The sequence below is a fragment of the Candidatus Gastranaerophilales bacterium genome (genome assembly GCA_028696075.1).
GTDB lineage: Bacteria > Cyanobacteriota > Vampirovibrionia > Gastranaerophilales > JAILCC01 > JAQVHS01.
The window spans coordinates 77274-134944 of record JAQVHS010000004.1; the positions used below are offsets into that span (position 1 = coordinate 77274).

Annotated in this window: 53 protein-coding genes, 1 tRNA gene and 1 CRISPR repeat array; of the genes, 34 read left to right on the top strand and 20 right to left on the bottom strand. The window is 34.8% G+C overall.

From position 1 onward, the window contains the following. Positions 1 to 92: 92 nt before the first annotated feature. The 6 genes from uvrA to PHX18_04115 all read left to right on the top strand — a co-directional run bounded on the left by uvrA (position 93) and on the right by PHX18_04115 (position 7247). Complete coding sequence (uvrA, locus tag PHX18_04090; protein MDD3593792.1) at positions 93 to 2930, top strand: excinuclease ABC subunit UvrA; 2838 nt, start codon at positions 93 to 95, stop codon at positions 2928 to 2930. A 66-nt stretch (positions 2931 to 2996) separates the two neighbouring features. Beyond that, entirely contained in the window at positions 2997 to 3647 is a 651-nt protein-coding gene (locus PHX18_04095) for a response regulator transcription factor (protein MDD3593793.1), read from the top strand. Between the two features lie 111 nt (positions 3648 to 3758). Then, complete coding sequence (gene fliJ, locus PHX18_04100) at positions 3759 to 4244, top strand: flagellar export protein FliJ (protein MDD3593794.1); 486 nt, start codon at positions 3759 to 3761, stop codon at positions 4242 to 4244. Next, positions 4234 to 4995, top strand: a complete 762-nt coding sequence (locus PHX18_04105; GenBank protein ID MDD3593795.1) for a hypothetical protein — start codon at positions 4234 to 4236, stop codon at positions 4993 to 4995. Before fliJ ends, PHX18_04105 begins: the two co-directional genes overlap by 11 nt. Beyond that, entirely contained in the window at positions 4988 to 5791 is an 804-nt protein-coding gene (locus PHX18_04110; protein MDD3593796.1) for a hypothetical protein, read from the top strand. Before PHX18_04105 ends, PHX18_04110 begins: the two co-directional genes overlap by 8 nt. 79 nt (positions 5792 to 5870) lie before the next feature. Further along, a complete protein-coding gene (locus PHX18_04115; GenBank protein MDD3593797.1) occupies positions 5871 to 7247 on the top strand; it encodes an NAD(P)/FAD-dependent oxidoreductase in 1377 nt (458 codons plus the stop codon). A 435-nt stretch (positions 7248 to 7682) separates the two neighbouring features. Here PHX18_04115 and PHX18_04120 read toward each other — a convergent pair whose 3' ends face one another. Next, on the bottom strand, positions 7683 to 9695 hold the full coding sequence (locus PHX18_04120) for a vitamin B12-dependent ribonucleotide reductase (protein ID MDD3593798.1): 2013 nt from the start codon (positions 9693 to 9695) through the stop codon (positions 7683 to 7685). A 240-nt stretch (positions 9696 to 9935) separates the two neighbouring features. Here PHX18_04120 and PHX18_04125 point away from each other — a divergent pair, with 240 nt between their 5' ends. The 4 genes from PHX18_04125 to PHX18_04140 all read left to right on the top strand — a co-directional run bounded on the left by PHX18_04125 (position 9936) and on the right by PHX18_04140 (position 14503). Further along, positions 9936 to 11738 carry a flagellin gene (locus tag PHX18_04125; protein ID MDD3593799.1) on the top strand — a complete coding sequence of 601 codons (1803 nt, stop codon included), beginning with the start codon at positions 9936 to 9938 and terminating at the stop codon, positions 11736 to 11738. 88 nt (positions 11739 to 11826) lie between these two features. Next, positions 11827 to 12306, top strand: a complete 480-nt coding sequence (locus PHX18_04130) for a hypothetical protein (GenBank protein MDD3593800.1) — start codon at positions 11827 to 11829, stop codon at positions 12304 to 12306. 13 nt (positions 12307 to 12319) lie between these two features. Then, positions 12320 to 13204, top strand: coding sequence for a glycine--tRNA ligase subunit alpha (glyQ, locus tag PHX18_04135; protein ID MDD3593801.1), 885 nt, complete (start codon positions 12320 to 12322; stop codon positions 13202 to 13204). Positions 13205 to 13894: 690 nt separating this feature from the next. Further along, entirely contained in the window at positions 13895 to 14503 is a 609-nt protein-coding gene (locus PHX18_04140) for a hypothetical protein (protein MDD3593802.1), read from the top strand. 58 nt (positions 14504 to 14561) lie between these two features. Here PHX18_04140 and PHX18_04145 read toward each other — a convergent pair whose 3' ends face one another. The 7 genes from PHX18_04145 to rpe form a co-directional block, all read right to left on the bottom strand. Next, positions 14562 to 14735 carry a tetratricopeptide repeat protein gene (locus PHX18_04145; GenBank protein ID MDD3593803.1) on the bottom strand — a complete coding sequence of 58 codons (174 nt, stop codon included), beginning with the start codon at positions 14733 to 14735 and terminating at the stop codon, positions 14562 to 14564. Positions 14736 to 14881: 146 nt separating this feature from the next. Continuing rightward, positions 14882 to 16006, bottom strand: a complete 1125-nt coding sequence (locus tag PHX18_04150) for a tetratricopeptide repeat protein (GenBank protein MDD3593804.1) — start codon at positions 16004 to 16006, stop codon at positions 14882 to 14884. A gap of 551 nt (positions 16007 to 16557) precedes the next feature. Continuing rightward, a complete protein-coding gene (gene fmt, locus PHX18_04155; GenBank protein MDD3593805.1) occupies positions 16558 to 17514 on the bottom strand; it encodes a methionyl-tRNA formyltransferase in 957 nt (318 codons plus the stop codon). After that, positions 17492 to 18073 carry a peptide deformylase gene (gene def / locus PHX18_04160; GenBank protein MDD3593806.1) on the bottom strand — a complete coding sequence of 194 codons (582 nt, stop codon included), beginning with the start codon at positions 18071 to 18073 and terminating at the stop codon, positions 17492 to 17494. Before def ends, fmt begins: the two co-directional genes overlap by 23 nt. 18 nt (positions 18074 to 18091) lie before the next feature. Then, the gene (locus PHX18_04165; GenBank protein ID MDD3593807.1) at positions 18092 to 19054 is read right to left on the bottom strand and encodes a hypothetical protein; all 963 of its coding nucleotides are present in this window, start codon (positions 19052 to 19054) and stop codon (positions 18092 to 18094) included. Between the two features lies 1 nt (position 19055). After that, positions 19056 to 20324, bottom strand: a complete 1269-nt coding sequence (gene ahcY / locus PHX18_04170; protein MDD3593808.1) for an adenosylhomocysteinase — start codon at positions 20322 to 20324, stop codon at positions 19056 to 19058. Between the two features lie 50 nt (positions 20325 to 20374). Continuing rightward, positions 20375 to 21022, bottom strand: coding sequence for a ribulose-phosphate 3-epimerase (gene rpe / locus PHX18_04175; protein ID MDD3593809.1), 648 nt, complete (start codon positions 21020 to 21022; stop codon positions 20375 to 20377). Positions 21023 to 21391: 369 nt separating this feature from the next. Here rpe and PHX18_04180 point away from each other — a divergent pair. Further along, positions 21392 to 21468 (top strand) — tRNA-Pro (locus PHX18_04180). 165 nt (positions 21469 to 21633) lie between these two features. Here PHX18_04180 and PHX18_04185 read toward each other — a convergent pair. The 7 genes from PHX18_04185 to PHX18_04215 all read right to left on the bottom strand — a co-directional run bounded on the left by PHX18_04185 (position 21634) and on the right by PHX18_04215 (position 30080). Continuing rightward, positions 21634 to 21915, bottom strand: coding sequence for a type II toxin-antitoxin system RelE/ParE family toxin (locus tag PHX18_04185; protein ID MDD3593810.1), 282 nt, complete (start codon positions 21913 to 21915; stop codon positions 21634 to 21636). A 3-nt stretch (positions 21916 to 21918) separates the two neighbouring features. Continuing rightward, positions 21919 to 22146: a ribbon-helix-helix domain-containing protein gene (locus PHX18_04190; protein ID MDD3593811.1), complete on the bottom strand. Its 228-nt coding sequence runs from the start codon at positions 22144 to 22146 to the stop codon at positions 21919 to 21921. 502 nt (positions 22147 to 22648) lie between these two features. Continuing rightward, positions 22649 to 23047 carry a hypothetical protein gene (locus tag PHX18_04195; protein ID MDD3593812.1) on the bottom strand — a complete coding sequence of 133 codons (399 nt, stop codon included), beginning with the start codon at positions 23045 to 23047 and terminating at the stop codon, positions 22649 to 22651. A gap of 420 nt (positions 23048 to 23467) precedes the next feature. Further along, complete coding sequence (locus PHX18_04200) at positions 23468 to 23863, bottom strand: hypothetical protein (protein ID MDD3593813.1); 396 nt, start codon at positions 23861 to 23863, stop codon at positions 23468 to 23470. 259 nt (positions 23864 to 24122) lie between these two features. Beyond that, positions 24123 to 25608: a CRISPR direct-repeat array (repeat unit 36 nt; unit sequence GTTTTGATTTACTGTTAATTTAAAATAAGTTATAAT). Positions 25609 to 25781: 173 nt separating this feature from the next. Further along, the gene (cas2, locus tag PHX18_04205) at positions 25782 to 26129 is read right to left on the bottom strand and encodes a CRISPR-associated endonuclease Cas2 (GenBank protein ID MDD3593814.1); all 348 of its coding nucleotides are present in this window, start codon (positions 26127 to 26129) and stop codon (positions 25782 to 25784) included. Then, positions 26119 to 27066 (bottom strand): type II CRISPR-associated endonuclease Cas1, encoded by a 948-nt coding sequence (cas1, locus tag PHX18_04210; protein MDD3593815.1) that lies wholly within the window; start codon positions 27064 to 27066, stop codon positions 26119 to 26121. The genes cas2 and cas1 overlap by 11 nt, the downstream gene beginning before the upstream one ends. 2 nt (positions 27067 to 27068) lie before the next feature. Then, positions 27069 to 30080 carry an HNH endonuclease domain-containing protein gene (locus tag PHX18_04215; protein ID MDD3593816.1) on the bottom strand — a complete coding sequence of 1004 codons (3012 nt, stop codon included), beginning with the start codon at positions 30078 to 30080 and terminating at the stop codon, positions 27069 to 27071. 212 nt (positions 30081 to 30292) lie between these two features. Here PHX18_04215 and PHX18_04220 point away from each other — a divergent pair, with 212 nt between their 5' ends. The 5 genes from PHX18_04220 to lipA all read left to right on the top strand — a co-directional run bounded on the left by PHX18_04220 (position 30293) and on the right by lipA (position 37490). Then, the gene (locus tag PHX18_04220; protein ID MDD3593817.1) at positions 30293 to 30811 is read left to right on the top strand and encodes a hypothetical protein; all 519 of its coding nucleotides are present in this window, start codon (positions 30293 to 30295) and stop codon (positions 30809 to 30811) included. Between the two features lie 61 nt (positions 30812 to 30872). Continuing rightward, a complete protein-coding gene (locus PHX18_04225) occupies positions 30873 to 32837 on the top strand; it encodes an adenylate/guanylate cyclase domain-containing protein (GenBank protein ID MDD3593818.1) in 1965 nt (654 codons plus the stop codon). Continuing rightward, positions 32824 to 35229 (top strand): ATP-dependent DNA helicase RecG, encoded by a 2406-nt coding sequence (recG, locus tag PHX18_04230; protein ID MDD3593819.1) that lies wholly within the window; start codon positions 32824 to 32826, stop codon positions 35227 to 35229. The genes PHX18_04225 and recG overlap by 14 nt, the downstream gene beginning before the upstream one ends. Positions 35230 to 35270: 41 nt before the next feature. After that, positions 35271 to 36626, top strand: coding sequence for a dihydrolipoyl dehydrogenase (gene lpdA / locus PHX18_04235; protein MDD3593820.1), 1356 nt, complete (start codon positions 35271 to 35273; stop codon positions 36624 to 36626). Positions 36627 to 36629: 3 nt separating this feature from the next. Next, positions 36630 to 37490: a lipoyl synthase gene (gene lipA, locus PHX18_04240; GenBank protein MDD3593821.1), complete on the top strand. Its 861-nt coding sequence runs from the start codon at positions 36630 to 36632 to the stop codon at positions 37488 to 37490. 2 nt (positions 37491 to 37492) lie between these two features. Here lipA and PHX18_04245 read toward each other — a convergent pair whose 3' ends face one another. The 3 genes from PHX18_04245 to deoC are packed head-to-tail and all read right to left on the bottom strand — an operon-like array spanning position 37493 to position 39634. Continuing rightward, positions 37493 to 37936, bottom strand: a complete 444-nt coding sequence (locus PHX18_04245; protein MDD3593822.1) for a YhcH/YjgK/YiaL family protein — start codon at positions 37934 to 37936, stop codon at positions 37493 to 37495. 10 nt (positions 37937 to 37946) lie between these two features. Beyond that, a complete protein-coding gene (locus PHX18_04250) occupies positions 37947 to 38948 on the bottom strand; it encodes a hypothetical protein (protein MDD3593823.1) in 1002 nt (333 codons plus the stop codon). A 32-nt stretch (positions 38949 to 38980) separates the two neighbouring features. After that, complete coding sequence (deoC, locus tag PHX18_04255) at positions 38981 to 39634, bottom strand: deoxyribose-phosphate aldolase (GenBank protein MDD3593824.1); 654 nt, start codon at positions 39632 to 39634, stop codon at positions 38981 to 38983. Between the two features lie 88 nt (positions 39635 to 39722). Here deoC and PHX18_04260 point away from each other — a divergent pair, with 88 nt between their 5' ends. The 4 genes from PHX18_04260 (at position 39723) to PHX18_04275 (ending at position 46345) form a co-directional block, all read left to right on the top strand. Next, positions 39723 to 41006 (top strand): tetratricopeptide repeat protein, encoded by a 1284-nt coding sequence (locus PHX18_04260; protein ID MDD3593825.1) that lies wholly within the window; start codon positions 39723 to 39725, stop codon positions 41004 to 41006. A 167-nt stretch (positions 41007 to 41173) separates the two neighbouring features. Continuing rightward, positions 41174 to 43183 (top strand): phospholipase D-like domain-containing protein, encoded by a 2010-nt coding sequence (locus tag PHX18_04265; GenBank protein ID MDD3593826.1) that lies wholly within the window; start codon positions 41174 to 41176, stop codon positions 43181 to 43183. 4 nt (positions 43184 to 43187) lie between these two features. Further along, on the top strand, positions 43188 to 44933 hold the full coding sequence (locus PHX18_04270; protein ID MDD3593827.1) for a 3'-5' exonuclease: 1746 nt from the start codon (positions 43188 to 43190) through the stop codon (positions 44931 to 44933). Between the two features lie 17 nt (positions 44934 to 44950). Then, positions 44951 to 46345 (top strand): HD domain-containing protein, encoded by a 1395-nt coding sequence (locus tag PHX18_04275; protein MDD3593828.1) that lies wholly within the window; start codon positions 44951 to 44953, stop codon positions 46343 to 46345. A gap of 29 nt (positions 46346 to 46374) precedes the next feature. Here the strand turns inward: PHX18_04275 and PHX18_04280 are convergent, their stop codons facing one another. Beyond that, a complete protein-coding gene (locus tag PHX18_04280; protein ID MDD3593829.1) occupies positions 46375 to 46581 on the bottom strand; it encodes a hypothetical protein in 207 nt (68 codons plus the stop codon). A gap of 156 nt (positions 46582 to 46737) precedes the next feature. Between PHX18_04280 and PHX18_04285 the strand changes: the two genes are divergently transcribed. From PHX18_04285 to PHX18_04320, 8 genes are all read left to right on the top strand, one after another. Next, positions 46738 to 46941, top strand: a complete 204-nt coding sequence (locus PHX18_04285; protein MDD3593830.1) for a hypothetical protein — start codon at positions 46738 to 46740, stop codon at positions 46939 to 46941. Positions 46942 to 47116: 175 nt separating this feature from the next. Beyond that, positions 47117 to 47797: a hypothetical protein gene (locus PHX18_04290; protein ID MDD3593831.1), complete on the top strand. Its 681-nt coding sequence runs from the start codon at positions 47117 to 47119 to the stop codon at positions 47795 to 47797. Between the two features lie 95 nt (positions 47798 to 47892). Next, on the top strand, positions 47893 to 48027 hold the full coding sequence (locus PHX18_04295; protein MDD3593832.1) for a hypothetical protein: 135 nt from the start codon (positions 47893 to 47895) through the stop codon (positions 48025 to 48027). Positions 48028 to 48172: 145 nt separating this feature from the next. Next, positions 48173 to 48358: a hypothetical protein gene (locus tag PHX18_04300; protein MDD3593833.1), complete on the top strand. Its 186-nt coding sequence runs from the start codon at positions 48173 to 48175 to the stop codon at positions 48356 to 48358. Continuing rightward, complete coding sequence (locus PHX18_04305) at positions 48355 to 48522, top strand: hypothetical protein (protein MDD3593834.1); 168 nt, start codon at positions 48355 to 48357, stop codon at positions 48520 to 48522. Before PHX18_04300 ends, PHX18_04305 begins: the two co-directional genes overlap by 4 nt. Beyond that, positions 48509 to 50239, top strand: a complete 1731-nt coding sequence (locus PHX18_04310; GenBank protein MDD3593835.1) for an AAA family ATPase — start codon at positions 48509 to 48511, stop codon at positions 50237 to 50239. The genes PHX18_04305 and PHX18_04310 overlap by 14 nt, the downstream gene beginning before the upstream one ends. A gap of 161 nt (positions 50240 to 50400) precedes the next feature. Next, complete coding sequence (locus PHX18_04315) at positions 50401 to 50715, top strand: hypothetical protein (protein ID MDD3593836.1); 315 nt, start codon at positions 50401 to 50403, stop codon at positions 50713 to 50715. A 111-nt stretch (positions 50716 to 50826) separates the two neighbouring features. Continuing rightward, a complete protein-coding gene (locus PHX18_04320; protein ID MDD3593837.1) occupies positions 50827 to 51093 on the top strand; it encodes a hypothetical protein in 267 nt (88 codons plus the stop codon). 70 nt (positions 51094 to 51163) lie between these two features. Here PHX18_04320 and PHX18_04325 read toward each other — a convergent pair whose 3' ends face one another. Then, positions 51164 to 51475: a helix-turn-helix transcriptional regulator gene (locus PHX18_04325; protein ID MDD3593838.1), complete on the bottom strand. Its 312-nt coding sequence runs from the start codon at positions 51473 to 51475 to the stop codon at positions 51164 to 51166. Positions 51476 to 51678: 203 nt separating this feature from the next. Here PHX18_04325 and PHX18_04330 point away from each other — a divergent pair, with 203 nt between their 5' ends. From PHX18_04330 to PHX18_04355, 6 genes are all read left to right on the top strand, one after another. Beyond that, on the top strand, positions 51679 to 54441 hold the full coding sequence (locus PHX18_04330) for an N-6 DNA methylase (protein ID MDD3593839.1): 2763 nt from the start codon (positions 51679 to 51681) through the stop codon (positions 54439 to 54441). Between the two features lie 4 nt (positions 54442 to 54445). After that, a complete protein-coding gene (locus tag PHX18_04335) occupies positions 54446 to 55012 on the top strand; it encodes a hypothetical protein (GenBank protein ID MDD3593840.1) in 567 nt (188 codons plus the stop codon). 72 nt (positions 55013 to 55084) lie between these two features. Beyond that, a complete protein-coding gene (locus PHX18_04340) occupies positions 55085 to 55933 on the top strand; it encodes a DUF2971 domain-containing protein (protein MDD3593841.1) in 849 nt (282 codons plus the stop codon). Between the two features lie 40 nt (positions 55934 to 55973). Then, positions 55974 to 56243, top strand: coding sequence for a hypothetical protein (locus PHX18_04345; GenBank protein ID MDD3593842.1), 270 nt, complete (start codon positions 55974 to 55976; stop codon positions 56241 to 56243). Between the two features lie 23 nt (positions 56244 to 56266). Then, complete coding sequence (locus tag PHX18_04350) at positions 56267 to 56623, top strand: hypothetical protein (protein MDD3593843.1); 357 nt, start codon at positions 56267 to 56269, stop codon at positions 56621 to 56623. 58 nt (positions 56624 to 56681) lie between these two features. Next, on the top strand, positions 56682 to 56861 hold the full coding sequence (locus PHX18_04355; protein ID MDD3593844.1) for a helix-turn-helix domain-containing protein: 180 nt from the start codon (positions 56682 to 56684) through the stop codon (positions 56859 to 56861). Positions 56862 to 57671 lie beyond the last annotated feature (810 nt).

Genomic DNA, 57671 nt, shown 5'->3' on the forward strand with positions numbered 1-57671 from the left:
ATAATTATAACAATTTTATTCCTCAAATGCAAAGTTAATAAATATTTGAAAAAATTCAAGTTTTTAAATATTCTCTATGCTAATATTTTGTTATGAATAACTTTCAAGAAAATTTTATAACGGTAAGAAATGCTTCTTTACATAACCTGAAAAATATAAGCGTAAAAATACCAAAAAACCAAATAGTAGTTTTTACGGGAGTGAGCGGGTCAGGTAAAAGCACCTTGGCGTTTGATACAATTTTTGCAGAAGGTCAAAGACGATATATAGAAAGCCTGAGTACCTATGCACGCCAATTTTTGGGACAGTTGGATAAGCCTGAAGTAGAAAGCATCGACGGCTTAAGCCCTGCGATATCAATCGACCAAAAAGCCGCAAATAATAACCCCCGTTCAACTGTAGGTACTATAACGGAAATTTATGACCACTTAAGGCTTTTATTTGCAAGGATAGGCACCCCTTACTGCCCGAAATGCGGCAAGCCTATCAAACCTCAAACTTTAGATGAAATAACCGACAGTATTATGTTGATGCAGGAAGGCACAAAATTTCAAATACTTGCTCCTGTAGCAAAAGGCAAAAAAGGAGAATTTACCGCTACATTCAGCGCACTAAAACAAGAAGGTTTTGCCAGAGTAAGCGTTGATGGCGAAATATACAACCTTGATTTTGACGAAATAACACTCGATAAAAATAAAAAACACAACATTGATGTTGTGATAGACAGAATTATACTGAAAGAAAGCGCAAAATCGCGTATTGCAGAAAGCGTACAAACAGCTTTAAAAAAAGGAAACGGCATAGTTAAAATATTAAAAGACGACAAAGAAAAAATATACTCTGAAAAACTTGCCTGCTCTGAATGCGACTTGTCTTTTGATGAACTTGAACCGCGAATATTCAGCTTTAACAGCCCATACGGAGCATGTCAGGAGTGTGGCGGATTAGGCGTACATTTAAAAATAGACCCTGATTTAATAGTTCCCGATAAAACCAAATCCCTTAGAGAAGGTGCGATTTATCCATGGGCAAGAACAGGAAACCCCTACTACACGGACGTGCTTTTATCCGTAGCAAAAGAATTCAATATAGACTTTGATACACCTTTTGAAAAACTAAGCGAAGAAGAACAAAATATTATTCTATACGGCAGCGGCGACAGAAAAGTCTTAATGTCGCATGATGACTTTGCAAGAAGAGAAAGAAAAATATACAAGACCAGATTCAAAGGCGTTATTCCGTACCTTACCAACCGCTATGAGGGTACAAACAGCGAACTTATTCGCAGTGAAGTTCAAAAATACATGAGCGCTATCCCCTGCAGCGCCTGCAAAGGCGCCAGACTGTCAGAATTTGCACTGGCTGTTAAAATAGAAGATTTATCAATCCATGATGTGTGTATCCTGCCCATAAAATACAGCTATGAATTTATATCTTCACTTATGTTAAAGCTTGATAACTACAAACTCTCCATTGCAAAGCAGCTTTTGGAAGAAACAAGAGAACGGTTGAAATTCCTGATTGATGTAGGACTTGATTATTTATCTTTAGACCGGCAGGCAGGGACGCTTTCAGGCGGCGAAGCCCAGAGAATAAGGCTTGCCACTCAAATCGGGTCAGGACTTTCGGGGGTGTTGTATGTGCTTGATGAGCCAAGTATAGGACTCCATCAGGTTAATAATGAGCAACTTTTAAAAACTTTGGTGAGGCTTAGAAACCTTGGAAATACCTTAATAGTGGTTGAACATGACGAAGAAACCATTAGAAAATCCGACTGGATAATTGATATAGGGGCAAAAGCAGGTATCCATGGCGGCAAAATAGTGGCTCAAGGCTCGGTTGAAGATATTATAGCCGCAAAAAAATCTATAACAGGAAAATATCTTAGCGGCGAAAAATTCATTCCGGTACCGGTTTCACGCCGCGGCGGAAACGGAGAATTTATAGAAATTATAGGCGCAAATTTAAACAACCTTAAAAATATAGATGTCAAAATCCCGCTCGGAACAATAACAACGATAACAGGGGTAAGCGGCTCAGGCAAAAGCAGTTTGATTTTTGACATACTGGATAAATATGCCATTCACAAATTGAGAAAAAATACCCCCAAACCTCAGGGTGTTAAAGTAATAAACGGGCTTGAAAATATAGACAAAATAATAGACATTGACCAATCTCCTATCGGAAGAACCCCAAGGAGTAATCCTGCTACATACACAGGAGTTTTCGACCATATCAGGGATTTGTTTTCAAGAACAACCGAAGCCAAAACAAGAGGATATAAAGCAGGCAGATTTAGCTTTAACGTTAAAGGCGGCAGATGTGAAGCGTGCAGCGGCGACGGCATTATAAAAATAGAAATGAATTTCCTCTCAGACATATACATCCCTTGTGATGTTTGCAAAGGCAAACGCTACAACGCGCAAACGCTTGAAGTCAAATATAAAGGCAAATCAATTTATGATGTACTTAATATGACTGTAGAAGAAGCATTGGAATTTTTCCAAAATATCCCCAGGATAGCAGCAAAACTCCAGACGCTTTACAATGTGGGGTTAGACTACATAAAACTGGGTCAAAGCGCAACAACACTTTCAGGCGGAGAGGCTCAACGGGTAAAACTTGCTGCCGAATTAAATAAAAGAAGCACGGGCAAAACGCTGTATTTGCTTGACGAACCTTCCGTGGGGCTGCACTGGTATGACTTGGATAAACTTAATGAAATCCTGCAAAAATTGGCAGACTTTGGCAATACTGTAGTAATAATAGAACATAATCTTGATTTGATAAAAGCCTCAGATCGGGTTATAGACTTAGGTCCCGGGGGCGGAGATGAAGGCGGATATATAATTGCCCAAGGCACACCGGAAGAGGTAGCAAAAATCAAAAACTCCCACACGGCGAAATATTTAAAGAAAATCCTTAAGTAATTCAGCTTGTTTTAAACCTATTTCTTTTGTATCATTATGTTAGTTTTAAAATTGGTTAGTGTCCGCATGGAAAAAAATTCTGTTAATGTATTAATCGTTGAAGATCATTCATTGACTTTGTTTGGGTTAAAAACTGTATTTAAAGAGCAGGATTTTATCGGGGAGATTTTTGAAGCTCAAAATGCAGCCGATGCCATTGAGTATTGTCATAATAAAAAAATAGATATTGCTATAATTGATCTGGGGCTGCCTGATATGGACGGCATTACGCTTACAAAGCAAATTAAACAATTATCCAATCAGACTAAAATTGTTATATTAACTTCGCATAAAACAAAAGAAGACGTAACAGATGCCTTAAAAAGCGGTGCAAGTGCCTATTGCAACAAGGAAATAGACATAATGAACCTCCTGAAGGTTATAGAACAGGTTAATTTAGGGGCTTTATGGATTGACCCTGCCGTTTCAAAGATAGTTATTGATACCCTTTGTACGGGAAGGCATAATGATTTTGAAAATATAAATAAATACTGTTTGACAGAAAGAGAGAAAAGTGTGCTAAAGCTTATGTGTGAAGGCTTAACAAATTTGGAAATGTCAAACAAACTATCTGTAAGTATTCATACCATTAAAGCGCATATCTGCAGCATTTTGCAAAAGCTGTCTGTAGAAGACAGAACAAGAGCGGTAATTAAAGCCTTAAAAACAAATATTTGATTTTTTATAACAAATCATTAATAAAATACAGTAAATGTATGTGGTCAAGATATACAAACAAGTCCATAATACACTAGGGTAATAGTAGGCGGGTTTTGTCAAATGCCTTTTGTGTACAATTTGCAAAAAGTCTTAAATTTCAGGATTACAAAACGAGATGAGCAAATAGAAGTAGTCAAAAGGGCAGAACAAAAAGTAGCACAAATACAAGCCCAAATCGATGAAAAAAAACAGGAGGTATACTCTGTTCAGGAAAATATGCGCCATGCACAGCATATAATGATGGAAACTTACGACAGATACATTAAGCACTTGCATGAACTCATAGCAAAACTTGAAGAAGATAAGCAAAAGGCAATTAAAATACTTGAACAAGAAAGAGAAACACTGACAGAATACGAACAAGGTGTAAAAGTACTCGAAAAACACAAAGAAAAGAAAAAAGAAGAGTACCTGGCGGAAGAAAAAAGGATTGAAATGAAGCGATTGGATGAGGTCGGCGCTATAAAACATTTCAGATTAACAAGGGAAAAAGAAGAAGAAGAGCTTGAGTTGGAAGAACTCCTAAAGTTAAGGGAATACGACGATGAATATTGAAGACATAAACAAAAATAAAATAAGCAGCTTCGGAGATAAGACCGGCTATTCTTCATCATCTTGCAATACCAATAACGAAGTATTTCTGGCTGAAATCCAAAAAATGCAAGGTGAAGACGGCGAAGGCGACCCTAATGTTGCATTGACCGAGGAACTGCTCCAAGGAAATGAAGAAAATAAATTTAAAGAAGGCTATCAATATCTGGACTATTTAAAACATATAAACTCTTCTCAATTTAATTTTGATTTTTCCGTTAAAGATAACGAAAAATTTTCAGATAAAAAAATATCAAACAAATTCAACGTGAATTTATCTTCGCTAAACTCAGATGACATAAGAGTATTTATGCAGCTAAGCCAAAAAAATGATATATCAATACAATCAATAGACACCAATACACAAAAAGCAACTATAAGCGTTAATAACGTAGAAAATCAGATAAGCTACAAAAGCATAGAAGTTTCAAAGACCCTGTTTAATGCCATAGAAGCGGCATATCAAACAAACAGACCCGTAAGATTAGATTTTGGCAATGATACCTCGGTAATTTTAAAAATAGGCAAAGACGGTAGAATTTCAGCGGATTTTATTCCTAATGACAAAGCAATGGAAGTGATTTTAAGAAATGCGCTTCCTGAATTAAAGGCAAAATTCGACTCGGAAAATTTACCCTATAACGAATTAAATTACAGACAATACAACCAACAAAAACAAAACAAGGAAGATAAGGAGAAAAATAACGATGAATGACGGATTTATTACAGCGCTAAACACTCAACGTTCTACCTCCAACTGGATGGATGCTTTGGCGGAAAACCTCAGCAACATCTACACCCCGGGCTACAGAGAAAACCAATTTCGTTTTAATACATTTTTAGGCGGTACATACGTGGATACATTCGGAATGAAAACAGACCAGGGGAAATCACTTCCCGGCACCGCCCCTGAAAACATTTTTCTTGAAGGTCAGGGCTATTTTGTAACTAAAAATGACAAAGGACAAACCGTCTATACAAGGCTGGGAGAATTTCAATTTGATGCACAAGGTGTGTATAAAACAAAAAACGGCGCCAGAGTACAAGGTTATATCCTGAACGATGAAGGCAAAGTCCTCTCCAATTCTTCAGAGGTGGAAGGTGATGTGGCAAGTATGCCGACGACCGACATAAAATTATGGATAGACCCCTCTAACGGTAAATATTTAGGAAAATATGACGAATTTGAATTTGGCGGCAATGGAATTTTATACGGTAAATCAGATGGCGGAAAACTCAAAACTCCTCTGTATAAGGTTGCCATACACAATTTTAATAACCCTGAAGGGCTTCTTAATATACAAAAAGGCGAATATGTAGAAACCGAAGAATCAGGCAAACCCGTTATAGGAAATGCCCAGGTAAGAGGCGGTTTAATAGAACAATCAAACGTTGACTTTAAAACAAACATTGCATACTATCAACAGGCAAAAATGCAAATGGAACTTTCAAATAAATTGATTTCAACAAACAAACAACTCCTTGAAGAAGCTATGAGGTTAATTCAATAAATCTTTACATATTCTTCCCTTTTATTATATTTACTTTTTTAGTATCATAAAGTCGTAGGATACCACCAAGGGGAAGAGCGTGTATAATGCGATTATCATAGGCGCAGGTCCGGCAGGGATTTTTTCTGCGTTGGAACTTGTCAAATTAAAACCCGATTTTAAAATTTTAATAATAGAAAAAGGACCCAAAATAGAAAACAGAAAATGCCTCATAAGAGAAGGGGCAAAGAGCTGCCCAAGCTGTATAAAATGCGGTTTACTCTGCGGATGGGGCGGAGCTGGTGCTTTTTCTGACGGTAAACTAACACTTACGCCCGATGTAGGCGGAAATCTTGGCGATTATATGCCAAGATATGAAGTAGAAGAATTATTGAAATACACAGATAATATCTATTTAAAATACGGCGCTACAGAAGAGGTTTACGGCACTAATAACAAAGATGTTGAAGATATAGCCAAAAAAGCAACTATGGCGGAACTGAAACTTATTTACTCTCCGGTAAGACACTTGGGAACAGAGAGAAGTTTAACCGTACTTAAAAGCATGCAAGATGACTTGATGAGCAAAGTGGATATCATTAATAATGAAAAAGCTAAACACCTTATAGTAAAAGACGGTGTGGTAAAAGGAATTATTACAGAAAAAGGCACAACCTATGAGAGTGAGAATGTAATAGTAGCCCCGGGCAGAGAAGGAGCTGACTGGTTAAGCGAAGAATTCAAAAAACTGAAAATAGATTTAATAAACAACGCTGTCGATGTAGGTGTAAGGGTAGAACTTCCCGCGCCTGTTATGCAAGAATTGACTGATAAGCTGTATGAATCCAAACTTATCTACTATGCCCCGACATTCAAGGACATGGTCAGGACTTTTTGCATGAATCCTATGGGTGAAGTTGTTTGCGAAAATTATAATGGTATTTCTACAGTTAACGGCCATAGCTACGCAAATAAGAAAACTCCGAATACGAATTTTGCGCTTCTTGTAAGCAAGAGCTTCACCGAGCCTTTTAAAGAACCTATACAATACGGCCAGCATATAGCAAGACTTGCTAACATGCTTGCAGGCGGAGTACTGGTGCAAAGGTTTGGTGATTTACTTGAAGGCAGGCGCTCTACGGTTGAAAAAATTAACAAAAGCATAATCCAACCGACACTTAAGTCTGCAACACCCGGCGATTTAAGTTTAGTACTGCCTCACAGACACCTTACAAGCATTACCGAAATGCTGTATGCGCTTGATAAAATTGCGCCCGGCGTAGCATCAAGATACACCCTGCTTTACGGTGTAGAGGTTAAATTCTACAGTTCAAGAGTTCCTCTTTCTAACGAACTTGAAACAGCGGGGGTAAAGAATTTGTACGCTATAGGCGATGGCGCCGGTGTTACCAGAGGATTATTACAAGCTTCTTCTTCGGGTATTTTAGCCGCAAGAAGTATTTGTAAAAAATATTGAGTAACCATGTGAACTATTGACAAAAGATCTTAAAATACAAAACCTTATCGTTACGGCTTTGTTTCATATTTTTTTAAAAACAAATGTAAATCTTTTGTAACATTTGCAAAAAAAACTATACACAAAAGCCATGCTAAAGGTATTATATGCATGTATCAAACAATCCCCAAATCTCCTCCCAAGATTATGTGATGTAGAAGCTACTATTTAGTAGCTTTTTTTTTGTTACTATTTAGTAGTTTTTTTGTGTAGCCAAATAAGTTGGGTTAAAACCCAACCTACATAAACTTAGTAGCTTAAGAACAAAATCGGTAAGATGCTGAACTCGCTCCGCTCCTCAAGCATGACAGTATTTTCGCCCATGACCCTTCGCCCCCGGGCGCACCGCTTCACCTATTAAGCCTAATCCCAGCCTCCCAGCTGTCAAGCTTCCTCTTAGCTGCAACCTGAATGTCCGCAGTTTAGGCAGATATAGCAGCCTTCAGAAAACTCTATTTTATTGCCGCATTCAGGGCAATTTTTAACCTTTACCTCGCCTGCATACTGAACTTCTACCGCTTTAGGCTCTTCTTCTGTTTTAACATCTACAGCATCTGTCATATTAGCGAGTTTTTCTTCAATCGTTTCCTTTTTCTCTATATTCATAGGTTGGAAAACTCTTGAATTATTTCTGTAAACCGTAATACCTTTCAGGTTAGATTTATAAGCAAGATAGTATGTTTCTTCAATATCTTCTCTTGTAGCATGCTCTTCAAAGTTAACTGTTTTAGAAACAGCATTGTCTGTATGAAGCTGGAACGCAGCCTGCATTTTCACATGCCATTCGGGAGAAACATCATGCGCCGTTGAAAACACATGCTGAATATCTTCCGGTACTCTTGAGTTTCCATGAACAGTTCCTTTTTCGGAAATCTCAGCCATTAATTCTTCAGAGTAGAAGCCTCTTTCTTTTGCAAGTTTTTCAAAGATGGGGTTAACTTCGTACATCAAAGTTCCATCCATAACATTTCTTAAGAAAACCAGCCCGAATAACGGTTCAACCCCGCCTGACGCACTTGCTATCATACTAATTGTACCTGTTGGCGCAATGCAAGTTGTTGTAGCATTCCTTATACCGAATTTGTCAATTTGCGCATCCAAATCAGTCCATTGCTCATCAGAAATCAAGCCTGCGCCTTTTCCTTTGTATTTGTTGTATAAGAAGTTTTTATTGTCATAAATGCTACCTTTAAAGCTTGAGAAACTTCCTCTAATCTTAGCCAATTCAATAGCTTCAACTTTTGAATGATAATCAATAAACTCCATAATTTGAGAAGCCAACTTTGTTCCTTCTTCGCTGTTATAAGGAATATTGAGAATCATAAGCATATCAGCCCAGCCCATTACACCAAGCCCGATTTTACGGTTTCCCGTAACCATTTCGGCTATTTTGGGAAGCGGATAATTGTTAACCGTAATAACATTATCAAGGAAATGAATCGCCAATTTTGTAACTTCTGCCAGTTTATCCCAGTTTATAACCTTTTGTCCGTCTTTTTCTTCAATTATTCTTGCAAGGTTGATTGACCCGAGGTTACAGGCTTCATAAGGCAATAGCGGTACTTCTCCGCAAGGATTAGTTGACTCTATAGGTCCTAATTGAGGTGTAGGGTTATCTGCATTCATCTTATCAAGGAATACAATACCCGGTTCGCCGTTTCTCCAGGCATGGTCAACTATAAGGTCAAAAACTTTTTTAGCGCTGATTTTTTGGACACAAACTTTAGAATTAGGATGAATGAGTTCATAATCTTCGCCTGCCAAAACAGCTTCCATAAACTTGTCCGTAATGCCTACGGAAATATTGAAGTTGTTTAATTTATTGCCATCAAACTTAGCATCAATAAAATCTAAAATATCGGGATGGTCAACTCTTAAAATTGCCATGTTGGCACCGCGTCTTGTCCCGCCTTGTTTAACAGCTTCCGTTGCGGCATTAAATACTTCCATAAAAGAAATCGGACCTGATGACACACCCATAGTAGAGCGAACAACATCATTTTTAGGTCTTAATCTTGAAAAATTAAACCCTGTACCACCACCGCTTTTGTGTATCAAAGCCGTATTTTTAATAGTTTCAAAAATATTTTCCAAAGAATCTTCAACAGGAAGAACAAAACATGCGCTAAGCTGTCCCAATTCTCTTCCGGCATTCATAAGCGTAGGACTGTTTGGCATAAAATACCGGTCTGTAATACACTCGTAGAATTTTTTAGTAAGTTCATCAACTTCGGCTTGAGGAACATTATATTGTAAATCAGCGGCAGCTATGGTAGAAGCAACACGATAAAATAATTCTTGCGGAGTTTCTGTAGCATTCCCTTCTTTATCTCTTTTTAAATATCTCTTTTCTAAAACTTTTATTGCATTTTCACTTAAAGTTAATTTTTTTAAAGTATCCAAACTCACTGATATCCCCCTATTCCAAGCTAAATGATTTGTTTTTCAATTCTAACATACATCTGTATTTTTTGTACAAAGTTTTAATAATATTTAACAAAGAAAAGCGTTTTTAATATTTTCCGTGCAGTTTAATCCTACAAAAAGAGGATAAAAATCAGTACTTACACGTGATAAACTGCTTATATGGGCTAACTGTGCCCTCTGGTGCCCCATGGGCAAAAATACAAAAACTAAAGATAGGGATATATGATTAGTATCGTAACTAACAGTTTGAACACGAAGATTCAACAGTGCATAACAAGCGCTGATAAAAGAGTTGCGGCTACAATTCAAAACTTATCCACAGGTTTAAAAGTAAATTCGGCAAAAGATGATTCAGCGGGGCTTTATGCTGGAACAAATTTCTCTGTTCAGACCAGCGGGACAAAGCAGGCATATAATAATACTTTAACCGGCATAAACATTCTAGGCACAGCAGATAATGCGCTTGGCAATATGAGCAATCTTATATCAAGGGTAAGAGAATTAGCGCTAAGAAGCGCTAACGGAACTTACAGTTCACAGGAACGTTCATCGATGCAGCAAGAGGCAGAGGGACTGGTTGCCGAGATGAGAAATATAGAAAAAAGTACAAGTTTTAGCGGACGTAGTATCTTTGCCGAAACAGGCGGTATTTCAGGTAATAACACCCCTGCTGAAAACAACCCCAACCATAAAACCGTTGAGCAGGTAGAAGCAGAGTATGCCTCAGCAAAGGCTTCCGGCAATCTTGTGTTAATCAACACAAGAGCTGAGCTTGAAGCTATAAAAAATACCCAAACAGAGAGCAATAAGGTTTATGTCCTTATGAGCGACATTAACCTTGCAGGAAAGGAATGGGAACCTATTTCTCCCGGATATGCTACAGCGTTTAAAGGCACTATTGATGGCAACGGTTATAAAATAGATAATTTAACATGTAGTAGTGGCAGCTATAAAGGTTTTATAGGCGATTTGATGGGTACGGTCAAAAACCTTGCCTTAACAAATGTAAATATATCAGGAGGAAGCACTCTAGGAGGACTTGTGGGTCGTTTTGACTCCGGTACAATCGATAATTGCTATGTAACAGGAAAAGTAAGCGGAACAGGCAATCAAATAGGGGGAATAACGGGAAGAATGCTGGCATCGGCTCGTATTATAAATAGTTATGCAAACGTTGATGTATCGGGGGGGCAAGATACAGGCGGTCTGGTCGGTGCATTGCATGGCAATGTACCCAGAATAGAAAATTGCTACAGCGAAGGAACTGTATCAGGGGCTACACCAACCAGCAGTAATATAGGGGGCTTGATAGGGTCTATAAATGCAACAACTCCTACACTAGTTAATTCTTACTCGACGTCCCGGGTTTTAGCTACATCAAGCAGCTCAGGAGGTTTTATAGGAAACATTACGTCATCAAATATATCTGCAATATCAAATAACCATTGGTCATCTGAATCTTCAGGCAAATCTACCAGTGTCGGGACAGGATTTACATTAGATGATACCCGGGCAAAAAATGAGAAGGCTTCTTTCTTTAGTAATTCCAAGAATTTAACATTCCTGGGAGGTAATTATGATTATGACTTTAATCCACCGCAATTAAAGTTGTTTGTAGAACCGCCGCCAAATCCGCCGAAAGGAATGCGGCTTCAAGTAGGAGCGAATTCCGGGGATGACAATGTGCTTTATATTGATTGCAGCTTTACTTTAGGTGATTTCAAGGTAAATTTGGCAACAGCAACTGCCGCCTTGGATAGCCTTAATAAAATAGATGCGCTTATAAAGAAAATAAGCAATAAACGCTCGGGCTTCGGCGCTTATGAAAACAGGCTGAATTCCGCACTGAGCCTGCAGCTGACAAGGGAACTGAATTATAGTTCTTCTGAATCTGCAATAATGGACACAGATATAGCAGCTTCTTCTTCTAAACTGACTAAGTCTCAGATTTTAAGAAATGCAGGAGTCTCCTTACTATCTCAAACTTCTCAAATTAACAAAGACTTGTTATTATCTCTGATTTAGTTATACATAAAACTGCAATTAGGGGTAATAGCGTAATTATTTTGTTTAGTTTAAAATATCTAAATATGATAATTATAAAGGATTAATCATGTTAAAAAGAGTTATATTAGTTGCAACGCTGGCATTAAGCATTAATACAATAGTTTTATCACAAAGCACAACACCAACTCCAAAACCTCAACAGACTGCACAGACTTGTGAAGTAAGACAAAGCGACTTGGTGCTAAAACCTAAGAATTATCTCAGCAAGAAAATAAAAATTAACGCCAGTTTTGATAAGTTTTCAACGTTAGGCTTAGACTATGAACCCGTTAACATGTCATCAAAAGATTATATTTCTTTTTTAATCAAAAGAAACGATGTGAAAGAATACGATATACCTCTTTCAGAGCTTAAACTCATTATTAAACGAGATTATGCAGAAAAAGAGCTTATAAACATAGAAAATAACGATAAAATAGAAGTCTACGGAAAAGTGTTTTCTACCGCCTTGGGTGACCCTTGGGTGCTTGTGGACAAGGTGGTTATTTTAACACCGAAAGAAAATAAAAAAGCTGAAAGTAAATAAGAAGGGAAAAAAGATGGGCTTATCATTTCAAGAGCTATATTTAAATTTAACAAAATTTTGGTCTGACTATGGATGTATAATTCAACATCCTTACGATATAGAAAAAGGAGCAAGTACGATGAATCCTGCTACTTTTTTACGTTCGTTGGGACCTGAGCCTTGGAATACCGCAATGATAGAGCCGTGTAGACGTCCTACAGATGCTCGCTATGGTGAAAACCCAAATCGTTTGGGGCATTATTTTCAATATCAGGTTATATTAAAACCATCGCCTAAAGATGCTCAGGAACTTTACTTGCAATCATTAACGGCTATGGGAATAGACTTGTCTAAACATGATGTCAGATTCGTAGAAGATAATTGGGAATCACCTACCTTGGGTGCAAAAGGCGTAGGCTGGGAGGTCTGGCTTGATGGTATGGAAGTAACCCAATTTACATATTTTCAACAAGTTGGCGGACTTGAAATTAAACCTGTTGCCTTAGAATTAACCTATGGGCTCGAGCGTATTGCTATGTATTTGCAAAATGTAGATAACGTATATGATATAATGTGGAATAATGAAATTAAATACGGTGAAATCTACCATCAAAACGAAGTTGAACAATCAAAATATAATTTTGAATATTCAAATGCTGATACGTTATTTAAGGTTTATGACCTTTATTCCCAAGAGGCTCAAAACTGCTTGGAACAAAAGCTTGTATTACCTGCGTACGACTGTATTTTAAAGTGTTCTCACACCTTCAACCTACTTGATGCAAGAGGGGTAATAAGCAAAGACGAACGTACCAATTATATAAACAGGATAAGAAAACTTGCTTCTGAATCCGCAGCATTATATGTAGAGCAAAGAAAAGAAATGGGCTTCCCTCTTTTAAAAAAAGAGCTGGTTTAGCTGAATTTAGCACCTGCTGTTATACAGCCTGTAAAACTCTGCTTAATGATTGATACGGTAGTGCTTATAGCCACTTATTACCAGATGATTGTAAGCTCTAAAGCTATCTGTGTAGACTACTGAATCAAGCTTAATTTTACTTTTTACGATGGCTAGGAGCGTTTCCGATGAAGAATTTGGGATGAGTTGAGGATAGATTTTACCATTGCGTTTTAAAATGCCAAAAACAGGTATCTTATTCTCTGAACCTCTCTCTTTCCCTTTGTGATGCTTACCACCCAAATAACTCTCATCAAGTTCTAATTCACCTTCAAAGCCATTTTGGGCTTCACAATAGTCAACGATTTTCTCTCTAAAAAGCTTGTAATATCGATTTATTGTAACTCTGCTGATTTTCAGGATTTCAGCTACTTGAGTAGCTGTTAAATCTTTAGAAAAGTAAAAAATGATTTTTCTTATTTTGTATTAGCTTAATTTGCTGTATTTAAACATATTTCAATCCTATCATGAATTAAGTTTTCTTATTTAGCCCCTTATTTTTATATTTTCTTGATACCCATTATTCAATTGTAGAATGTATACTACAATTTATCAGTCAAATTCTACAAAAATATTTAAAGGAATTGACATTATTGCCTATAACTTTTATTATTTAGTTATTCAAATTAGTAAATATATTGGTTGGTAGTAATGTTAGAAACATCAAAAAGTTTAATTTTGAGTATAATGCAAACCTTAGTGATATTTATAGAAACAATTTTGCCAATTATTGCTATAATATGGCTTGCCCTTTTAGGTAATTGGGATATTATAATTACTGGTACATTAACACTTGTGTTTGCCCCATTTTTAATTGGTATTTTTTTATCACCTGTTTTAGCAACATTAACATTTTTTATGAAAATATTAAATTTGGAAATTTTAACTTATATATTTATTTTGCTTGGAAACTTATACACCTTGATTGTGATGGCAGGATGGGGGCTCTATGTGTTAAATATGTTTACGAAAATGAGTTCGCACCCCAGTGAGTTTGTGCCTATTTGTATAGTATGCTTCACATTATCAACAGCACCATTTATGTTTATGGCACTAAAAGAAGACAATATTTTAAGTGAAAACATTGCAATTATTTCTGTGTTTGCTTTTAAGATAGCATATTTGTTTTTGCTAATAGACTTATTTGGCTTTAGTATGAACATTAAAAATGCACTTATTATACCGAGTTGCATAATGATGTTAACACTTATCATTATAACTACTATTAAAGTGAAATTTATTAGAGAATATTTTAGTTAATGTTACTGTTTAAGAATATCGTATTTTCTTTCTAGTCTTCAAGTTTCATTCTCAAAATTCATCGATTTAAATATACATTAGCATCAGCATTATTAGGCTTTAATTGAATAACTTTAGTATAATCCTCAATCGCACCTTTATAATCTTGGGTTTCTATTTTTTCATTACCACTCTTAAAATACACACTTGAATCTCTAGGATTTAGCTCAACAGCTTTGTCGTATTTTGCCATTGAAACCATTTTTTATTTCTGTAAAAAAGTCTTGAGATACACTTAAAAAAAACTATACGGATAATTAGTATATATTACGATACTTTCTTTTTTCTGTCATTTTCATATCCTCCTGCATTGAGAGCTTATACTTCAATAAAAATCCACTAAGAACCAATTTCCTTATTTAAAGCTTGGAATTTTTTTATTGCCTTAATTACTCGTATATATCCTTTTTTATCGCCATTTTGCAAAAATAAATTTTTAGAATGTTTAAGGTCGTTAATAGCACCGGCATAGTCTTTTAAATCTGCTTTTGCAAACCCTCTGGCGGCATAAGCATCGCTATAATTAGGATTTAATTCAATAGCTTTAGTAAAATCATTAGTTGCATTTTTATAATCTTCAATTTTTGCTTTCTCAAGCCCTCTAAAGTAATATGCATCAGCCTTATTTGGGTTTAATTCAATAACTTTATCAAAATCCTTAATCGCACCTTTAGCATCTCTAAGGGCTGCCTTTGCAATTCCACGACTAGAATATATATCAATATTTTCAGAATTTAATTCAATAGCTTTATCAAAATCTTTAATCGCACCTGCGTAATCATTAAGTTTTAATTTTGCAAGCCCTCTACCAACGTATGCCATAGCAAACTTAGAATCAAGTTCAACAGCTTTGTTAAAATCATTTATAGAACTTTTGTAATTTTTTAGTGCTACTCTTGTAATTCCTCGTTGAAAATATAAAAAATTAATGTTTTGATTCAACTTTAGAGCTTTATTAAAATCTTTAAGCGCACCACTATTATCTTCTATTTCTACTTTTGCAAGTCCTCTACCAACATATGCCATAGTAAACTTAGAATTAAGTTCAACAGCTTTGTTAAAATCATTTATAGCATTTTCATAATCATTCAATTTTGCTTTTGCAATTCCTCTATAAGAATACGCTAAAAAGTCATCAGGTTTAAATTCAATAGCTTTATTATAATCTTCAATTGCACCTGCGTAATCATTAAGTTCAGACTTTATGATTCCTCTATTCAAATATGTATTAGCATTATTAGGATTCAATTCAACAGATTTGTTATAATCTTTTAGTGCATTTTTGTAATCTTTAATCTGTGCACTTGCAAAGCCTCTATCATAGTAGGCTTTAGGGTCATTAGGATTTAGTTTAACAAATTCATTATATTTTGTCATAGAGTCTTGACTGTGAACTTCTGCACAAAATCCTTGCAAAAAGAGCATAAAAATAATTGTACATATGATTTTTGATTTTTTTATCATTTTAGCACCCTCACTATTTATAAAACTTATTTTATTACAAAAATTTAAAATAAGATAAACATATTAGAACATCATACTTAAAATTATATGATTTGTAAAAGAACGAAATTTATCTTAAAAATTCAACTTGACTTTTTGGTATAATTATTAGTTGTATTTTTACAAACAAACAGCTCCTTTTAGAATGGTTTTTTAAAATAATGTGTTGGCATATATTGCTTTTTGCTTTTTCTTCTTTAATATATTTATCAATAAAATTTTTGAACTTATTCTCTTGTTCTACTGCCTCTTTCTCAAAATCGTCTTTCAAGTCTTATAAAGCTAACTGATTTTGTACAACCCTGTAAATAATATCTGCAAAAATACTAGGATTAATAATATTAAATAACCCTTGTACGATGTTTTTTCAATATTGTATATCTAGTTCCGTTCAGTTATATATCAATCTACTGTAAAAAATCTAAAATTTTCAACTTGGTCATTAATAAAACGGCAAAGATTAGTAATTTTTTTATTCTTACTCCTTAATTTTTATCAATCATAGATTTATTTTAGTTAAATCTTGCTCCTGTTGTTATACAGCTAGACGAACCGCAAGTCCAATCAAAAGCATTCATTTCTTTTTTGCTTTCGGGTTTTATCCTTGATATGAGCAAAACCCCGTCACCCGTTGCTACATATACGCCTTCTTTTGCAACCTGAATGATTTCACCCGGCGAAGCTGATGTTTGCCTGTCTATAACTTTTGTTTCTGTAATCTTTAACAAAACTCCGTTAAAAGTCGTTTGAGAGTTAGGTCTTGGACATAACGCTCTTGTTAAATTATGAATTTCCCGAGCAGATTTATTAAAGTCTATAATAAATTCTTCTTTTGAGAATTTAGGTGCAAACGTAGCTTCGGAGTGATTTTGCTGTTGAGGTATTATATGGCCGTTTGCAAGTCCAATCATTGAAGTATGCAAAATCTCACCCCCTATATCGGCAATCTTAATCGCCAAATCTAATGTTGTATCATCAGGTCCGATACCAAATTTTCTAACCTGCAGAATATGCCCCTCATCAACTCCGATACTTGTCAGCATTGTGGTAACACCTGTTTCTGTTTCGCCATTGGCAATTGCCCTTGCTATAGGGTTAGCCCCTCTGTATTTTGGCAAAAGAGATGCATGCAAATTAACGGTTCCGTATTTTGGAATATCCAGAACTTCCTGCGATAGAATTTGCCCAAACGCCACTGTTATTAAAAAATCAGGGTTAAGGTTCTTTAAACTGTCAATCAGAAATTCATCTTTTCGTATACAAAAAGGCTGACAAACCTCAATTTGCCCGTCTACCATAGCCTTCACAGGCGGAGCGCAAAACTTATGCCCTCTGCCCGCAGGTTTATCCGGCTGTGAAATTACACTCATAACCTCAATATCTTCACAGCCCAACAAATACGCCAAAGGCTTACATGCTATTTGAGGAGTTCCGAGAAAAACAACTTTAATCTTCTTGTTGGCTTCCATTTTGAGCAATCTCCTCTTCAAGTTCCTTTTCTTCGAGCAAATAATCAAGTTGGATAGGCGGAAGATTGTGTCTAATCAACTCTTCGTCAGCGACAAATCTGTTGCGGGCGTGGTCTACAAACAGTTTACCGTCCAAATGGTCAAATTCATGCTGTATAGCCCTTGATAAAAGTTCACCGTCAAAAGCTTCTATCACAAAATGCTTGCCGTACAAATCCAAGGCTTTAACCGTTACATTGCTGTATCTTCTTACATCGGTATAAACCTCGGGAAAACTGAGGCATCCTTCTGCACAGCTTGAAGCTCCTGATTTTTTAATAATTTTCGGGTTTATAAAAACGTAAGGTTTTTTGGGTGCGCCTTCAGGTGAAACATCAATTACAAACATTCTGATATTTTCACCTACCTGAGGAGCTGCAAGTCCCACTCCATCATAAGCGTACATTGTTTCTACCAAATCTTTGGCAAGCGCCGTAATTTTTTTTGAAATTTTAGAAACTTCTTTAGATGGCTTTCTTAATCTTTCATCGCCGTACACTAAAACTTTTAAAACTGCCATTCCAACTACCTTTTTAGTTTATTTGCCATGATATGATAGCATAAGTTGTTCTAACTTATCCACTATTTTTTTCTCAAGATACCCGCCGGTAAAATGATTTATTTCTTTAATAAAGAAACACGGGCTTGTAACATTTATCTCTATAACCGTGCCGTCTATAACATCCAAACCGGCAATAAACAGCCCATCCTCAAGCATTCTGGGCGCAATAACAGAGGCTATTGATTTTTCTTTTTCGCTTAAAATTCCTTCTTTGAAGAATTTATCAGAATGAGTGTTAAATTTAAAATCATCCTCGCCGTGGGTTTTTACGACACATTCGGGAAAAATCTCACCGTTAATAAAAATCAAACGTTTATCGCCATGTTCTATTGCCTTGATGAATTTTTGAACCATAACGGCAGTTGTTCCGGAATTGGTCGAAGAAGCAATAATAGTACTGATATTTTTATCTTCTGTGTTGAGGTAAAATACTCCGCTGCTAAAACAACGGTTCAAAGGCTTAATTATAATCTCGCCATGTCTGTGCAAAAAGTCTTTAATCAAAGAAGAATCAGATGTAACAATATTGTCGGGAACTATAGAAGGAAAATTGTTTATATAAATTTTTTCATTGGCGCTGCGAATCCCTGACGGTCTGTTTAAAACAAGTGTTTTTTCAGGGTCAACATAGTCTAAAATGTATGTAGCATTAATGTAATTGATATCCACAGGGGGGTCGGGACGGAAAAATACGGTTTGAAATGTATTTAAGTCAGCATAACCGAACTTTTCCGACATAACTAAATCATCATTTTTAAACTCGACCCCATAAGTCATAGCCATTGGCCGGTTTTTGTCCAGATACAACCTGTCTTTTGTTGTTATTGAAAGCTCACATCCCCGGCAAATAAACTCTTTTATCAGCCAAAATGACGTTACAAGCCTGTTAAATTCAAAATATTTAAATTCAACATTATCAATTACAAAAAGTATCTTCATACTAGGTTCCTGTTTTCCAGCTGTTTAAATATTCAACCATTGCAGGAGTGAGCGAATCAATCTCTACACCCATGGATTTTAATTTAAGTTGAGATATTTCATAGTCAAAAGATTGAGGTAAAACGTAAAGTTTATTTTCAAGTTTACCTTTATTTTTCAACAAAAATTCAATACCCAACGCCTGATTAGCAAAACTCATATCCATTACACTGGCAGGATGCCCTTCTGCACAAACAAGATTCACCAATCTGCCTTGTCCCAAAACAAGGATAGATTTGCCATTTTTAAGAATATACTCTTCCAAGTTAGGTCTTACATCTTTAATTTCAACTGTTTCTTCTTGTAATGCAGCTATATTAACCTCTACATCAAAATGTCCGGCATTACAAACCATAGCACCGCTTTTCATATCTAACATATGATGAAGGTCTACTACGTGTTTATTACCTGTAATTGCGATAAAAATATCGCCTTCTTTAGCAGCTTGCGCCATAGGCATAACTCTAAATCCATCCATTACGGCTTCTAAAGCTTTTAGAGAATCGACTTCTGTTACGATAACGTTAGCGCCCATTCCTCTTGCTCTTGTAGCACAACCTCTGCCGCACCAGCCATAACCCACAACCACAACGGTTTTGCCTGCAAGTAAAATATTAGTTGCACGAATAATACCGTCAATGGCGCTTTGTCCTGTACCGTATCTGTTGTCGTATAAATGTTTTGTCAAAGATTCATTAACTCCTACAGCAGGGAACGGCAATGAACCGTCTTGTTCCATAGCTTTTAAACGCACAATACCTGTTGTTGTTTCTTCTGTAGAACCGATGATATCGGGTATTAAATGGCGCCAATTTTTAGTAATTGTGGCAACCAAATCACCGCCGTCATCAACTATCAATTGAGGCTTGTGGTTTAACGCAGCTTTTACATGCTCATGGTAAGTTTCTAAAGGCTCACCTGCATAACCATAGACCGACATATCGTAATATTTAACCAAAGCAGCTGCAACATCATCTTGAGTAGACAAAGGGTTTGAAGCTATTAAAACAGTATCGGCACCGCCTTTTTGCATTGTAATAGCAAGGTTTGCTGTTTCTTTTGTTAAATGGCATCCCACTGACAAGCGAAGATTTTCAAAAGGCTTTTCTCTTTCAAACCTTTCTCTGATTTGCGCTAATACAGGCATGTCATCAAATGCCCAATCTATTTGTCTTTTGCCCGCGTTTGCAAGGTTTATGTCTTTAATATCATAACTCATTGTCATTGTCATAATTTACTCCCTTTTTATACAGGTAAATTATAACTCAAACAAAAAGTTATTTAATCAATATTTTTAAGCAATTTCATCGCATTTTCTATATCATCTGATTTGTAGATATAGTTACCTGCAACAAGAACATTTGCACCGTTATTAACACAAATTTTTGCCGTTTCATAGTTGATACCGCCATCAACTTCAATAAACTCCACGGATGTATTTTTGCTGTAATAATTAATTTTTGGCGCACATTCTTCTATAAACGACTGCCCGCCAAACCCGGGTTCTACAGTCATAACAAGTATTAAATCCAAATAATCATATAACCCGTCCAGAACCTCGGGCAAAGTTTGAGGTTTCACGGAAATTCCGGCTTTGATATTTTTGCTGCGGATATATTGCAAAAGCTCTTTGGGGTTGGTTACCGTTTCATAATGAATTGTAAGAATATCCGCCCCCGCATTAATAAAATCATCCAAAAATTTTTCGGGGCTTGCTATCATAAGATGAACATCCAACGGAAGAGCGGTTATTTTTTTAATCGCCTTGACAACAGGCGCGCCGATAGTAATATTAGGTACAAAATGCCCATCCATAACGTCTATATGGATGAAATCCGCTCCTGCTTTTTCTACCTTTTTAATTTCCTGCTCTAAATTAGCAAAATCCGCTGAAAGTATAGATGGTGCTATCAGTATTTTTTTATCCATATTCCCTCTTTCTTGAATTATTGTACAATAATTTTAAATAAAATGCACTTGACTTTGTCCATTCATATAATAGACTTAAAGGTGTGGGGCTTCTGGTTATAGCTTAGCAGCAGGCAAGCCTGACAAGCAAGTCTAATTGAAAAATAAATAAACCAGTCCAAAATCCGTAGGCATAAATCCAAATATGCCGCACGGTAGAACTACCCAACAAAGATGAAGTATTGGGAAGTGAAGACTTAAGCTCTCCATCTCAGCTTCTTTCCTTCTTAACTTCTTATTCGGGATGTAGCGCACTAGTGAGCGAATAGCGAACGTTATTTAGATTTCACCAAGCTGCGTTACGCCAATTGACAACATAACAAATTACATCGGGATGTAGCGCAGCTTGGTAGCGCACCTCGCTTGGGACGAGGGGGTCGCACGTTCGAATCGTGTCATCCCGACCATATTAGAAGACTCCGAGAGGGGTCTTTTTTTCATGGATGCCCCGATTACATCGTGGCACCAAGCACTGTCCTCTATTTCACTTTGTTCAAAGAGTACAGGCAGGTTGCATTCGCTCCCCTATGGCTCATTGCATTTCGCCAAGGGTAAGCCTATCATCCCGATTGCTACAACTCCCATTTTCTTGAAGTGTGAAGAATCCGTAATATATAAATTACATTATATCTGACTTGATAAGGTACAATGTAGGGATATTTGGTAATAACAAGCTCCCTTGTCCTCAAGACTCTTCCTGTTCTGCCTGCGCTTGGATTTGGAACTATAATTGTTTCTATACTCTCAATAATATTTGCTACAACTTCTTTTGCGGCTTTTTTGTTATTTTCGAAGATGTATTTTTTTATACTTCTTAAGTCCTCCACTGCTAATTCCGTAAACCTGACTTCCACTAATTAAAGCTCCCATTCTTTTTTAATCTCATTAATAGAAACGGTTTTACTGTCATCTACAGCTTTTATTCCGTCTTGAATAGCCTCAATCTGCCAAGACTCAAGTTCAATGTATTTGTCAATTGCTTCCACAGCAATAAAAGCTTTTGAACGACCCGTGGCTTTTGCAAGTATTTCAAGCTTATTTTTAATATCCTTTGGTATTCTCAATGAAAATTGTTCTGAAGACACATTATACCCTTTGTACTACATTGCACTACATTATAACACAATGTAGTGCATATTGCAAGGTGTGTAAAAACTGGTGAAAAATTCCCACCAGGGAAACTTCTTCTTTATGATATCATCCAATATTTACTTGCGAATGTCACAAATAAAATAGACTTAATTTACTGTTAATTTAAAATAAGTTATAACAGATTGGAGTTGAGCATGAATTGTGGTGATTTGTGCTGGTAGTATTGTTATCTGTAAATACCAATACTATTCCGGCTCTTCTTTTAATATTTTTTAAAATCTCCTTTCAAGGGTTTAAAATTTATGTAAATGTGGTATAATGTTTTCGTAGAATAATTTTTTGACGCTTGGAAAATCGCCCTCGCCAAGCGGGAGTACAGCTCCGATGACGGGACAGGGCGTCCGTCCAAAAGGTTATTCTATTTTTTTGTACAATTTTGTATTGCCCAGGGTTTTTTGTTTTAATTTACTGTTAGTTATAATAAAAATATGCAGCCTAGCGATAATTTGGCTTAAAGTTACTTATAACCTCAGGCGGAATACTTTGCCTTTTGGCTCTTTGCTCTTCCTGCCACCTTACTAAGTCCTGATATTCTCTGGTGGACATATACTTGGCGTTTAAATTACTGAAATCGCCTGTAACGCTGAAATACTCTATTTTATTTCCGTGCTCGTCGTATTCGGTTCGGACATAGTGGGTATTTGCCGCATAATAGTCGTCAAAAATTTCTTTGCGCCTTTGCTCCAATGCATCAGAATAATAAATGCTTAAGCCGTTGGAATAAAATTTAGCGTATCCGGTACCGTAATTTTTAATAGTATAAGGCTGCTCGTCCGCCAAAACAACGCCAGCAGCAAGGAAAATAATTGCGGTAAGTAAAAATCTTTTAATCATATCAGCCCTTTTTGTACATTATATCAAAATTTAGAGGTGTTTTCAAGTTTTACCAAGAATTTCAGCGGCAGAACTTAACAAGCGAAAAAGAGTTAATAATCATTTTAATAATGTTACTAACTCTTACGAACTAGGGTTTTTAAAAGGGGTGTTACAGCACCCCGCCCTTTATTTATATTTTACACTATTTTTTAGAAAAATCAAGGGGCTGTTAGGGTTTAAAATTTATGTAAATGTGGTATAATGTTTTCGTAGAATAATTTTTTGACGCTTGGAAAATCTCGGTCGCCAAGCAGGAGTTTAGCTCCGATGACGGGAAAGCGAGTCCGTCCAAAAGGTTATTCTATTTTTTTGTACAATTTTGTATTGCCCAGGGTTTTTTGTTTTAATTTACTGTTAGTTATAATAAAAATATGCAGCCTAGCGATAATTTGGCTTAAAGTTACTTATAACCCCAGGCGGAATACTTTGCCTTTTGGCTCTTTGCTCTTCTTGCCACCTTACTAAGTCCTGATATTCTCTTGTGTCCATATATTTGGCATCTAAACTCGGGTCACATACGCAATTGAAGTATTCTATTTTATTTCCGTGCTCGTCGTATTCGGTGCGGACATAGTGGGTATTTGCCGCATAATAATCGTCAAAAATTTCTTTGCGTCTTTGCTCTAATGCGTCAGAATAATAAATGCTTAAGCCGTCGGAATAAAATTTAGCGTATCCGGTACCGTAATTTTTAATAGCATAAGGCTGTTCGTCCGCCAAAGTAACGCCGGCAACAAGGAAAATAATTGCAGTAAGTAAAAATCTTTTAATCATATCAGCCCTTTTTGTATATTATATCAAAATTTAGAGGTGTTTTCAAGTTTTACCAAGAATTTCAACGGCAGAACTTAACAAGCGAAAAAGAGTTAATAATCATTTTAATAATGTTACTAACTCTTCTGAAGTAGGGTTTTTAAAAGGAGTGTTACGAGCACCCCGCCCTTTGTTCTAATTCTACACTATTTTTTAGAAAAATCAAGGGGCTAGTTACTATGATAGAAGAAAAAAGAATACACAAAAGACGGTAGCAGATGTTTTGATTTACTGTTAATTTAAAATAAGTTATAATGTTTCTTATGTTGTTTACGTAATTTTTTGTGTTTTGATTTACTGTTAATTTAAAATAAGTTATAATATCAATATAAATAACATCTATCTACTACATGTTTTGATTTACTGTTAATTTAAAATAAGTTATAATCAATTTTTGCTAATAAACTAAGCAATTTTTGTTTTGATTTACTGTTAATTTAAAATAAGTTATAATGATTGTTACAATATCACCGTTTGCTGTATCGTTTTGATTTACTGTTAATTTAAAATAAGTTATAATTGTCTGGACGGGTTGCATACCGTATGGCACGTTTTGATTTACTGTTAATTTAAAATAAGTTATAATTTACAATTAAATAGGAGGTTTCTATATGGGGTTTTGATTTACTGTTAATTTAAAATAAGTTATAATCCAATTGTAGCGTATTGTGTACATACGGATGTTTTGATTTACTGTTAATTTAAAATAAGTTATAATCTAATTGTAATATAATATGGTACACTTTACGTTTTGATTTACTGTTAATTTAAAATAAGTTATAATAATTTAAAGTGTCTACACGTAAAAACTCACGTTTTGATTTACTGTTAATTTAAAATAAGTTATAATATTATATATATTATATATTACCCCCCTTAAAGTTTTGATTTACTGTTAATTTAAAATAAGTTATAATGGGGTAATCAATTATTGGATATTAATTACCGTTTTGATTTACTGTTAATTTAAAATAAGTTATAATCCACATCGGTTGATATAATTTCGCAACGTTTTGATTTACTGTTAATTTAAAATAAGTTATAATTTACACAATTAATGTAAGTGACTATGTTCCAGTTTTGATTTACTGTTAATTTAAAATAAGTTATAATATCGGGAAATGATATTATTATCAATTCTGCGTTTTGATTTACTGTTAATTTAAAATAAGTTATAATCTCAATCGTTGCCTTAATGTCTTCAATAGTGTTTTGATTTACTGTTAATTTAAAATAAGTTATAATTATGTTCGGGTCGCTTATGTTAGACGGATTGTTTTGATTTACTGTTAATTTAAAATAAGTTATAATATCAATTAAAATATATCGGTCTTTTTGTTCGTTTTGATTTACTGTTAATTTAAAATAAGTTATAATTACGCCAGATAGACGAGTTAAAGGCGGGTGTTTTGATTTACTGTTAATTTAAAATAAGTTATAATGTTGCATACCGTATGGCCCCAGTGTTTAGGGTTTTGATTTACTGTTAATTTAAAATAAGTTATAATTGATACTCGCTTAAATCGTCGCTTGACATTGTTTTGATTTACTGTTAATTTAAAATAAGTTATAATCGACAAAATACTCGCATGTTTCAGGTGGTAGTTTTGATTTACTGTTAATTTAAAATAAGTTATAATATAAACTGTCTCCATAAAACTACTAATATAGTTTTGATTTACTGTTAATTTAAAATAAGTTATAATAGGATATACAAAATACAATATTTGTTATATAATAAATTCATAATTTGTTTTAAGTTAACAGTCCAATCAGAATTGATCGGAGAATAGTTAATTCCTCTACATGTAAATGATACGAAAGAACTCATTCTCCAACTCCTACAATTAAACAGTTACAATGGCATGGTATCATAAAATCACCAAAGTGTCATCTGTTTGTCTGCATTTTCACCCAATTTTTTCTTATATTTGGAATGATGATAAGAGCTGTTTTCTATGCAAATAGAATTGCTCCATTGTACATCCGTTACGTAGAAGACATGTACGCTTCCTGTGTCGGGCGCTATCATTTTTAGAGTTTTTATAAATTGATTAGTTTTATCGTAAGTTACACAAGAACGTACGTATATGGAGTTTTGCAACATGAAGTATCCCAATTTCAACAAATCCTTTCTAAAATGGTTTGCTTTTCTCAAGTCTTCTTTTTCCACAACCGGCAAATCAAAACATACAAATAACCAACCCATACGATATTTACTCTTCATATTCTCTGTTCTTATGTTTATCTTTGTGTAAATATTGCAAGTTAATATCAGGCAAAAATATTTCACTACAGTCATATTTTATATATGCATCAGCAATTTTTTCTATGTAAATATCTATTGAATCAATAATTTTATAGCTTAAATTGCTAATTTTTATTCTATAATTTTTCAAACAATCTGCAAAATATTTGAACCAAGATTTAAAGTCTTCTAATTCATATTCTACAGGGCAATCTTGGAGAAAATTATAAAAATAATAGTCGACAAAAGCTCTATAAGGTTCCATTAAATCGTAAACCAAGGGTGTGCTTTTATACTTACCTATATGATGAATCCCAAGTCCTGCTATTAATCCATGAATGATTATGGAACGATAAATCATTGTATTAATAACAGCATAACCATAATTCAAACAAGCGTTTTCAAAAGACTGCGCATTTCTGTATTCTCTATTGACGTCAGCCCCTATTATACTAAAATAATTTTGCCAATATTGCCTTGCAATATTAGCTTCATTCATTAGAGGTCTATTTATAAGATTAAATAGGTTATGTTTCTCGCAACCGATTAAATTCAGGTTGGTTGCTTGGTTTAATGCTTTTTGCTTGACAATAGTTTTCCATAATTTTTTTTCAAAAGTCGTATTTTGTGCTATCTGATTATGAAAAACTTTTGTTCTTACAATCCTCTCAAGCGGTACGCTCCAACCCGTAGGCTGATAAGAATTGTTGCAATGGAGAATAACAACATTATTTTCAAGCAAAGTTGCCAAACAAAAGTTTGAAAAGGATATGCCTTGAACAGTAACAATAACGGCTCTAATATCAGAAAAAGGCATTTTGTTTATATCGCCGTTTTTATACTCGCAAAATAAAAACCCTTTTTCCACGGATAAATAACAACCCGGTGTTGTTATATGTAAAATATGATAAGTCATATTTATTTATCCTTTTTTAGCTTTTTAAATTTAACATCAGCAAGGTTTTTGGCGCTGGATAATATTTCTAACCCGGTACTACTTTCTAGCTTGACCTGACCATCACTCATCATTGTTCTCAATTTATAAATCCCTGCAGGATAATTTTTTGCACCTGCCTTAAACTCTTTAGGAATTTCAACAAGACAACCAGAGTAGAACAATTCTCCCTTATTATAAAGTTTATATCCACTATCCTGCAAAACTACCTTTACATCATCTGTTTTAATATTTGCGTAGATAGGCATAACCTTAAGCGCTCCTTTATCATTATAGTAGAGAATCTGTCCTTTATGTCCTTTGGAGTGCTTAAATTGTGATTTTACACCTTTGTTGCCATAATCACAAAATTCTCCTATTCTTTCTCTAGCGTTAGAATCTATCTCAACCTGACCTTCCGATACTATAGTTAATACTTTTTTTACAAGAGTTTTTTTAGTAGGGTGAATATAATTTTGCAGAAGATTTTTCCATTCTGTTTGGTTTGGCTTTTCTTCAAGTTTATTTAACAAATCCTCTTTTATTACTTCATCCAGAATGGATTTTATTTTTTTATCTTTGGGCTCGAAGGTCTCTATACTAATTCTTTGAGTAATATATGTTTTTCCATCTTTTATTTTTTTACCGTAAATTGTTTCCAACGGCTTAATATTACCTTTAAAAGGTTTATCATTAGAGTAAGGATATGGCATAAGTTTATCTATGGCTTCTTTTACTTGTTGAGGATTAAAGCCGTCAATAAAGTCTTTTTTGGTAGCAGCGTTATATTTAAAATCGCGAGAATAACTGATACAAATAGCATCTAAAGCATGGTGTTTGGCATTTGCACGATTTTTCTTAAAGTCGTCACCCAAAAGTGAATTTAATCTGTATTGGCTTCTGATTTTTGCGGTTAAAGCACCATTACTTGTAAATACATGCCTGTTTGAACCTTCTGTTTGAAGCCCCCATCCGAATATAAAAGCTGCTATTTGTTGCGAAATCTTTGCTATTTGTGCTGTTTCTGCCAGTGCATTATAACTGTCAATCATTTTGGCACAATCTTCAGGCTTACTTGTCAAAAGTTCAAATTTCTTTTTCCCTAATTTTGTTTTTATGGTGTTCAATCTCTCTACGTAATCATGCCAGCCTGCATCATTGTGCCTTAACCATTCATAAGGTGTTCTGACTCCTTTAGCTTGATTTTCTTCTCTGTAGCATAAAACTTTATTATAAAGAGCATCATTTCCGCCTACTGCCCTTGGATAAATATGTTCAACTTCACATGCGTCAAAATCACTTATGCCTATTGACTTCCCTGAATAAATACATCTGCCGTCTTGAGTCTTAAGTAATTTTAGTTTTAGAAAATTTTTAGAGTCAGCGTTTACATCTTTGAGTTCTTTTTTTATCTCTTCATTTTCTTTTTCATTCTTTCTTATAAAAGATTGGGCTGCTTCTGCTTTTTTCTTACCAAATAATGAATTATCCGCTCCATCTCTTATAAATTCAAATATAATTTCATCAGGAGTTCCGAATTTTTCTTTTAAATCAAGCAGAATGTTTCTTAAAATCTGCAATCTGTTTCTTACTATAGAATTTGTTATGCTTCCTATTAAAATATCCGTTTTTTCAACTTCATCAGAAGCTAATTGTGCAAATTCTTCTCTATTATCAGGGATATAAAGATTATCCCAAGTTCCGATTTTAGAAAGCATTGTCATAATTTCTTCTGCGGTGATAGGGTTAGGGGAATTGGGATTATCCATAAATTGAGAAAGTTCTATTTCCATTGGATTGTCAATACCGTCAAGAATAATTTTGTTAATAATTTTACATGCTCTTCGGCAAAAACTTGAACGCCCTGATGTATTCGCCTTCAGTGGTTCTATTTTATCTTTGATTGACTTTTTGCCTATAATCTCTTCTATTTCTTTTTTAATGATAGTTGTTTCAAGCTTACCTTTGTTTTCTTTAACTTTTTGCAGCCAATTTTCATAAATAAGCTTTATTTCTTCTGCGGTAAGTTTTTGTTTTTCGTTTAAAATATTGGTAAAACGAAGATTTTTCAATTTCATTAAAAGAACCAATGATACATTTTCAATGGTATTTGCACTGCAAACATTTCTTTTGGGCAAAAGTTTGCATTTCATTATAATTCTGTTATCAAAACGAGGGATTTTCTGCCCCAGAACGCCCTGCCAATCTCGCCGGGTTCCTCTGAATTTTTTAAATTCTGGTATCAAGAAAGAGCCGTAAGCTGCTTCATACTCACCATACAAAAAATATTCAACACTAATATGATTAAGTTGAGGAAGCTGTAATTGTGCATTTTCCCACAATTTTGTCAGTTCTTTTACTACCATACTCCGTGGTGCTACAAATTTCGTATCACGTACTTTTATTGCACCTTGAAGTGGAATGTGTTTTTTTAGTTCTGTAGAATTAGCTTCATCCCATAAACCTAACCTTATCGCCTCATAGTAACAAGGGTATTTATACTCTTCATTTTTAATCAGTTCAGCATCCCCCTGCTTGGTGTATTTTTCAACCAATTCTTTATTATCTTCTTCATCTTTTGTTTTAGAGTTTTTCCATGGTAAATCCGCATCATAGCCTCTCCTCTGAAAAGCAGAATGTAGAGCCTTGTAAATTTGCCATTCTTCAAGCGGTTTATTTTGAAGCAATGCTATTCTTAAAAGAGTAGAATTATAAATAACCTCTTCACTCTTAGCTGTAAATTCTTTTGTGAATTTTTTATCAGATTTATCTAGAGGTGTCAATCCTGCATCTTTCCATAAGTTATAAAAAAAGATTTCTCTTTCTTTATGAGCTTGTAATGTTTTATGAATTCTTCTTCGATCTCTATTTGAGGCGATTTCTGAGTGGTCTTTATCTACAATTAAGGACTGTAATTCTAAAATATTGTGTCCATCTCTTACGACAAAACCGATACCAACTTTTCCCATATCAAATGCAAAAACTTTTGTAGACATATTACACCTCAGCTATTACTAATTCGGATATATTATATACTGTAAATTGTTAAAATACAATAAAATTATAATTGTAAATCCAGTTTCCGGCATTTTCAAAAATTATTAACTTATATTACGAATATATACCAACGCAATAAAAAATAGGCAATTATTATCGCTAAATCTTTTTTATTTTTATAAGAGAGAAAATCCAAAGAGAATAAGAGAGCATGAAAAACACCAAGTTTAATTTTTTAAATACTCAAGTTCAGAAGGAACAGAGCCAGGTTACAGACAAGAATGGCACGGCGGTATCTAATCCTTCAGACAGCATGGGCAGTATTTTTTCCAGCGGAAACAACTCTGTCAATGTTAATTTTTCTCAAAGCTCAGGTTCAATGGGCGGAGTTCAAAATATCTTTTCAGGCACTGACGAAGGCGGATTTTATTCAGAAGGCAGCATTTTTGGCAATGGCTATAACAACAAAAATAATTATTCGATATTTAATAAACAAAACTACAACAGAGAAGAAGGATTGGGCATTTTAACCGAAGAAAAAGTCTTAAATCAAAAAAACTCTGACACTCCCAAAAGAACAAATCCAAAATCAGAAGGTATTGATATACCCCAAAGGGAAAATCCTTTTGCCGCCTTTAGAAATCCCGACCCCGAATTTGACAGCCAAGGCAGCATAGGTGAAAGTCTGTCATTTTTAAATCCTTCCAACTGGTTTAACAAGAATAAATAGTAACTGACAAATAACCCAAATTGCCATATAATATCAACAGGTAGTTATTCAGGCAGGATTTATGAAGCCATTAAAGCGTTCTACAATTAATTTATTATTAGTAATTGTACTGTTAATATTTGCATTTTCGGTGCTTTATATGGTTTCAACCAAATGTTTTGAAAGAACTTTTTACGACCTTTTTACTAAAATAACTGTTTCACAGTCCAAAGCTTCCGGCGATATTGTTACCGTTGTGATTGACGATGAATCTATCAAAAAAATAGGCGGTTGGCCTTGGGTAAGAACTTATTATACAGATATTTTTGAATTTTTAGAAAATTATTCCCATTCCAAACTGATTATCTTTGATGCAATCATCTCAATAAACGGGGATGCGCAGGCGGATGCACAATTTTTAAAAAACTTGAAAGGACTTGATAGCCTTATTGTCGGGATTGACTTTAACAAATCCGACAAAAGCTTTATAAGACCGCAGGATTTAGAGTACTTAAAAAAGAATTTTGCCTTAGAAATTTTAGATAACCGTTCAGAAAAATTTCAAAGACATTCCGGGTATTCGGGTTTTAACAGTTTATTGGATGATTATATTTACCATATAAATGCAGCCGGAGCTGCCACTTCTATATTGGATTCTGACGGACTTATAAGGCGTTTTGAGCCTGTAATTAACTTTCAGGGCGGCTATTACCCTTCATTACCTTTAAGCGCTTATCTTAAGCTAAATCCCGCACAGATTATTATTATAAATGACAACAATTATGAAATAGTTGATAAAGAAGGACACTCTCTAACAATTCCGTTGGTACAGGAAGCTGATTCTTCTTCCCAACTCATACATTGGTATAAGCCTTATAACAAAGAAAATTGGGGCGGGCATAAGCAGTACAAAGCCTGGGAAATACTGGAATCTTTCGAAAATATAAAAAACGGCAAACAACCTTTAGTTAATCCTGCTGAATTCAAAGATAAAATTGTTGTGATAGGAGCAACATCGCCATTTTTACACGATATAAAAAACACCCCTATTTCTCAAAATTTTCCGGGGGTTGATATTCAGGCAACTGCTGTTGACAACATGTTCAACCAAAACTTCATTAATGCTCCAAAATTATCGTTAAATTTGCTTATTTTAGGCATGACACTGCTTCTTGTACTGTTAATAACTAAATATTTTTCAAATACAACATCGGCTGTTTTAATTCTTTTATTAGCGTTCTCATATTTTTATATTGCATTATTCGCATTTTCAAAAGGGGTAATGGTGATAATAATTACGCCTTATCTGTTTGCGCTTTTAGCGTTGATTGTGCTTTACGCTTACAAATTTTCCATGGAAGACACCAAAAAGCAAAAACTCAGAGTGGCAATGGAAAAATACGTTAATACCGATATTGTAAGCGAAATCATCCAGCATTCGGAAGAGGTGAAACTCGGGGGCAAAAAGACTGAACTTACAGTACTTTTGGCAGACATAAGAGGTTTCACAAGAATATCGGAAACTTTAGAACCTGACAGAGTTTCTGACCTGTTAAACGAATATTTTGCCGAAATGCTTCCAATCATAGGAAAGCATAACGGTAATGTTAATAAGTTTATAGGTGATGCAATTTTAGCCGTATTCGGAGAATCAACCAAAGACACCAACCACCCTAAAAATGCCATAATTTGCGCTTTTGAAATGCAAGAGAGGATAAAGGAACTCAGGAAAAAATGGAAAAAAGAAAATAAACCGCTCATCGGTATAAGCATAGGTATAAATACGGGCTTGTCTTTCATTGGCAACATAGGTACAGCTGACAAAATGGAGTATACGGTTATAGGAGATACCGTCAATGTTGCTTGCAGAATAGAGGCTCAAAACAGGCACTTTAATACCCAAATTCTTATAAGTGAAACTACCTACAATCGCGTGAAAAATTTTGTAGACGTAATTAAGATAAGTGAAGTCGAAATCCGTGGAAGAGAAAAACACATTAATATTTACGAAGTTATAGATATTTTAAACAAAGATGAAACTCGCTGATAAATTAACCAATTTCAATACCATAAAAAAGGCTATAGAAATTGAGATTAAAAACAATTACATAAATATAGACGGCAAAACACAGTCTTTTGCTAAATTTATAGCAGGCGAAGTTAAAAAAATAGTTAAGCTTTTTCCTAAAGAAACCAAATGGAAAAAACTTTTAAAAAAGCTTGAATATTACCATATGGACAATGTTTCAGAAAGGATAAACAATTTAAACGAACTTATAATACTCCTTCATACACCGATAGATGAAGACGACACCATAAAAAACAACCTGTATTCCACAGACCCTGATGAAATTCCCGTAATGTACGCAAAGGGTATAGGACCCAAAGTAGCCAAAATATTAAACAGAGTAAATATTTTCACCATAAGCGACCTAATCAATTACTACCCCAAAAGATACCTTGACTACACTCAAAGAACAAAAATCTCCCAAATAGAAAATAACGAACAGGTAACAATCTTCGGCACAATTAAATCCGTGAGTATGTTCAACTCTAAGAATAAAAACTTAAGCATACTAAAAATCCTTGTTACAGACGGCAGCGGAACGCTCAGCGCAACATGGTTTTATGCAAAAGCAAACCGCAGTATGCAGGAGAGATACAAAGCCCAATACCCTAAAGGTGCAAATATAATCCTTTCAGGTATTGCAAAGCATGATAAATTCTCAAATCTGTTCGCTATAGACAGAGCGGAAGCAACAATCATAAGCGGGGATTTTGACGAAAAAGACATAATTCACAACGCAAGAATAGTACCGATATACCCTTTGTGCGAAAACCTTAATGCAAAAACTCTTCGCAAAGCCATTTTTAACTGTCTGGAACAATATTCTGATAAAATCAAAACCGTCCTCCCTCAATCAATCCTTGAAAAGCTTAATCTGTTTGATAAAAAAACAGCGATAAATCAAATCCACTTCCCGTCGGACTTTGATACTTTAGAACAAGCGCGTACCACGCTTATTTTTGAAGAGCTTTTTATACAACAGCTGAAATTTATGTTAATCAGGGAAGAAACAAAAAGATTAAAAAACACTTTGGTCATAAATATAAAAGAAGGCGGACTGGTTGACAAATTCGTAAAGTCCCTGCCTTTTACCCTTACCGAGGCTCAAAACAAAGCCTTCAACGAAATTCTAAGCGACCTTAACTCTACCGAACCTATGCAAAGGCTGCTTCAAGGCGATGTCGGCAGCGGAAAAACAGTAGTAGCTTGCATGATGCTCCTTGCTATAGTAGAAAACGGATATCAAGGCGCGATTATGGCGCCTACCGAAATTCTGGCAGAGCAGCATTATAAAAACTTTATCAACTGGCTGACACCGTTGGGTGTGAGCCTTGGGCTGTTTGTAGGCAGACACGGGATAAAAACACGACGAGAAACCCAAACCAACCTCAAAAACTCACAAACCGATATTGCAATAGGCACTCATGCCTTGATACAAACAGGAGTTGAATTTGCAAACCTTGGCGGTATAGTAATTGATGAACAGCACAGGTTTGGGGTAAGGCAAAGGAAAGAACTTTCGCAAAAAGGGCTAAATCCTCAAATGCTCACAATGACGGCTACGCCTATTCCAAGGACGTTAGCGCTGAGTGTGCATGGCGACCTTGATTTAACAATTATAGATGAGCTGCCTGCAGGCAGAAAACCCGTAAAAACCTCTCTCATAAAAGCTTCACAAAGAACAAAAACTTACGGGCTGATAAGAGAAGAAATTGAAAAAGGCAACAAGGCATATATTGTTTTTCCTCTGATAGACGAATCGGAAACATTATCGGCAAAAGCCGCCACAAAAGAAGCTAAACGTCTTGCGGAAAAAGTCTTTCCTGACCTAAAAATAGGGCTTGTCCACGGTAAACAAAAACCGCAGGAAAAAGAAGAGAATATGCTAAAGTTTAAAAACGGCGAATATCATATTCTTGTAAGCACAACCGTTATTGAGGTAGGTGTTGATATCCCCGATGCGACTGTCATGATGATTGAAAACTCCGAACGCTTCGGGCTGTCGCAATTACACCAGTTAAGGGGCAGAGTCGGCAGAAGCGATAAACAATCATATTGTATCCTCGTAAGTGATACAAACACTTCTGAAACAAAAGAGCGTTTGAACGTGCTGGTGCAGACCAATGACGGGTTTGTAATAGCGGAAAAAGACCTGCAAATACGAGGACCGGGGGAATTTTTAGGCACAAGACAAAGCGGGCTTCCCGACCTTCTTATTGCAGACATTGTAAGAGATACAAAAATTTTAGAGATGGCAAGAGAAGAAGCAATAAATTTCTTAAAAACGGACAATCTCTTAAAATACTCCAATCTGAACAAAATCATCCAAAAACAAATTGAAGATATGAAATCTTTTATTAATGCGGGTTAATTTAATAGGCAAAAAATTTTTTATATTGTAAAATAAAACCTATGAGCAGAAAATATGACATAGTAATAATAGGTTCAGGTCCCGCAGGGTATACAAGCGCAATAAGAGCCTCGCAATTAGGGGCAAAAACAGCTGTTATTGAAGCGGGTTTTGTTGGCGGAGTTTGCTTAAACAGAGGGTGTATACCGAGCAAGTCGATGCTTTTTCAAACCCAAAAATTTGCAGATTGCAAAAGCCTCGATAAGTATGGCATAAGCATAGAAAATTTATCGTTTGATTTTGCCAAAATGCTTGAAAACCGCACCACTACCATCGAAAAAATCAGGAAAAGCCTCGAAAATACAATTACTTCAAACGGCGCTGAAATTATATGCGGTATGGCAAAACTTGATGAGAACGGAAGACTTTTTGTAAAAGATGAACAAATAGAATACGGTAAGTTAATCATAGCCACGGGGGCTAAACCGAGACCATTGCCTGGTATGCCTTTTGATAATCATTTTATTATCAACTCGGATACAATGCTTTGTCTTAAAGAAATGCCCGAAACAACATTTATTATAGGCAGCGGCGCAATAGGCATAGAATGGGCAAGAATTTTGTCCGCTATGGGGAAAAAAGTGATAATAATGGAACTTGCCGACAGGTTAGCTCCTTTTACAGATGAAAACGTATCTAAGTACGTTGAGCGTATAATGAAAAAGCAGCGGATAGAATTTTATACCTCAACTTCAATAAAATCAATAGAAGACAGAAAAGTTATTTTATCAAACGATAAAGAGTTTGAAGTCGATAAAATCCTTGTAGCGGTAGGGAGGATTCCCAATCTGATGGGGATTGACAAGCCGGGATTTGAAACAGACAGAGGCTTTATAAAAACGGATGAAAATTTTAAAACAAATCTTGATAACGTCTATGCAATAGGCGATATAACAGGCATACAAATGCTTGCCCATACTGCATCTTATCAGGCAATGCAATTGATTGAACATTTACTTCTAAATAAACCCGTCGAAATAAACTACAAAAATGTACCTTACATTGTATACGGCAAACCGGAAATAGCTTGTGTAGGCTACACGGAAGCCAAATTAAAAGCTGAAAATATTGAATATGAAGCTATACAATTGCCGCTTACCATTAGCGCCAAAGCTTATATTGACGGCGAAACAGACTCAATGGTCAAAATCCTTGTATCAAATGACTTAATCGTAGGAGCTGCTATTATTGCAAATGATGCTTCTGCCTTGCTCCAACAGCTTACTATTGCAATGGACAGAAAAATAAAAGTTTCAGAATTGATAGAAGTCGTTTTCCCTCACCCCACCACCTCAGAGGCTTTGCTTGAAGCGCTTGCAAGTTTTCACAATAAATCCCTGCATGTAAGAAAGGTTTAAAGAATGCAAACACAAAGCAGACAACGACTTCCGCAATGGCTGAGAAGAGGCGTAATTGAATGCGACAGCACAAAAATTGTACGGGATATTTTAAAAGAAAATAATCTTAATACTGTTTGTGATTCCGCCAGATGTCCTAACAAAGCCGAGTGTTTCTCAAAAAAAACAGCTACTTTTATGATTATGGGCAAAAACTGCACCCGCGGCTGCCGGTTTTGTGCGGTAAATCATACAAAACCGGAACCGCTAGACGAAAACGAACCTCTCAATATCGCTCTTGCAGTGCAAAAGTTAAGCCTTCTGTATGCGGTAATCACATCTGTTACCAGAGATGACTTGCCTGACGGCGGAGCGGAGCATTTTTTGAAAACCATTATAAAAGTAAACGAACTGAACCCCGATGTAAAAATAGAGGTTTTAACTCCTGATTTCAAAGGTGATACAACCTCCATTGATACGGTAATAAATTCGCCGCTGTCTGTTTTCAACCATAACCTTGAAACAACAAAAAGGCTTCACAAAACTATCCGTCCACAGGCCGGTTATGAGCGTTCGTTGGAAGTTCTTCGTTATGTCAAACAAACTCGTCCCGACCTGAAAACCAAGACAGGTTTAATGGTTGGTTTAGGTGAAACTTTTGATGAGCTTGAAGAAATCTTCAAAGACCTAAAATCAATCAACTGCGATATTGTGACAATAGGGCAGTATATACAGCCGTCAAAAAATAATGTTGAAGTCGTAAGATATGTGGAGCCGCAAGAATTTGAAGAACTGGAAAAACTCGCCAAATCTATCGGTATCAAATACACCTTTTTTGCCCCTTTAGCCAGAAGTTCATATCGTGCAAAAGAAGTCTTTGAATAAAACTAAACAGCTATTTTAATAATGACTTTTTTTACTTTTTTGGCAGTGTCAATCTGCTGAGAAGGTAAGTGGGCATCTTGCGGGAAAAATATTAGAAAATCACCCTCTGACGCCTCACAAAAATCACACTTGCCTTCGTAAAAAATCAAATCAGTTTCTTCATTATAGTCACAGACGGGTTTCAAGCCATCCAAAGGGCAAAACCCAAAACGCTCTGCGCCTGTAATCATAAACTGGATATCAATATATTTTCTGTGGGATTCTATATTATCAGAGAGTTTTGTTTCATACTCCTGAACGTTCATAAAAACATCATCACCGTCTATAACGTATTTGCCTGAAGGTACATCCTTCAAATCATTTGCTTCAAGGTATTTAAGCGCCTGTTTGATACGCGGCGATAAACCGTAATAATATTTTGCATTTTTTATACTGTCTTTAATCATTTTTTTGCCTTTATACAACCTTTATCGGATTGGTAAACACATAAGGAATACCTTTAAAATAGGCTTCGACTCTGTATTTACCCGGTTTAAGATTATCATATTCAATCAAACTTGTTTTTTTATCGTAGATTTTCTCTCCGTTATAAATCAACCTTACATCAGCGCCAACAGGAATTTTAAAAACAAGTTCGCAATATGGTTCGCTCTCAAAAGTACCTCCTGCATGAACTTCAGCATCTTTGCCTTTAGCATAAAACTGAGGTAAATCGGAAGTTTTGGCGGCTTTTTTGTTCAGTATTATGTTATTACCTTTTTTTATTGCTTCAAAAATTTGCGTTTTTGCTTCATTAAAGTCTGAAGATAAAGGTGTAGCCAAATTAATCACATTATTCAAGGCTGTAAAATAATCATAATAATCAGAAACTATAAAATTCAACCCAAAGCGGTTTACAACAAATCTGTGCGCGTCAACGCCGCCAATTGCAGGGACAATATTGCGCTTTGAATTATTAAGCCTATCCCACCACTGTAAAACAGGCACCGTAGGACCTTTTGCTCTTTTATGCCTTAATAAATGCTGAATGAGCTGGCTATTATTTAATGAAAAATGGTCAATCCAATCAGATAAATAATTCCAAACCTCAAGACCGTCAAAAGTATTTATACTCCAATCAAGCCAACGTAAAGCCACATGATTATTCTTGCGATAAATATTTTCATCGGGATGCGCTACGAAGCAAAATCCGCCCTGCTTATGGACTTCATCTATAAATAATTCGGGAGCAAGTTCTTCATCGATTTCTTTTTTTACATCAAATGCCAAAAGGTGATTAGAAGTTGCAGGCGAAATTTCGTCAATCACAAGTACACAAACTCCGTCATAAAAGCCCTCTTCTTCAAGTCCTTTTAAAGAGTTGTGGTCAGATACTACTATAAAATCCAACCCCGCCCGTTTAGCTTCTTTAGCTATAAAATCAATCGTTTTTGTTCCGTCAGAATAGGTGGAGTGCATATGAATTGCACCTTTATAAGTATATACCACTTTTAACCTTTCACTATAGCAGCACCTGAACTTGTACCAAGCCTTGCTGCACCTGCCTCAATAAGTTTTACGGCATCGTCATAAGTTTTAATGCCGCCGCTTGCTTTAACTTCAAGCCCAAAATCTTTTACGGTTTCATACATAACTCTTACATCTGGCGCTTTTGCCCCTGCTCCGTTTTTGACGAAACCTGTAGATGTTTTAACAAAAGAAGCGCCGGATTTCGCACAAATCAAACTTGCCTGTTTAATCTCATCAGAAGTAAGCAAATCTGTCTCAAGTATAACTTTCACAGGGATAGCGCCTGCTGCCGCTACCACGGCTTCAAGATCAGACTGCACCAAAGAATACTTCTTGTCCTTCATTGCAGTGATATTAAGTACCATATCAACTTCATCGGCGCCGTCTTCAATTGCTTTTGCTGTTTCAAATGCTTTTACATCGCTTCTTGAAGCCCCCAGAGGGAAACCGACAACAGTTACAATTTTAACATTAGAGCCGTTGAGATATTCTTTTGCAAATCTAACATTTACGGGATTTACACAAACACCCAAAAACTTATATGCCACAGCTTCATCAAAAAGTTTTTTCAATTCAGCTTCCGTTGCGTCAGGTTTTAACAGAGTATGCTCTATGTAATTATTAATTTCTTTCATATTTTCCTCTTCTTAACTATAATATTTATTGTCTACAAAAATACAGTTTTGGTCAAATATGAAAAGAGCCATCCTAACAATTTTAATAATGCTGCTAATTTCTCCAAGTGTTTGCGCAAAAGATAATACAGCACAGATGATTTATGCTGATGCCTACGGGCATCTTATCAAAAATAACCTTTTTGAATCTAAAAGACTTTATGAAAAAGGCATTAAAATATACCCGAACAGCTCATTTTTGTACGCAGGTCTGGGGGATGTTTATTTAAAAGAAAAAAAATATGACAAAGCCCTGGAATATTACACACAGGCGCAAAGAAAAAGCCCCGCCAACCCCAACTATAAAATAAGTTTTTATAACGTAATGGCTGAAAAAATAAACGCAAAAATACAATCCTCGGTGGAGCTGTTTTTTGCCGCCTCAAAAAATGCAACGGATAATGCTGTTATAGCTAAAAATATAATGGCTGTTAACAATGAAGATTACACAGCCCTGCGGTTTATAACCGATTTTTATCAGGATTTTAACGATAAAGACCTGCAAGAAGGTAATCAGGAACGCTTTAACGGTAAATACGACAAAGCCGTCAAAGCTTATCAAAACACTCTTTTAAAGGCACCTGACAACTATAAAGCGCTGAATAATATTGCCCTGCTTTATATGGACAAAAAAGACTTTAAAACAGCGCTTGTATACTTAAAAAAATCGGAAGAAAATAACAAAAACTCTTCTTATATTTACAACAATCTTGCTGTATGTTCTTTTTATCTGAACAATTACAATGAGATGAACTCTTATTTTGACAAAGCATTAAAAAGCTACAAAGACTATTCAAGCGTTTATAATAATCGTGCGGCGGCAGAAATTTATATTGCATTAAATTCCTTCAATAACCAAAATATTGCCGCATTAGCAGGTATAGCCAAGTCACACCCTGATAATATTTTCGCTAAAAGAACACTGGCATCGCTTTATAATTTGAAAGGAGATTATTCCAACGCCGCTGCAGTTATAAACACCGCCAACAATGCCTATAACTTTAATCTGTTTTACCTAAAAGCGTTATACAATTTTAAAAATAAAGATTATCTGACTGCGAATGCCGATATAGACAAAGCTATTTCTCTGTATTCCTCAAACCCTGATTTTTTCATACTAAAAGCAAGAATATTAAGTGCAACTGGCGATTTGTCGGGAGCAGCGGAATACTTTGAAAAATCAATATCCAAAAGACCTTCAAACAACACCATTTATTATTACTATGCCCAATCTCTCGCTAAAATCGGACGTTTCAAAGAAGCGGGCATGATGATGAGCAAGTACCTTGAGATGAATAATATAAAAATCAGTTCTGATGTGTTTTTGAAATAGCTTAAAAACCCTTGACTCAGCTGATAATTTTGCAGGAATAAGCTTCTGTATATGTATTTTTGTTAAGCCAAAATATATAAAAAACTTGTGCATGACCACAAACGAACTATATACTAATTTTGGATAGGCACTTAAATTTATTCGGTTAAATGACTGGGGAAATAAGGATGTTAAGCACCTTTGTTATTGGCGTATACGGCAAAAACAATTATTCTGATAAAGTGAGTTTTGGGGCAGAGTTGCCGTCGCATTTGAAGACTTATAAAAGCTCATATACTTCACAAAGATTAAAATATCCTCCAAAGGAAGACGGCCCATACGGCTCAATACAAAAAGTTCAAAAGAGATTAATTGAAAGTATTGAGAAAGAAGCGTACCTCAAGGGAGTTTCCGTTTCCGAGCTTTTAGCAGAAAAATTAGGCTTCCCTTCCCACAAACCGACTAATTTTTCAATGCCAAGTAAAACGGTAAGAATAGATAATTTAAGAGTGTCCTCCCTGATTGATGGGGGGCAAATTTTTAAAAAGACACTTGATTATATAGAGGGCGCTCAAAAATCTATTCAGGTAAAAATGTTTGAATTCCAAAATTTAAAAATTGATGGTGAGCTTTGGCCGAGAAACGGAGCTGAAAATTTACCCGGAGCTCAAGACCAGCAAAGAATTCTGGAAACAATAATCAAAAAGAAACAATCAAACCCCGATATGAAAATACAAATGATACTGGATGCCCATAAATGGTACATAGACGGCAGCGGAAAGAGAAAAAGACACTACGGTAATCAGGCGGTCATTAAATACCTTAAAGAAAAGGGGATTGATGTTGTATTCTACCCGAAAGATGCTATGATTCAACACGAAAAAGTTTTAATCGTAGATTCTAAAAAAGCTGTAATAGGCGGCATGAACTGGGGCAACCACTCCTGTGCAAACCATGATGCCTGCCTTGCAATTGAAAAATTCAAAGGTCAAAATTCCGCAATAGATAATTTGGTTCATGATTTTAATACCGACTTCAAATTCTGCTGGTACAAGATAGGACAAAAAAGATTTGTAGACGGACCTTTAAATGAAGAAGAGCAAAAATTATATAAAGGAATAAATAAAGAAATCAAAGAAGAAAATGTTCATTTTTACAATCTTTTAAAAGATTATTTTGACACCCCTCAAGCAAGAAGCAGGTACTCGGAAGGGCGTTTAGACTTAATAGAAGCAAATCCGGTAAAAGATTCTCCGATAAAAATATTGAGAACTAAACCCAGAGAGCTTGAAGAAATCGGAGAAAAAGGAAGCGAAGGCATCCTCGACTACCTTACAGACAGAGTAAAAACCGCCAAAAAAATCAGCGGAGAACTGTTCTTCTTTACGGACAAAGAGCTTATAAAAACAATCATAAAAAGGGTTAAAGCGGGTGAACTCGATGCCAGATTTATAATCGAGAGAAATGTTTTCCCATACTGCGAGAATGCGTATGATGAACTTAAAGAAGCCGGTATAGATATACGAATTTACAAAGGACACAGAAGAACAAACCAAAGAATGCACGCTAAATGGGCAATTTTTGACGATGCGGATATTTTTATGGGTTCTTCTAACTGGACATCAAGAGCGCTAAGACAAAATCTTACTACAGGTGTGAGAAAAGACCTGCCGCTGCATACAAAAGAAATTGAAGAAAAAATACTATACTTCATTAGAGAAGTTAAACCCCACGAAAACAAACTTCACCTGCCGAATATAAAATGGGACGGCAGCGCAAACAGCTATCAAAAGTTAAAAGAAACAAGAAAATTGTTAAAATCCGTTTACAGGCAGCTTAATGAAAAAGGTTACGCATTCTTCGCTTTAGACGGACATCATTATAGCTTTAATCAAAGTGAAATGTCGGTTTTTGTTGACGGAGTAAAACGCCCGTTTCACCCTGATGATGAAAGAACCGTTATGGCAGAAGTCCGTAAAATACAAGAATTTTATAAAAGTATACAGTACAAACACCTTTCAAAAGAAAAATACAAAAGAGGCAACAATGAAGTAGCCATAGTAGTCAACTCGCCAAATCTGGCAAAAACTTTTTTAAAACAATTTGAATTGGATTACAATTATTCAAAATCAAACTATGAAACAGAAAACAATCAGGACATTCCGAGTATACCGCCGAAGTTGCACCTTGCAGGATAATAATATGCAAATAACACCAATCAGACTTAATACCCAAAGTATAACAACAAATAACAACAATAAATACGTAAAGAACCCTGTTTCAACACCGTTAAACGTTCTTAAAGATACTGATGTATACCATTATTATCAACCTAATTTCAGGGGAATATTGTTTGAAACAAGAGTTATAAAGAGCGTTAAAGATAAAGAGTTCCAAGGTGAAGGTATCTATAGGAAACTGCCAACAGGGTCTTTTATCGATTTAAAAAAATTAAACTACAAAAATATATGCAAAGAACCTCTGGATATAACCAAATCCACAAGAAACGAAATCACAGCTCACAGGTTTTCTTTGGCGCTTATAGAAAATAATGCAAGAAACCCTGATGAAGATTCGGAATTCTCCACACAATGGGTTACAAAATACAACCCCGACAACAGACATTCCCCTCTTGCGGTTTCACATGCGTTGAATGACTTTTTCACTATGGAAGAAATTTTTGCAAAAAACAGACAAATCCTGAGAGACCCCGGACGTTGCAAATCATTGGATATCCCAATAACAGACAAAGAGGGCAATCTTTGTATAGACGCCATAGTCTTTGATACTGAAACAACGGGAACAAATATAAATAAAGACAAAATTGTTCAAATAGGAGCAAGACTGATTAAAAACGGCAGACTGGTTAAAGGAGAAGAAGGCGAATATGACAAACTTATAAACCCTGAAATCCCAATCCCCCCGGGCGCTTCTGCCGTAAACGAAATTACGGATGAAATGGTCAAGGATGCCCCGCCTATTGAAGGTGTAATGAATGAATTCCTGGGGAAATACATGAACAAAGGAAACGGCGTAATTGTTGCCTGGAACGGGGTAAAGTTTGATATTCCGCTCCTGAACAGAACAATAAGAGAATTAAGAGAAGTAAATGATATTAAACCCGGAAACCCAAAAGACAAAATTATTTCCGAAAAACAGCTTTTTAAGGTTTTAGACCCTCAAATTCTTATAATGAGAATCCATCCGTTTTTAGGCGCATCAAAAAAACTATCTAACCAGTACCATTGGATGTTCTGCAAACCCATGGAAGATGCGCATGATGCGTTGGCGGATGTAAACGGTACTATTCCCATACTCAAATATTGTCTGTATTGGCTTAATGAACACAGGACAAACAAATCCGTTCCCCTTACGCTAAGACAGGTTTTACTCTTCCAGAACGGCGCCCCGAACATTCCCGAAATCGAATCTTTCCTTCATCCTTCAAAGAATTTTAACGCCAATGTTCAATTCAAAGTATCTTACAGGCCTGAGAATTTGGATGTAATAAATTATTTTGACAAATACTATCTGGACGAAAACAGTCTTTATGATTTAGAAGAGGAAATAGGTGAAATTAATATCCAAAAACTTAAAGACAAAGAGATAGTCGGTACAAAAATAAACGATAAGTATAAAGGCAGCCCGCTTCAGGCCGCCGAAACCAAAAAAATCCCTAATTCAAATAAAAAAATAAGTCTTTCTTACGTTATGAGAGAAAATTTCAAGAAAGTGTTAGGATTTGCGGAACTTGAGCCATATAACGGCAAAACTAAAGAAGAAATAGAAGATATTATTATTGAAAAATCAAAAGTTTATCTTGGAGAAGACAGCAAAACTCTATTTATAAAAAACACAAACCCCGATGATGTCCCGTTGGGAAATGATCTGCCCGATGACAACATCACAAGAAAAGTAATGCAGGAAATGAAAGAAGACGAAGAGTAAAAACATAAGGAGATTTTATGAAAATTCAAAGCATAACTCCAATAAGTTATAAAAACGTATCCGCCGACAAATTAAATAACCGAATAGCAAACAGCCATTGTTCAACACCTGCTTCAAACAGCTTTTGCCTACCAAACTATCATCCAAGTATAGCAATACCGATAGTTTCGTTTAAAAGCAATTATCAAGAAAACAGCTTAAAAAGCGCCGGCTCATTTGAAATCTCTCCCCTCTGGGCTAATTTGACCGTAAGAGAAAATAATCTATATAGAAGAGAAAATGATTTAAGGTCAGACTTTGTAAGAGATTACGACAGAATATTGCATTCAAACGCATATAATAAATTGAGCGGAAAAACGCAAGTATTTTCACACCCGGAATCCGATACAACAAGCAAAAGAATACACCATGTTAACCAAGTTGCTTCAATAGCAGAAGATTTATCAAAGTCATTGGGCTTAAATGTGGAACTTACAAGGGCTATAGCAATCGGTCATGATGTAGGTCATACCCCGTTCGGACATGGAGGGGAACGGGTTCTTAATGCGATTATGAAAGACAACGGATTTAAAGATGGATTTTGGCACGAAAAAAACAGCCTCAGATTTATTGATGATATTGAAACAAAGCTTGACCCGTCCGGGTATGAAAAAAACTTAAACCTCACTTACGCGGTCAGGGACGGGATTCTGTCCCATTGCGGCGAGATAGATGAAAACGGTATTAAACCCAGAACACAATATTTAGACTTAAGAACAATCCAAAAATCCAACAGACCACAGCCTTACACCTGGGAAGGCTGTGTTGTAAAGATATCCGATAAAATCGCATATCTTGGCAAAGATTTGGAAGACGCCTTGAACAATAAATTTTTAAAACCCGAAAAAACAGAAGAACTCAAACAAACCATTAAAAATGAAACCGGGCTAAAATTCGATACCATTAATAATACTGTATTAATAAATCATTTCATTGCGGATTTACGAAAGAACAGCTCCATAGAAAAAGGGCTATGCTTCTCGGAACCGGCTTTTAAATTAATGAATACTATCAAAAAATTCAACTTCGAAAATATTTATATCCCAAAAGATAATATACAGGAACCATATTATAATTTAGCCGTAAAGACGGTTTTTAACGCACTGGATGCTCTTTACGACGGCAAAAATACCGTCAAAGTTTTAACCGGGCTTAAAGAATCAAAACCAAAGTTAACTGCAAACTTTATCGAATGGCTTATAAAATATTCCAACACTTCACCTGCAGAGCGAATGGGCAGAAAATACGGCAACAGGATTATTTACGATATCAGCAAAAAAGAAGACTACAGGCTTGCAATCATTGAATATATAGCAAGTCTGACAGATAAAGCCTTAACCAAGTCCTTCGATGAAATAATTTTCTTTGGATAACGTAAAACCGCAATAGTTATCGAGTTAATTTATCCTTTTTCCACCCTGATTTTATACCCCAATAATGCAGCAATATCTTCAAACTCGTCATATCTTAAGGTTTTTCTTAATAGTTTACTTGAAATACTTTGGGCAGTATAATGCCGGCTTGTTTTCTCCGCCAACATTGGCGCCAATTCTTTTATAGTCAGATTTTCCTTTAATAACATTATTTTTAATTGTTCTCTCGAGCTCATTATAATCCCTCAAAATATATTTATAGATATTATTATATCTATAGAGAAATACTATTGACAAATAAGAAATTTTAAAATATCATTATATATCGCTATAGCCATATTAATATCTATAGTGCTATGCGAAATTAAGTATTATTAACAAAAGGAACAAAAATGGGCAAAAAGGAAAAACTGTTCAAAATAAACAAAGAAGCATCGGCTAAAATTTCTGAAATAAAAGCGATTCTTGCAGCTTTAGCCGACCTTGAACAAGGCTGCTACCCCGCAAATACACTAATTGACATAGCAAAAAGAAAATCTATGAGTGTCTTGTATAATATAGAAAAGAATAGAAAAATTCTAAAAATTCTGGATTAAAAAACGTCCTGATTATTGAATATAAAGCAAAAAAACTCACATTAGTAGACGATTTTAGAACTTATTTACTAAAGCTAACAGCTTAAAACTACTAGTATATAGTAATTTTAGACATTTTGATGTGATACAATAAATGTAGAAAGTAAAAATATAAAGAAAGTAAAACGGTACAATCATGGCTCGTAGAGGAAAAGCAAATAAAAGATGGAGTGGCATTTTTATGGAAAAATTGCCTCCTAATCCTACTAAAGAAGAATATGAAAAAAGATTTAATGCTTTTATTAAAAGATACAATATAAAAGGTGGTACAAGAGAATTACAATTAGAAAAAGTTATTTTTTACTTATCACACGAATTAAAATTAGATATATTTGCGGTTGAATGTGAACATGAAAAAATAGTTAAGGAATATGCTGACTATATTTTTTGGTGGAAGGTTTTGGAAACAAAAAAAATACAAAAAACTTCAATAGAAAAAGCTATAAGTTTTCTATGGAAAGATTGGTTTAATCAGGAAGAAAAATTAAAACAAGCCGAAAAGCAGAATAAAAATATTATATCAACCATTGAGAAAAATATTCATATTGCATGTGGCGATATACTTGATGCTATTAATAATAAAGAGAATAATTCTACAGTAGATTTATCAAAACGTTTTTTCAGAATTCAAAAAAGTAATGAACTTGTTATAAGGCAGAGAAATTGGGAAAACCAACAAAAGGAGATGCAGCAGGTAACATCCGAAAACTTGCTACCAGTTGATATAAACTTTATTTGTTCTATGTATCCAACATATAAAAATTTATATGACTTAGAGAAACAATCATTAATATATTTTCATAACGCAGAATTATAGATTTTATGACATTTAATTCTTGCATTAAATGTCGATACAAGCATTTAAAATTTTTTTATAATGGTTACTGTTAAGACAAAACAGGAGAAAGTAAAATGACGGAAACCATTAGGCTAGATATTACAAAATTACCATTGAAATTAGTTATTTCAAAAGATGGCAAAGAAAAAGTTTATTACATTAAGACAAACAAGTTCAAAAGTGGAGTTTTCTTAAATAAAGCTGAATAAGTCCAGCATATTTTACTTTCTTTATAGTAGCCAGCGAACGCAAGCGATTATTTTTTTATCGTATTAGCAAATAGCAAGCAAACAAAAGACCAACAACGTTCTTTGCTTGCTATTTTTTGTGCAAATTTTTGAGAAAAGGAAACAAATGACTTTACCTAGTCAAAAAATCATAAATGAAACAATCTCACACTTCAGCGATTGCGGTGGTGAAAACATCACCGAAGCTGAAGCGATTGAAATTGTGTCAAATATTGTTGGCTTTTCTCGATTGATGATGAAACTAGATAAAAAAAGACAAGAAGCATTACTAACACAGGAGAATAACAAATGAAAAAACAACAAACGAATTTTACAGAAACATCGGGTGATTATTTAACCCGAAACCCAAAAGACCTTGCAAAATCAATCAAAAATTTAAAAACTTACCAACAGATAACACATGTCATAGTCAGAGATGCACAAACAAGAAAGGGGAGCAAAGATGGCAGAAAATAAAAAAGCCTCTGAATTTGAGAACAGCGGCTTTACAGATAATATCATTAAATCTAACTCTATTATAGCACATAGCGCAGGAGATGATTTTGTATATTCAGATTGGAGGAAAAGCGGAATCTCGGACGAAACCATTAGTAAATATATCTCTAAAGGCTATCTTAAATTAACTCCTGACTGGTGGGAGTTGATCTATTCAGACCTATTTGAAAATAAAAAATCTGATTATTGGACAAAACGTCTCAAGAACCCAATAGACGGCAAGTACATGAGACCTAAAGCAAAAGCTCCTAGATTTTATAGACCACTTGACTTATCACCTGAAGTCCTTAGTAATCCGGAAAATTATGTGGCAATTGTTGAAGGGGAGAAAAAAGCTATTAAGGCTGTAGAAGCTGGAATAAACTGTGTAGCAATCGCTGGTGTATGGTGTTTTAAAAGTAAAAAAACAAAAGATGGTTTAATGCCTGATATACATAAAATTGACTGGAAAAATAAAGTTGTATATTTATGTTTTGACAGCGATATACAGCATAAACCAAGCGTAAAGAGTGCTTTATGTGCTTTGGTAGAGCTGTTACAAGAGCTTGGAGCAATCGTTAAAAACTTAGACTTAACACTGCTTGATGATGGAAGGAACTTAAAAATTGGGCTTGATGATGCCTTAAAAATTTTTGGTGAAAAAGTAGTATTTGACCTTATGAAAAACGCTAAAACTTTTGATACGCTCGAAATGCAGGCAGAAATCTTGCTTAAAGGTATATCGAGTGTAAATGATGCAGAAGAAATTAAATGGGTTGTACCAGACCTATTTGCAAAAGGTTATGTCGGATTTACTTTTGGGGAAGCTGGTAGTAAGAAAACTTGGTTCTTATTAGATACGAGTATAAAGCTATCAAATGGAATAGACGTTTTTAACGGTATTGAAGTTGAACAATCAAAGGTCTTATTTTTTGAAGGCGATACTCCTAACCCTATGATTCAAAAACGTTTGAAACAGCTTGGAGGTAGGTTAAATGATGAGTATTTTAATTATGTAAACCGCTACTCCGCTGACCGAGATGGCATTGATATTAGCTTATCAGACAAAAAAGGCAGAAAATATGTAGAAAAATGCATTGAAACATTCAAACCTGATATTGTAATTTTCGATACGCTAATATCCTTTATTGACGCTGATGAAAGCAAACAAGATGAAATGAAAAAAATAGTTGATGCGTTACGGAAGTATGCAGCAGACTATGATTGTCATATTTTAATATGCCATCATGCAAGAAAGCGTGAATCAGGGGAAAAACGAGGAAAACTTGACCAGTCAGACTTAATCGGCAGTTCGGTCTTAAATAGGCTTGCTAGCGTTATTCTAGCTGTTGATAAGGGCGAAAAAGAGGAGGAGGGCATACTAAGAGTTAATAAATCTTGGTTTAAGCCCTTTGATTCATTGAAATTTGAACTTGTTGACATGCCTGAAAATCGCATAAAAATTGAGTTTGAGACACATGCAGAAGCTAATACTAAAGCAAAGGCTATGAAAAATAAAATCATAGAATACATTAAAACCAAATCCGCAACGACGTTGACACGCAAAGAGCTTGTGAGTGCATTGGAAGACGAAGCAGCTGTTAAAAATGCCCTGAAGATGCTTGAAATGGACGGTTTTATTCAAGGTGGGGGCAATACGAAAAATAGAATATATACGGTTATACCCCCTAAAAAATAACCAAATCAACCTAAAACCCTATTACTATTGAATTTCATTCGGACTTCAATGAAAACCGAATAGAACCTTTATATTTATTGAATTTTAGCCTATTCGGTTTAAAAAAAGGGTATTAGACAAGACCTATTATTTTTAGATACTAACAAAACTCAGAGGATAAAATGTTTAATAATTCAGATAACCTAAAAATCAGGCTATTAGCAGACCAACCGCCCATGCCAGCGACGCCTACAAGCGACGTTATTAAGCCGGAGGGTGTAAATACACCTAGAAACCTTTTTGAACTCAATAAAACGGCTTCTACAAGGGCAGGGAAATACAGTATTGATAAGGAACACAGGAAATTAATCGTTGACGGCAATGAATATTTTATCAATGACTTTTTCAACATAGAAAACGCCATTAGCGGTGATTTTAAAACATTGGATTATATTTTCACTTTCAACAACCTTAACATTGATGATTTCAGGACATAGGGTATAAGGTGCAAGGTCTTTTTAATGCTACCTCTCTTAAAAAGCCTTGTTATATCAGTAATACAGACACATGAGGGGCAAGAGATGTACAATTATAATAAGGAGAAAAACATGACAAATTCAGAAACAGCGGAATCAAAAGTAGTGGTCTACTTTGGACTTAATCAAATCGAGAGAGAAATATCACCTGATGAGCCTTGCTACATCTTTCATAGTGGCGGTTTCTTTCTTGATAACCTATCAATTACCCAAAACGGATATACAAGGGAATATAGTACGCCTAACGTTGCTAATATAACTACATTTCTGATATTTATAGCAATGAGTATTCTATTTTTATTTGTGTGGTCATTTATTTTTGTAATGTCACTAAGATAGATATTTTATTACCGCAATAACATAACAAAGCCGTTAAAATAAAAATTAGCGGCTTTTTATTTTCATAATATTACTTCACTAGCTGAAAGAATTTATACATCAATCTTGTTAGCTTGTCATTATCCTGCATTGATGCGGTCATTTCTGTTAAAAGTTCTTCTTTAGGTGCTAAGTGTTCAAAGACAAACAATTCACTAGGCTTTATTTCTAATACAGCTAATATTTTTTCAAGATTTTCAGCGGTGGGGTAATATTTGCCGTTTTCAATGTTGCTCAAACTTGCGGGTTCCATTTCAATAATTTCTGCAACCTGCTCTTGAGTCAATTTTTTCGATTTTCTAATTTCTTGGATTCTTTTACCTAGTAATTTCTTAATGTCCATAACTTCACCCCTATTTTAATTATCCGAATAACAGGCATGAAATATAATTTGGCAAAACAACAAAGAATTATTGTAATTTGGTGTTTTGCATGGATAATATAAAGTAAAACACCAAGTTGTGTTTATAATTGGAAGTTTTACAACTTTCAATAGGTCAAAGTTAGGATAGAAAAAATATTAAACCTCCAAAATATAGGAGTTATATGGCTTTAAGTTGGAACGAAATTAAAGACAGAGCTTTAAAGTTCTCAAATGAATTTAAAGATGCTAAGTACGAAAAAGGGGAAACCCAAACTTTTTATAACGATTTTTTTAATGTCTTTGGGCTTAATAGAAGGCGTGTAGCAACTTTTGAAGAACCTGTTAAAAAACTTGGCGACAAACAAGGCTTTATTGATTTGTTTTGGGGCGGTGTTATGCTTGTGGAGCAAAAATCGCAGGGCAGAGATTTAAAGAAAGCTAAAACACAAGCACTTGAGTATTTTCCGAACTTAAAAGATGAAGAATTGCCACGATATATTTTACTCTCAGATTTTCAAACTTTTGAATTATACGACCTTGAAACGGATGAAGAACACAAATTCGACTTAAAAGACTTATATCAAAATGTCGGATTGTTCGGCTTTATCGCAGGGTATGAGAAAAAAACATATAAAGATACAGAAGTTGTAAACATTGAAGCTTCTGAACTTATGGGCAAATTATACGACCAGTTGAGACTTTCGGGTTATCCTGAACACGACTTGGAAGTATTTTTGACGAGAATTTTATTTTGCTTATTTGCGGATGATTCAGATATTTGGGAACGCAATTTGTTAACTCAATATATAGAAGAACGAACAGCCAAAGACGGCTCGGACTTAGGAGGCAAGATTGCAAAACTATTTGAAACCTTGAATACTCCCCGAGAAAAGCGTTCACCACATTTAGATGAACACTTAAAACGATTTGCATATATCAATGGTGGGTTATTTGCTCACTTGGTGCATATTCCCGATTTTGATTCCAAGATGAGAGCTGTATTTCTAGAGTGCTGCTATTTTGATTGGAAAAAAGTATCACCTGCTATTTTTGGTTCACTGTTTCAATCGGTTTCTAATCCACAAAAAAGACGTGAACTCGGCGAACATTATACCTCTGAACAGAATATTTTCAAACTTATTGAACCATTGTTTTTAGACGACCTTTGGGAAGAATTTGAAAAAATAAAACATAACAGAAACAAACTTGAAGAATTCCATAATAAAATTGCAAGCTTAAAATTTTTTGACCCTGCATGTGGTTGCGGAAACTTTTTAGTTGTAACTTATAGAGAATTAAGAAGGCTTGAAACAAAGATTATTTTAACATTAGATTCGTTCAAAAAAGATTCGGGTCAAATGAGAATGGACGTTGCAAGACTTTCAAAGATTGATGTTGATAATTTCTATGGAATAGAAATTGAAGAATTTCCTTGCAAGATTGCAGAAGTTGCTCTTTGGATGACTGACCACTTGATGAATATGGAATTATCAGAATCATTAGGCTCTTTTTATTCAAGAATCCCACTTGTAAAATCGGCAAAGATAGTAAATGCAAATTCATTGACGCAAGATTGGAACGAAGTCATTAAACCCGAAGAACTTAACTACATCTTAGGTAATCCACCTTTTATAGGTAAACAAATGCAATCTAAAGAACAAACGGATGAAATTTCGACAATATTTCATGGAGTAAAGGGAACAGGTGTTCTTGATTATGTTACTGCTTGGTATCTCAAATCAGCTCAATATATTAAAAATTATTCTCATATTAAATGTGCTTTTGTTTCAACAAATTCAATCACTCAAGGCGAACAAGTCGGTATTTTGTGGAATGAACTTTTAAAGAATTATAATATCAAAATCCACTTTGCACACAGAACTTTTGACTGGTGTAATGAAGCGAGAGGAAACGCACACGTCCACTGCGTAATTATAGGGTTTGCGAATTTTGATACAAACAAAAAACGACTTTTTGATTACGAGGATATAAAGGGCGAGCCTCACGAAATTGAAGTAAAAAATATAAATCCGTATTTGGTTGATTATAATGATTTAGTTATAGTTAAGCGGTCAAAACCACTACAAAATAGTCAAGAAATAGTTTTTGGGAGCATGCCTAATGACGGCGGAAATTTAATATTTAATACAGAAAAAGAAAAAAATGAGTTTGTAGAAAAAGAACATTTATCCGAAAAATATATTAAAGAATTAATTTGTGCAGAGGAATTTATTAATAACAAAAAACGATATTGTTTATGGTTAAAAGATGTTAACCCAATGGAATTAGCAAAGATGCCAATGGTACTTGATAGAATAAATAAAGTTAAGGCTTTACGTTCACAAAGTACAAGAAAAGAAACAAGAGAACTTGCAAATACTCCTGCACTATTCGGAGAAATAAGACAACCTGACAGCAATTATATTTTAGTTCCGCTTCATTCTTCTGAAAATAGGAAATATATTCCAATAGGATTTTTCAACAAAAATCATATAGCCAATAATAGTTGTTCCATAGTTCCAAACGCTACGCTTTATGACTTTGGGGTTTTGACGTCTGAAATGCATATGACATGGACAAAATACACCTGCGGACGCTTAGAAAGCCGTTATAGATATTCAAATACAGTCGTTTATAATAACTTTCCATTCCCGAAAGATATATCGGATAAAAATAAACAAAATGTTGAGCAAAGGGCTCAAGCGGTGCTTGAAGTAAGAGCAAAATATCAAAATACAGGTTGTGAGGGTAACGGTTGTTCTTTAGCGGTCTTATATAACCCCGAAACAATGCCTCCTGACCTTATGAAAGCACATCAAGAACTAGATAGAGCAGTTGACAAATGCTATGGCAAAACAATCTTCAAATCCGAGCGTGAGAGAATCGAGTTTTTATTTTCTTTATACGAACAATATACAAAACCGTTACTAACCATGAAAGGTTAATTTTATGGAAGAACAAGCAGAAAATTTCTACAATTTATTAAAAAAAGTTGGTACTAATCGTAGCTTTAAAACACCTTTAGGCAGTCATAAAAACTACATTGAACATATTGTTTTGCGAAACTGTCAAGATTATATAACAACAGCAGGAATAATTAATGATAATTTAACCCCTCTTGGCAAAAATAAAAGGGAAGAATTTAGGCATTATTTCAATGCAATAGTTTCGATGGAACAAATTTTGGATTATCTATATTTTGAAACTAAAGATAATTACAAAATTAAAATCGGTCAAAGCAATTTCAAGAAAAATATTTTAAATCAACATCCAATTTTAAAAGAAATTTCAGAAACTGCAAATGCATTTAAGCATTGTATAACAAACAATCCCGATAAAAAAAATGCAAAAGATGCTGTAACAAGCACAATAAAGACAAACATATCACTGTCAAAAGGCTTGCAGGATATAACTCAAGAATTTAACTATGATTCACAGATATTAATTGATGGCTTTAATTTCTGGTGGGGATATGTCAATGGCAAAATTAAAATAACATTCACAGAGGGGGCATAAAGTATGCCATATCAAAATATTTTTATAATTGCACAAAATAGTCCGTCAATACCAAAATTTGAAAGTTAATTTATGGAAGACTGTGGCAAAAATAAAAAAAATGAACTTGAAAATTTATATAAATATTGTGACACGAAAGCGGCGAAAGCTATTTTGTTGAATTCAACTATAAGATTTTCACATCCATCATTTTTTAATGACCCTTATGATGCTGTGCCACCTCATGATGTTATTAACGGTGATGAAAAGTTATCTAAAGATTTTTTGAATGAACTTGCGAATAATAATACAGTTATGAACTCTTTTTCTCAAAATAATTTAGTTAAAATCAAACAAGAAATAAAAGAAGGCACTTATTCTGATTTAAATAAAGCCAAAAAAAATATAACTTATGAATGCTTAAGTAAGATTTATGAATCGATGGGAATATTATGTTTATCAGAAAAAAAAGATAATATTTTAATGTGGTCACATTATGCTGATTCGCATAAAGGACTTGTTATTGCTTTTAACTCTAATTCTTATCTTTTTCGAAGTGCCATCAGGGTGAACTATGTGAAATCAAGAATTAGTTTAGACCCAAATCAAATTTTTTCTAATATTAATAACCCGAATGACAATACTTGCAAAAAAGCGTTGGATGTTTTTTTTAGTACAAAATATATAGATTGGCAATATGAAAATGAGCTTAGAATAATTAAAGATATCAAATCTAAATGTTCAGATGAGCCAATAAATGAATTTGATATTATAGGAGTTTATTTAGGGTGTAATATGAACATTTTAGATGAAATATTTTTTATTAATATAATAAAAACCAAATTCCCATCCATAAAAATATATAAAGCTTATACCGTAATAAATAGTTTTAGTCTTAATTTTTATGAAATCGCATGTGAAAGATTAATTTCTCTAAAGTAGATAAAAAATAGACAAAATTACATAATGCTATAATAGAATTATGGCTAAAGGGATTAAAACAGGCGGTAGGCAAAAAGGCACGCCGAATAAGAAAACAAAGACGATTAAAGAACTCCTAGAGCAAGACTTTTTGGGGTTTAATCCTGTTTCAGAGATGATTAATCTCTATAATACAGATATAGATGTAGTTCAAAAAATTGTTATCCTCAAAGAACTTGCAAATTATGTTTATCCGAAGCGTAAAGCGATTGACTGTACTTTTTCAGATACAGAGCCGATGCAGATTAATTTTTGCAGGGAGTACAAATAATGCCGAATGTGAAAAATCTTAAAATGAACTCCGAACGAACTCCGAAGGAAAGAAAAGAACTTGCACAAAAAGCAGGCATAAAATCAGGTGAGGCACGCAAGAAAAAAGCTACTTTTAGAAAGCTGTTAGAAACAATGCTTTATATTGAAGATGCTGAAGGTTTAACCCCTGCTGAAAAAATATGTATGGAGTTGGTTAATTCAGCTATTAATGGCAACTTAAAAGCCTTTGTGCTGATTAGAGATACAATCGGCGAAGCTCCTACTACTAAGAATGAATTAACATGCAAGGATAACTACTCAAAGACTGTTTATGTTACACCTGAACAGCAAATGGCAACTATAAAACATATAAAAGCTGTCTTAGATGGTGCAGAATAATTGTAAATAATCATTGCTCAATGTTGCATAATGTTTTGTTTTGATTTATAATTCTTGTATGAATATTAAAGATTACATTACAATTAAAGAGGCTTCAGAGGTTCTAGGTGTGGATAAAACAACGCTTAGACGTTGGGATAAGACAGGGAAATTAAAACCTTACAGACATCCGCTTAATAAGTACCGCCTGTATAAAAGAGCTGAACTTGAAGCATTATTGCGAGGTATTGAGCAATGACAAAAGCTGTTATCTATGCGAGAGTATCAAGCAAAGAGCAAGAGCGTGAAGGGTTTTCTATCCCTGCACAGCTAGAATTATTGCGTAATTATGCTTTCAGAAATAACATTACTGTTATAAAAGAGTTTGAGGATGTTGAAACTGCAAAATGCACAGGCAGGACAAAGTTTAATGAAATGTTGAAATTGCTTAAATCATCAAAAGACTGTAATACAATTTTGGTAGAAAAAACAGACCGACTTTACAGAAACTTACCTGATTATGTAACAATAGACAGCTTGCATCTTGAATTACATTTTGTTAAAGAAGGATGCGTTTTAAATGATAACTCACATTCAAGCGAAAAATTTATGCACTTAATAAAAGTTGGCATGGCTAGGCAGTACATACAAAATTTAGGTGAAGAAGTCCGAAAAGGTCTAACACAAAAAGCCAAAGAAGGTTATGTAACAGGAAAACCTCCCTATGGTTATAAAAAACAGGATAAAAAAGTAAGCATAATTGATGAAGCAACATCACCGCTTGTATTAAGAGCCTTTGAACTTTATGCAGAAGGTGGAATTTCATTAGAAAAATTATCATGCCGGCTATACGATGAAGGATTTGTGTATAAAGAAACACAGCCAAAGATTTATAAATCACAGCTAGAAAAGATTTTAAAAAATCACTTTTATTATGGAATGGTGCAGTTTAAAAAAGAATTATACGAAGGAAAACACCAGCCTTTAATTACTAAAGAAATATTTGACCTAGTGCAAAGTGCTTTTAGAAAAGATAATAAACCAAAACACATGATTGCTAAAAACTTCC

Bases quoted from the DNA above. Each gene is read 5' to 3' on its own strand.
- uvrA (MDD3593792.1), top strand. From the start codon at position 93: ATGAATAACTTTCAAGAAAATTTTATAACGGTAAGAAATGCTTCTTTA.
- PHX18_04095 (MDD3593793.1), top strand. From the start codon at position 2,997: ATGGAAAAAAATTCTGTTAATGTATTAATCGTTGAAGATCATTCATTG.
- PHX18_04105 (MDD3593795.1), top strand. From the start codon at position 4,234: ATGAATATTGAAGACATAAACAAAAATAAAATAAGCAGCTTCGGAGAT.
- PHX18_04110 (MDD3593796.1), top strand. From the start codon at position 4,988: ATGAATGACGGATTTATTACAGCGCTAAACACTCAACGTTCTACCTCC.
- PHX18_04125 (MDD3593799.1), top strand. From the start codon at position 9,936: ATGATTAGTATCGTAACTAACAGTTTGAACACGAAGATTCAACAGTGC.
- PHX18_04130 (MDD3593800.1), top strand. From the start codon at position 11,827: ATGTTAAAAAGAGTTATATTAGTTGCAACGCTGGCATTAAGCATTAAT.
- glyQ (MDD3593801.1), top strand. From the start codon at position 12,320: ATGGGCTTATCATTTCAAGAGCTATATTTAAATTTAACAAAATTTTGG.
- PHX18_04140 (MDD3593802.1), top strand. From the start codon at position 13,895: ATGTTAGAAACATCAAAAAGTTTAATTTTGAGTATAATGCAAACCTTA.
- PHX18_04145 (MDD3593803.1), bottom strand. From the start codon at position 14,735: ATGGCAAAATACGACAAAGCTGTTGAGCTAAATCCTAGAGATTCAAGT.
- PHX18_04150 (MDD3593804.1), bottom strand. From the start codon at position 16,006: ATGATAAAAAAATCAAAAATCATATGTACAATTATTTTTATGCTCTTT.
- fmt (MDD3593805.1), bottom strand. From the start codon at position 17,514: ATGGAAGCCAACAAGAAGATTAAAGTTGTTTTTCTCGGAACTCCTCAA.
- def (MDD3593806.1), bottom strand. From the start codon at position 18,073: ATGGCAGTTTTAAAAGTTTTAGTGTACGGCGATGAAAGATTAAGAAAG.
- PHX18_04165 (MDD3593807.1), bottom strand. From the start codon at position 19,054: ATGAAGATACTTTTTGTAATTGATAATGTTGAATTTAAATATTTTGAA.
- ahcY (MDD3593808.1), bottom strand. From the start codon at position 20,324: ATGACAATGACAATGAGTTATGATATTAAAGACATAAACCTTGCAAAC.
- rpe (MDD3593809.1), bottom strand. From the start codon at position 21,022: ATGGATAAAAAAATACTGATAGCACCATCTATACTTTCAGCGGATTTT.
- PHX18_04195 (MDD3593812.1), bottom strand. From the start codon at position 23,047: ATGATTAAAAGATTTTTACTTACCGCAATTATTTTCCTTGCTGCTGGC.
- PHX18_04200 (MDD3593813.1), bottom strand. From the start codon at position 23,863: ATGATTAAAAGATTTTTACTTACTGCAATTATTTTCCTTGTTGCCGGC.
- cas2 (MDD3593814.1), bottom strand. From the start codon at position 26,129: ATGAAGAGTAAATATCGTATGGGTTGGTTATTTGTATGTTTTGATTTG.
- cas1 (MDD3593815.1), bottom strand. From the start codon at position 27,066: ATGACTTATCATATTTTACATATAACAACACCGGGTTGTTATTTATCC.
- PHX18_04215 (MDD3593816.1), bottom strand. From the start codon at position 30,080: ATGTCTACAAAAGTTTTTGCATTTGATATGGGAAAAGTTGGTATCGGT.
- PHX18_04220 (MDD3593817.1), top strand. From the start codon at position 30,293: ATGAAAAACACCAAGTTTAATTTTTTAAATACTCAAGTTCAGAAGGAA.
- PHX18_04225 (MDD3593818.1), top strand. From the start codon at position 30,873: ATGAAGCCATTAAAGCGTTCTACAATTAATTTATTATTAGTAATTGTA.
- recG (MDD3593819.1), top strand. From the start codon at position 32,824: ATGAAACTCGCTGATAAATTAACCAATTTCAATACCATAAAAAAGGCT.
- lpdA (MDD3593820.1), top strand. From the start codon at position 35,271: ATGAGCAGAAAATATGACATAGTAATAATAGGTTCAGGTCCCGCAGGG.
- lipA (MDD3593821.1), top strand. From the start codon at position 36,630: ATGCAAACACAAAGCAGACAACGACTTCCGCAATGGCTGAGAAGAGGC.
- PHX18_04245 (MDD3593822.1), bottom strand. From the start codon at position 37,936: ATGATTAAAGACAGTATAAAAAATGCAAAATATTATTACGGTTTATCG.
- PHX18_04250 (MDD3593823.1), bottom strand. From the start codon at position 38,948: ATGCACTCCACCTATTCTGACGGAACAAAAACGATTGATTTTATAGCT.
- deoC (MDD3593824.1), bottom strand. From the start codon at position 39,634: ATGAAAGAAATTAATAATTACATAGAGCATACTCTGTTAAAACCTGAC.
- PHX18_04260 (MDD3593825.1), top strand. From the start codon at position 39,723: ATGCTGCTAATTTCTCCAAGTGTTTGCGCAAAAGATAATACAGCACAG.
- PHX18_04265 (MDD3593826.1), top strand. From the start codon at position 41,174: ATGTTAAGCACCTTTGTTATTGGCGTATACGGCAAAAACAATTATTCT.
- PHX18_04270 (MDD3593827.1), top strand. From the start codon at position 43,188: ATGCAAATAACACCAATCAGACTTAATACCCAAAGTATAACAACAAAT.
- PHX18_04275 (MDD3593828.1), top strand. From the start codon at position 44,951: ATGAAAATTCAAAGCATAACTCCAATAAGTTATAAAAACGTATCCGCC.
- PHX18_04280 (MDD3593829.1), bottom strand. From the start codon at position 46,581: ATGAGCTCGAGAGAACAATTAAAAATAATGTTATTAAAGGAAAATCTG.
- PHX18_04285 (MDD3593830.1), top strand. From the start codon at position 46,738: ATGGGCAAAAAGGAAAAACTGTTCAAAATAAACAAAGAAGCATCGGCT.
- PHX18_04290 (MDD3593831.1), top strand. From the start codon at position 47,117: ATGGCTCGTAGAGGAAAAGCAAATAAAAGATGGAGTGGCATTTTTATG.
- PHX18_04295 (MDD3593832.1), top strand. From the start codon at position 47,893: ATGACGGAAACCATTAGGCTAGATATTACAAAATTACCATTGAAATTA.
- PHX18_04300 (MDD3593833.1), top strand. From the start codon at position 48,173: ATGACTTTACCTAGTCAAAAAATCATAAATGAAACAATCTCACACTTC.
- PHX18_04305 (MDD3593834.1), top strand. From the start codon at position 48,355: ATGAAAAAACAACAAACGAATTTTACAGAAACATCGGGTGATTATTTA.
- PHX18_04310 (MDD3593835.1), top strand. From the start codon at position 48,509: ATGGCAGAAAATAAAAAAGCCTCTGAATTTGAGAACAGCGGCTTTACA.
- PHX18_04315 (MDD3593836.1), top strand. From the start codon at position 50,401: ATGTTTAATAATTCAGATAACCTAAAAATCAGGCTATTAGCAGACCAA.
- PHX18_04320 (MDD3593837.1), top strand. From the start codon at position 50,827: ATGACAAATTCAGAAACAGCGGAATCAAAAGTAGTGGTCTACTTTGGA.
- PHX18_04325 (MDD3593838.1), bottom strand. From the start codon at position 51,475: ATGGACATTAAGAAATTACTAGGTAAAAGAATCCAAGAAATTAGAAAA.
- PHX18_04330 (MDD3593839.1), top strand. From the start codon at position 51,679: ATGGCTTTAAGTTGGAACGAAATTAAAGACAGAGCTTTAAAGTTCTCA.
- PHX18_04335 (MDD3593840.1), top strand. From the start codon at position 54,446: ATGGAAGAACAAGCAGAAAATTTCTACAATTTATTAAAAAAAGTTGGT.
- PHX18_04340 (MDD3593841.1), top strand. From the start codon at position 55,085: ATGGAAGACTGTGGCAAAAATAAAAAAAATGAACTTGAAAATTTATAT.
- PHX18_04345 (MDD3593842.1), top strand. From the start codon at position 55,974: ATGGCTAAAGGGATTAAAACAGGCGGTAGGCAAAAAGGCACGCCGAAT.
- PHX18_04350 (MDD3593843.1), top strand. From the start codon at position 56,267: ATGAACTCCGAACGAACTCCGAAGGAAAGAAAAGAACTTGCACAAAAA.
- PHX18_04355 (MDD3593844.1), top strand. From the start codon at position 56,682: ATGAATATTAAAGATTACATTACAATTAAAGAGGCTTCAGAGGTTCTA.